General features: G+C 66.2%; 51 protein-coding genes, 1 tRNA gene and 1 other RNA gene (1 of these 53 cut by a window edge). 20 read left to right on the plus strand and 33 right to left on the minus strand.

All coding sequences use genetic code 11. The annotated features are described in order from the left end of the window. Positions 1–494: 494 nt before the first annotated feature. Both QZ814_RS14735 and QZ814_RS14740 read left to right on the plus strand, forming a co-directional pair. Positions 495–1,508: an HlyD family efflux transporter periplasmic adaptor subunit gene (locus tag QZ814_RS14735; RefSeq protein WP_294333660.1), complete on the plus strand. Its 1,014-nt coding sequence runs from the start codon at positions 495–497 to the stop codon at positions 1,506–1,508. 1 nt (position 1,509) lies between these two features. After that, positions 1,510–3,663 carry a peptidase domain-containing ABC transporter gene (locus QZ814_RS14740; protein ID WP_294333663.1) on the plus strand — a complete coding sequence of 718 codons (2,154 nt, stop codon included), beginning with the start codon at positions 1,510–1,512 and terminating at the stop codon, positions 3,661–3,663. A 569-nt stretch (positions 3,664–4,232) separates the two neighbouring features. Here the strand turns inward: QZ814_RS14740 and QZ814_RS14745 are convergent. Then, the gene (locus QZ814_RS14745; protein ID WP_294333665.1) at positions 4,233–4,709 is read right to left on the minus strand and encodes a Fic family protein; all 477 of its coding nucleotides are present in this window, start codon (positions 4,707–4,709) and stop codon (positions 4,233–4,235) included. Between the two features lie 345 nt (positions 4,710–5,054). On the opposite strand from QZ814_RS14745, the gene QZ814_RS14750 reads away from it, so the two are divergent. After that, a complete protein-coding gene (locus QZ814_RS14750; RefSeq protein ID WP_294333667.1) occupies positions 5,055–6,263 on the plus strand; it encodes a hypothetical protein in 1,209 nt (402 codons plus the stop codon). Between the two features lie 1,480 nt (positions 6,264–7,743). On the opposite strand, the gene QZ814_RS14755 is transcribed toward QZ814_RS14750, so the two are convergent. Then, positions 7,744–8,943 carry a site-specific integrase gene (locus tag QZ814_RS14755; RefSeq protein WP_294333671.1) on the minus strand — a complete coding sequence of 400 codons (1,200 nt, stop codon included), beginning with the start codon at positions 8,941–8,943 and terminating at the stop codon, positions 7,744–7,746. Between the two features lie 154 nt (positions 8,944–9,097). Then, a tRNA-Ser gene (locus QZ814_RS14760) sits at positions 9,098–9,188 on the minus strand. Between the two features lie 78 nt (positions 9,189–9,266). On the opposite strand from QZ814_RS14760, the gene QZ814_RS14765 reads away from it, so the two are divergent. Continuing rightward, a complete protein-coding gene (locus tag QZ814_RS14765; RefSeq protein WP_294333674.1) occupies positions 9,267–10,154 on the plus strand; it encodes a peptidylprolyl isomerase in 888 nt (295 codons plus the stop codon). A gap of 15 nt (positions 10,155–10,169) precedes the next feature. Here the strand turns inward: QZ814_RS14765 and QZ814_RS14770 are convergent, their stop codons facing one another. The 4 genes from QZ814_RS14770 to QZ814_RS14785 are packed head-to-tail and all read right to left on the minus strand — an operon-like array spanning position 10,170 to position 13,661. Beyond that, complete coding sequence (locus QZ814_RS14770; protein WP_294333677.1) at positions 10,170–10,763, minus strand: ABC-type transport auxiliary lipoprotein family protein; 594 nt, start codon at positions 10,761–10,763, stop codon at positions 10,170–10,172. A gap of 8 nt (positions 10,764–10,771) precedes the next feature. Then, positions 10,772–11,737: an MlaD family protein gene (locus QZ814_RS14775; RefSeq protein WP_294333680.1), complete on the minus strand. Its 966-nt coding sequence runs from the start codon at positions 11,735–11,737 to the stop codon at positions 10,772–10,774. Continuing rightward, positions 11,737–12,555 (minus strand): ABC transporter ATP-binding protein, encoded by an 819-nt coding sequence (locus QZ814_RS14780; RefSeq protein WP_294333682.1) that lies wholly within the window; start codon positions 12,553–12,555, stop codon positions 11,737–11,739. Before QZ814_RS14780 ends, QZ814_RS14775 begins: the two co-directional genes overlap by 1 nt. Then, complete coding sequence (locus QZ814_RS14785; RefSeq protein WP_294333684.1) at positions 12,552–13,661, minus strand: ABC transporter permease; 1,110 nt, start codon at positions 13,659–13,661, stop codon at positions 12,552–12,554. The genes QZ814_RS14780 and QZ814_RS14785 overlap by 4 nt, the downstream gene beginning before the upstream one ends. Positions 13,662–13,722: 61 nt before the next feature. On the opposite strand from QZ814_RS14785, the gene QZ814_RS14790 reads away from it, so the two are divergent. From QZ814_RS14790 to QZ814_RS14800, 3 genes are all read left to right on the plus strand, one after another. Continuing rightward, complete coding sequence (locus tag QZ814_RS14790; protein ID WP_294333685.1) at positions 13,723–14,400, plus strand: HAD-IB family hydrolase; 678 nt, start codon at positions 13,723–13,725, stop codon at positions 14,398–14,400. Positions 14,401–14,493: 93 nt separating this feature from the next. After that, complete coding sequence (locus QZ814_RS14795; protein ID WP_294333689.1) at positions 14,494–16,200, plus strand: histidine kinase famiy protein; 1,707 nt, start codon at positions 14,494–14,496, stop codon at positions 16,198–16,200. A 20-nt stretch (positions 16,201–16,220) separates the two neighbouring features. Beyond that, entirely contained in the window at positions 16,221–18,797 is a 2,577-nt protein-coding gene (locus QZ814_RS14800) for a PAS domain-containing protein (protein ID WP_294333692.1), read from the plus strand. Between the two features lies 1 nt (position 18,798). On the opposite strand, the gene QZ814_RS14805 is transcribed toward QZ814_RS14800, so the two are convergent. The 4 genes from QZ814_RS14805 to QZ814_RS14820 all read right to left on the minus strand — a co-directional run bounded on the left by QZ814_RS14805 (position 18,799) and on the right by QZ814_RS14820 (position 23,181). Beyond that, positions 18,799–19,806: a glycosyltransferase family 4 protein gene (locus QZ814_RS14805; RefSeq protein WP_294333694.1), complete on the minus strand. Its 1,008-nt coding sequence runs from the start codon at positions 19,804–19,806 to the stop codon at positions 18,799–18,801. Positions 19,807–19,927: 121 nt separating this feature from the next. After that, positions 19,928–21,604, minus strand: a complete 1,677-nt coding sequence (locus tag QZ814_RS14810; RefSeq protein ID WP_294333696.1) for an alpha-amylase family glycosyl hydrolase — start codon at positions 21,602–21,604, stop codon at positions 19,928–19,930. 115 nt (positions 21,605–21,719) lie between these two features. Beyond that, complete coding sequence (locus QZ814_RS14815) at positions 21,720–22,835, minus strand: glycosidase (protein ID WP_294333699.1); 1,116 nt, start codon at positions 22,833–22,835, stop codon at positions 21,720–21,722. A 37-nt stretch (positions 22,836–22,872) separates the two neighbouring features. After that, positions 22,873–23,181 carry a chorismate mutase gene (locus QZ814_RS14820; RefSeq protein WP_294333701.1) on the minus strand — a complete coding sequence of 103 codons (309 nt, stop codon included), beginning with the start codon at positions 23,179–23,181 and terminating at the stop codon, positions 22,873–22,875. Between the two features lie 81 nt (positions 23,182–23,262). On the opposite strand from QZ814_RS14820, the gene QZ814_RS14825 reads away from it, so the two are divergent. Next, the gene (locus QZ814_RS14825; RefSeq protein ID WP_294333703.1) at positions 23,263–24,276 is read left to right on the plus strand and encodes a polyprenyl synthetase family protein; all 1,014 of its coding nucleotides are present in this window, start codon (positions 23,263–23,265) and stop codon (positions 24,274–24,276) included. A 16-nt stretch (positions 24,277–24,292) separates the two neighbouring features. On the opposite strand, the gene QZ814_RS14830 is transcribed toward QZ814_RS14825, so the two are convergent. Continuing rightward, positions 24,293–24,511, minus strand: coding sequence for a hypothetical protein (locus tag QZ814_RS14830; RefSeq protein ID WP_294333705.1), 219 nt, complete (start codon positions 24,509–24,511; stop codon positions 24,293–24,295). Between the two features lie 60 nt (positions 24,512–24,571). On the opposite strand from QZ814_RS14830, the gene hrpB reads away from it, so the two are divergent. Further along, positions 24,572–27,127: an ATP-dependent helicase HrpB gene (gene hrpB / locus QZ814_RS14835; protein WP_294333707.1), complete on the plus strand. Its 2,556-nt coding sequence runs from the start codon at positions 24,572–24,574 to the stop codon at positions 27,125–27,127. Between the two features lie 11 nt (positions 27,128–27,138). Further along, positions 27,139–27,420 (plus strand): ETC complex I subunit, encoded by a 282-nt coding sequence (locus QZ814_RS14840; protein ID WP_168847942.1) that lies wholly within the window; start codon positions 27,139–27,141, stop codon positions 27,418–27,420. Between the two features lie 101 nt (positions 27,421–27,521). On the opposite strand, the gene QZ814_RS14845 is transcribed toward QZ814_RS14840, so the two are convergent. Genes QZ814_RS14845 through QZ814_RS14860 form a run of 4 tightly spaced genes read right to left on the minus strand, consistent with a single transcriptional unit; the run spans position 27,522 to position 30,244 of the window. Next, positions 27,522–28,049 carry an NUDIX hydrolase gene (locus tag QZ814_RS14845; RefSeq protein ID WP_294333711.1) on the minus strand — a complete coding sequence of 176 codons (528 nt, stop codon included), beginning with the start codon at positions 28,047–28,049 and terminating at the stop codon, positions 27,522–27,524. 10 nt (positions 28,050–28,059) lie between these two features. Beyond that, the gene (locus QZ814_RS14850; protein WP_294333713.1) at positions 28,060–28,731 is read right to left on the minus strand and encodes a hypothetical protein; all 672 of its coding nucleotides are present in this window, start codon (positions 28,729–28,731) and stop codon (positions 28,060–28,062) included. A 2-nt stretch (positions 28,732–28,733) separates the two neighbouring features. Continuing rightward, entirely contained in the window at positions 28,734–29,630 is an 897-nt protein-coding gene (locus QZ814_RS14855) for a TPM domain-containing protein (protein ID WP_294333790.1), read from the minus strand. A gap of 23 nt (positions 29,631–29,653) precedes the next feature. Continuing rightward, positions 29,654–30,244, minus strand: coding sequence for a LemA family protein (locus tag QZ814_RS14860; protein WP_294333715.1), 591 nt, complete (start codon positions 30,242–30,244; stop codon positions 29,654–29,656). 146 nt (positions 30,245–30,390) lie between these two features. Between QZ814_RS14860 and mscL the strand changes: the two genes are divergently transcribed. Then, positions 30,391–30,849: a large conductance mechanosensitive channel protein MscL gene (gene mscL / locus QZ814_RS14865; protein WP_294333717.1), complete on the plus strand. Its 459-nt coding sequence runs from the start codon at positions 30,391–30,393 to the stop codon at positions 30,847–30,849. Here the strand turns inward: mscL and QZ814_RS14870 are convergent. Next, the gene (locus QZ814_RS14870; protein WP_294333721.1) at positions 30,846–31,277 is read right to left on the minus strand and encodes an Rrf2 family transcriptional regulator; all 432 of its coding nucleotides are present in this window, start codon (positions 31,275–31,277) and stop codon (positions 30,846–30,848) included. The two genes, mscL and QZ814_RS14870, sit on opposite strands and share 4 nt — an antisense overlap. Before the next feature lie 59 nt (positions 31,278–31,336). Between QZ814_RS14870 and ssrA the strand changes: the two genes are divergently transcribed. After that, positions 31,337–31,683: a transfer-messenger RNA gene (ssrA, locus tag QZ814_RS14875) on the plus strand. Between the two features lie 50 nt (positions 31,684–31,733). Here the strand turns inward: ssrA and QZ814_RS14880 are convergent. After that, entirely contained in the window at positions 31,734–32,885 is a 1,152-nt protein-coding gene (locus tag QZ814_RS14880) for a glycosyltransferase family 1 protein (protein WP_294333723.1), read from the minus strand. Positions 32,886–33,081: 196 nt separating this feature from the next. Between QZ814_RS14880 and QZ814_RS14885 the strand changes: the two genes are divergently transcribed. Beyond that, entirely contained in the window at positions 33,082–33,768 is a 687-nt protein-coding gene (locus QZ814_RS14885; RefSeq protein WP_294333726.1) for a fatty acid desaturase CarF family protein, read from the plus strand. Here QZ814_RS14885 and QZ814_RS14890 read toward each other — a convergent pair. From QZ814_RS14890 to mnmA, 6 genes are all read right to left on the minus strand, one after another. After that, positions 33,765–35,018: a capsular biosynthesis protein gene (locus QZ814_RS14890; RefSeq protein WP_294333730.1), complete on the minus strand. Its 1,254-nt coding sequence runs from the start codon at positions 35,016–35,018 to the stop codon at positions 33,765–33,767. The genes QZ814_RS14885 and QZ814_RS14890 overlap by 4 nt on opposite strands. Further along, on the minus strand, positions 35,015–36,640 hold the full coding sequence (locus QZ814_RS14895) for a beta-3-deoxy-D-manno-oct-2-ulosonic acid transferase (RefSeq protein WP_294333732.1): 1,626 nt from the start codon (positions 36,638–36,640) through the stop codon (positions 35,015–35,017). Before QZ814_RS14895 ends, QZ814_RS14890 begins: the two co-directional genes overlap by 4 nt. Beyond that, entirely contained in the window at positions 36,637–37,452 is an 816-nt protein-coding gene (gene kdsB / locus QZ814_RS14900) for a 3-deoxy-manno-octulosonate cytidylyltransferase (RefSeq protein WP_294333736.1), read from the minus strand. Before kdsB ends, QZ814_RS14895 begins: the two co-directional genes overlap by 4 nt. 10 nt (positions 37,453–37,462) lie before the next feature. Next, positions 37,463–38,431, minus strand: a complete 969-nt coding sequence (locus QZ814_RS14905) for a KpsF/GutQ family sugar-phosphate isomerase (protein ID WP_294333741.1) — start codon at positions 38,429–38,431, stop codon at positions 37,463–37,465. A gap of 130 nt (positions 38,432–38,561) precedes the next feature. Further along, positions 38,562–39,575 (minus strand): phytanoyl-CoA dioxygenase family protein, encoded by a 1,014-nt coding sequence (locus QZ814_RS14910; RefSeq protein ID WP_294333745.1) that lies wholly within the window; start codon positions 39,573–39,575, stop codon positions 38,562–38,564. 151 nt (positions 39,576–39,726) lie between these two features. Next, the gene (gene mnmA / locus QZ814_RS14915; protein ID WP_294333748.1) at positions 39,727–40,836 is read right to left on the minus strand and encodes a tRNA 2-thiouridine(34) synthase MnmA; all 1,110 of its coding nucleotides are present in this window, start codon (positions 40,834–40,836) and stop codon (positions 39,727–39,729) included. A gap of 156 nt (positions 40,837–40,992) precedes the next feature. Between mnmA and QZ814_RS14920 the strand changes: the two genes are divergently transcribed. The 3 genes from QZ814_RS14920 to QZ814_RS14930 all read left to right on the plus strand — a co-directional run bounded on the left by QZ814_RS14920 (position 40,993) and on the right by QZ814_RS14930 (position 42,009). Continuing rightward, the gene (locus QZ814_RS14920) at positions 40,993–41,220 is read left to right on the plus strand and encodes a hypothetical protein (protein WP_294333750.1); all 228 of its coding nucleotides are present in this window, start codon (positions 40,993–40,995) and stop codon (positions 41,218–41,220) included. Positions 41,221–41,323: 103 nt separating this feature from the next. Continuing rightward, positions 41,324–41,623, plus strand: a complete 300-nt coding sequence (locus QZ814_RS14925; protein ID WP_294333752.1) for a DUF1153 domain-containing protein — start codon at positions 41,324–41,326, stop codon at positions 41,621–41,623. A 128-nt stretch (positions 41,624–41,751) separates the two neighbouring features. Further along, positions 41,752–42,009: a GlsB/YeaQ/YmgE family stress response membrane protein gene (locus QZ814_RS14930; protein ID WP_294333755.1), complete on the plus strand. Its 258-nt coding sequence runs from the start codon at positions 41,752–41,754 to the stop codon at positions 42,007–42,009. Positions 42,010–42,069: 60 nt separating this feature from the next. Here QZ814_RS14930 and QZ814_RS14935 read toward each other — a convergent pair whose 3' ends face one another. Continuing rightward, positions 42,070–42,795, minus strand: coding sequence for an SIMPL domain-containing protein (locus tag QZ814_RS14935; protein ID WP_294333757.1), 726 nt, complete (start codon positions 42,793–42,795; stop codon positions 42,070–42,072). Between the two features lie 266 nt (positions 42,796–43,061). Between QZ814_RS14935 and QZ814_RS14940 the strand changes: the two genes are divergently transcribed. The 3 genes from QZ814_RS14940 (at position 43,062) to QZ814_RS14950 (ending at position 48,520) form a co-directional block, all read left to right on the plus strand. Then, on the plus strand, positions 43,062–44,240 hold the full coding sequence (locus tag QZ814_RS14940) for an efflux RND transporter periplasmic adaptor subunit (RefSeq protein ID WP_294333758.1): 1,179 nt from the start codon (positions 43,062–43,064) through the stop codon (positions 44,238–44,240). Positions 44,241–44,252: 12 nt separating this feature from the next. After that, positions 44,253–47,423 (plus strand): efflux RND transporter permease subunit, encoded by a 3,171-nt coding sequence (locus tag QZ814_RS14945; RefSeq protein WP_294333760.1) that lies wholly within the window; start codon positions 44,253–44,255, stop codon positions 47,421–47,423. 98 nt (positions 47,424–47,521) lie between these two features. Beyond that, positions 47,522–48,520, plus strand: coding sequence for an LLM class flavin-dependent oxidoreductase (locus QZ814_RS14950; RefSeq protein WP_294333763.1), 999 nt, complete (start codon positions 47,522–47,524; stop codon positions 48,518–48,520). Positions 48,521–48,564: 44 nt separating this feature from the next. Here QZ814_RS14950 and QZ814_RS14955 read toward each other — a convergent pair whose 3' ends face one another. From QZ814_RS14955 to QZ814_RS14970, 4 genes are all read right to left on the minus strand, one after another. Next, positions 48,565–49,107, minus strand: a complete 543-nt coding sequence (locus tag QZ814_RS14955) for a hypothetical protein (protein WP_294333764.1) — start codon at positions 49,105–49,107, stop codon at positions 48,565–48,567. A gap of 181 nt (positions 49,108–49,288) precedes the next feature. Beyond that, on the minus strand, positions 49,289–50,596 hold the full coding sequence (locus QZ814_RS14960; protein ID WP_294333793.1) for a HAMP domain-containing sensor histidine kinase: 1,308 nt from the start codon (positions 50,594–50,596) through the stop codon (positions 49,289–49,291). A 127-nt stretch (positions 50,597–50,723) separates the two neighbouring features. After that, positions 50,724–51,392, minus strand: a complete 669-nt coding sequence (locus QZ814_RS14965) for a response regulator transcription factor (RefSeq protein WP_294333766.1) — start codon at positions 51,390–51,392, stop codon at positions 50,724–50,726. Between the two features lie 30 nt (positions 51,393–51,422). Next, positions 51,423–51,887, minus strand: coding sequence for a hypothetical protein (locus QZ814_RS14970; RefSeq protein ID WP_365898768.1), 465 nt, complete (start codon positions 51,885–51,887; stop codon positions 51,423–51,425). Between QZ814_RS14970 and QZ814_RS14975 the strand changes: the two genes are divergently transcribed. Continuing rightward, on the plus strand, positions 51,886–53,670 hold the full coding sequence (locus tag QZ814_RS14975) for an ATP-binding cassette domain-containing protein (RefSeq protein WP_294333768.1): 1,785 nt from the start codon (positions 51,886–51,888) through the stop codon (positions 53,668–53,670). The genes QZ814_RS14970 and QZ814_RS14975 overlap by 2 nt on opposite strands. A 69-nt stretch (positions 53,671–53,739) precedes the next feature. On the opposite strand, the gene QZ814_RS14980 is transcribed toward QZ814_RS14975, so the two are convergent. The 4 genes from QZ814_RS14980 to QZ814_RS14995 form a co-directional block, all read right to left on the minus strand. Next, on the minus strand, positions 53,740–54,192 hold the full coding sequence (locus QZ814_RS14980; RefSeq protein ID WP_294333771.1) for a PEPxxWA-CTERM sorting domain-containing protein: 453 nt from the start codon (positions 54,190–54,192) through the stop codon (positions 53,740–53,742). Between the two features lie 507 nt (positions 54,193–54,699). Then, on the minus strand, positions 54,700–55,509 hold the full coding sequence (locus QZ814_RS14985; protein ID WP_294333772.1) for a DUF815 domain-containing protein: 810 nt from the start codon (positions 55,507–55,509) through the stop codon (positions 54,700–54,702). An 8-nt stretch (positions 55,510–55,517) separates the two neighbouring features. Continuing rightward, complete coding sequence (locus QZ814_RS14990) at positions 55,518–56,282, minus strand: DsbA family protein (protein ID WP_294333774.1); 765 nt, start codon at positions 56,280–56,282, stop codon at positions 55,518–55,520. Further along, positions 56,279–56,497, minus strand: the 3' end of a protein-coding gene (locus QZ814_RS14995; protein WP_294333776.1) for a M48 family metalloprotease. Its footprint extends 1,164 nt past the window's final position; only the last 219 of its 1,383 coding nucleotides appear in the window; its start codon lies beyond the right edge, outside the window; its stop codon occupies positions 56,279–56,281. The genes QZ814_RS14990 and QZ814_RS14995 overlap by 4 nt, the downstream gene beginning before the upstream one ends.

A 56,497-nucleotide genomic window follows, 5' to 3' on the forward strand; every position in this document is an offset into this window, starting at 1 on the left:
GCGGCGCGGCGGAGCGATCGTCGATCGTCGATCGTCACATTGTCGCCAATAAGGATAATGCGGCTGACATAGGCGTCCAGCAGTTCGCCCACCATTCCGACCAGATTGTAGTTCATCGTGCAGTTCAACCCTAATCCGTTGGCAAATGCCGACGCAGCCAGGTGACGTTCGAGCTTCAACCTCCTAATACCTGGTCGGCCGCGATATAAGCTGCCATTCATAAGCATGAGGCGTGCCGGCCGAGGTACGGCATACGGGGGTGTTTTTTGTCACTTTTCCGCCAGGAGGCGCTTGAACATAGGCAGTATCGCCTCTACGGCGAGTTGATCGTGACCCGGCGATTGTCCACCGAGCTTTTGGTGTGGCTAATCTTGCTAATTATGGTTGGGCTCGCTCTTTGGCTGGTTCTAGGCAGTTACGCACGAACTGAGGTTGTGCGTGGAACCCTGGTTACCGATCGACCCTCGGCGCAGATCGTTGCGTCCACACCGGGGGTGGTCGACCGGCTGTTTGTGCGGGACGGGAGCACGGTGCGCGCGGGCGCTCCGATAGGGGTGATCAAAGCCGATCGGCAGGACGAGACTGGGTCGGTAGTTGGCAGCAGCGGTGTAGCGACGCTTGACCGGCGTCTCGCGCTCGCTGACAAGCAGATGCAGCTTGCAAGGTCGTACGAACAGAAGGAGCGTGCTCGCCTGTACTCTAATATGCAGGCCGTCACTGCCAAGCTCGTGGAGGTCTCGAACCAGATCATCCTTCAGCAGGAACTAGTCGCCTCCAACAAACAACTGTTTGAACAATTGAACGAAATTGTGCAGAAAGGTTTTGTCAGCCGAACTCAATACGAAGCTAGAAGGCAGAATTGGCTTTCGTCCCAGCAGCAACTCGGTGCGCTTCGACAGCAGAAGGTGGCGTTGGAACAGGAGCAGGCGGGTATCACAGCGACGCTTAACGAGCTAGGCGGCGAGACGCTGCGGCAGGTCAACGAGGTTAAGACCTCTGTCGGCGCGCTTGAACAGCAACGGGCGCAACTGCGCGGCGCTAGCGGCTACAGGCTGATCGCGCCGATCTCGGGCACTATAACGGGTCTTCAAACCGGACTCGGCAGTTCGGTCCGCGCCGACGAGCCGTTGATGACGATTGTGCCCGTCAAATCCACGGTGCGGGCTGAAATGTACGCCCCGTCGCGCGCGATTGGGTTTATTCGTGTCGGCCAGGAAGTGCGTTTGATGTATGAGGCCTTTCCTTTTCAGCGGTTTGGTACGTTTAAGGGCTCAGTGACAGCAATTTCACGAACCGCGCTCGATCCGCGCGATCTCCGGGTCGCGATTAAGTTCGACGAGCCAGTCTACCGCATCGTAGTCGCGATCAACCAACAGTCGGTGGAGGCAGATGGTCAGCGCATCCAGCTCCAGCCAGGCATGACGCTCGCGGGCAGCATCGTGCTCGAGCGCCGGTCGTTCCTACAATGGCTGCTGCTGCCCTTACAGTCTGTAAGCAAGCGGACCTGATATGGCGGCCATGTTTAACGACGACGGGCTGGGGAGCCCCTCCGGGACACCCGTCATCATCCAGAGCGAAGCGAGCGAATGCGGCTTGGCATGCATCGCGATGGTCGCGAGTGCGCACGGTCATAACGTCGATCTCGGCACGTTACGGATGCGGTTTAGCGTCTCGCTGAAGGGGGCGACACTCAAGCAACTCGTCGATATTGCCGAAGAGATCGGGTTCGTCGCGCGCCCCCTGCGCGGCGAGATAGGAGAACTGCGAAAGATCGAGTTTCCCGCTATTCTACACTGGGATCTGAATCATTTCGTTGTTTTGGCGGGAATAACCGGTCGCGGGTCTCGTCGGCGGTTCATTGTCCATGATCCAGCGATCGGCCGTTTGCGGGTAACCGAAGCCGAGTTCGCTAAGCGCTGGACGGGAATTTTGCTTGAGTTGATGCGATCGGATAGTTTTCACCCCCGAACTGAGCGGCGCACTTTAGGCATTACCCAACTCTGGTCATCTTCGCGGGGTTTCTGGACGACCATCAGGCAAATCGCGCTACTCTCGATCGTCATCCAGATAATTGCCCTCGCGGGACCTTTTTATCTTCAGATTGCAATAGATCAGGCTCTTCCTTCATCAGATACCGAGCTGCTGCTCGTGCTCGCGCTTGGGTTCGGCGGGCTCGCAGTCATCGACCTTGTTTCTACGTGGCTACGGTCGATCGTTGTCCTAAAACTCAACAATTCGCTATCTTACCACATCGTGGTGAACTTGTTTCGACACCTGATGCGACTTCCCCTCTCTTGGTTCGAAAAACGTCACGTCGGCGACGTGATTTCGCGCTTCGGCGCCACGCAGCCAATCAGCCAGGTGTTAAGTAACGGGCTATTCACTTCATTGCTCGATGGGATCATGGCGCTGACGACGCTCGCGCTAATGTTTATTTATTCGCCGGAACTGGCGGCGCTCGCGACAATGGCGTTAGCCAGCTACCTAGCGTTGCGCCTCGCCTTTTTCCAGGCTCTCAGACTTCGCAGTGTGAGCGCGATCACCACCGCAGCCGCCGAGCAGAGCGCTTTCATTGAAAGCGTGCGCGGGATCGCGGCGATTAAGTCCTTCGGGCAGGAAGGCAATCGCCAGCGAATCTGGCAGCGAAAGAAGGCCGACGCGGTGAATGCCGCGATCCTGTCCGGGACGCTAAGCGCAGCCTTTGACGCTGCCGCCCAGTTCGTGATCGCAATTGAGCGGGTGTTGTTCATCTACATTGCGGTGTCGTTCGCGTTACGCGGTACACTGACGGTCGGGACGATTTTCGCATTTCAAGCTTACAAACAGCAGTTTCTTGACGCAGGGATTCGGCTCGTTGGGCAGGCGGTTGGCTTTAAGCTGCTGTCAGTCCATTTAGGTCGCATGTCGGATATTGCGCTCTCGCCACCTGAAGACAAAGCTCATCTACGTACGACCGACCTCCCCGAGGATTGCGGCGCGATAGAGCTGCGCGACGTTCGCTACAGCTACGGCGTCGGCGAAGCTCCTGTGCTCGCCAAGGTGAACCTGAAGATAGAACCCGGTGAGTTAGTGGCGTTCGTGGGACCGTCTGGCGGCGGCAAGACGACTCTCATGAAACTGATGATGGGACTCTTCGAGCCCACTGGAGGCCAAGTGCTGATCGGCGGAAGGCCGTTGTTGGGGATGTCCAAGCAGGCCTACCGCCGAAGGGTAGGCTCCGTAGCGCAGAACGATAATCTCTATGCCGGTAGCTTGGCGCAAAATATCGCGTTTTTCGATCCCGAGCCCAACATGGACCGCGTCCGCGAATGCGCTAGGCTCGCCAACATCAACCACGAAATCGAAGCCCTGCCACTACGCTACGATACGCTAGTCGGTGATATGGGCTCAACGCTATCCGGTGGGCAAAAGCAGCGGGTCTTGCTAGCGCGCGCGCTCTACTCGCAGCCGCAGCTATTGTTCATGGACGAAGGCACCGCAAACCTCGATCACGTGGCCGAAGATGCTGTGATGACGTCATTGACGGCCCTGACGATGACCCGGATAGTGATTGCCCACCGCCCGATGGCGGTGCAAGCGGCGGACCGCGTATTTCTTGTGTCTGAAGGTCGGGTGCAGCAGCTCAGTAAAGCACTGCCGAAATCACGGTCACCGAAGATCTAAAACTTCCCCCTCGACGCTACAAACTGATATCGCGGGCGCTGCATGAGAATGGTACGAATGAGGTTGACCCATCCGACGCCGCTATGATTCCCGAAGCTTGCGACGCCTTTCTTGGAGTGACCAATGTGGAGGTCCACCGCCCGCGGGCAGCATGGGCGCGGCAGCCTATACTCTGGAAACGTCGTCCCCAATGCGAAGTGGCGGCTGGTCCTGAGGTGATGGGATGGACGTCCGAAAGGCTACGATGCCGGCAAGAAGCGCATGGAGCGCTCCCCAATGGTCATTGCGAAGGGCGAAATTCTCAACTGACGCCCACCCAGCAGACGTGAAAAATCGCGATTGTGCAGTATTGAATCATCCACAGCATAAGCAGAGGGTACCCTCTGTCGAAAGCGTGCTCCTGTGACTGTAAAACAGATCGGCGTGCAAGACGGCGTCGTAGTCTATTAGTATCATTCAAGAACTTTCCGCGCCAGCTTCAAAGGTAACGCACGGCTGACCTGGGATAATCGAAATTGTCTCATGATATCAGCGATATGGCGCAAAGATAGTTTATCGCGCTTAAAATGCTAGTATCGCTCCTTGAGGGCCGCGCCCAGCAACAAAGCATCATCGATTATGCTTATATAGCAATCCGTTACTGGCCGCCAATCTCCGGTTGACGTCAGCTCGTCTAAAGCTGCCCCCAGCGTCTCGGCGAAACGATAGAAAGAAGGAGACACTCCTATAATAGGATGTGACAATCCGGATAATCGCAATAACGAGGCTAAAGAAAGTAGCCTGGCCAGTCTCCCATTGCCGTCGGCGAAAGGGTGAGCCATGATTGTCGATACAAACGTGTATATTGGCATTAATGTTTCTAGACTCGATTGCTCTTGAGCGATGGAAATTCTCGCCAGCCAATTACCAGCCCAGTTTGGCGGTTCGAATCCTACATTTCCATTTGCCGATCGCCCGACGCCCTCTCGCTCGCGAAATTTTGATTCTTTGGCAATTAATGCGGACACGAGTTTTTTCGCGCTGACGCGATCAAGTGACGAATTCATCAACTTGTGGTGATAGGAGAAAAAAATCGGCTCTATAGACGGGCGCAAGAATAGCCCTCGACATTTTTGCAACCAATAGTTGTTATCCCCAGGAGGGACAACATTTTGCTCCGCACTAATGGCAATGAAAGAAAACTTGGATTCCGTTCCGAAACTATCAACGGGCCCGCATCGGCAGGTTAAGCCGTAAGCAGCTATGCGTTCAGCCAATTGTCGTATTCGCGAACTTCGCTCCGGGTCGAGGGGGCGCGGATCAGGGCACGACCAACGGCAACGCCAAGTATCGCTTGAAAAATCTGATCGGTGTGTCACTTGAGTGCGTTCCGAGTGCGGGAGGGGTGGGTAGTGCGCGAGCTTTCTTTTGTTGAGTTATGCTACGTAGCAGGCGGCGGTCAGCAGACAAGCGAAGAGGGGCCTTGGGTTTGGGGAGGGGATCCTGGCGCTGGCGGAGGTGGGGGCGCCGCTCCGCCGCCGGTCGCTACTCTGGCCAATTTTGGCCATTCTGCGCAGGAAGCTCTTCAGGCTTTTATGGACGAGCTTTCTTATACGGAGGCGCAGCACAACGATTATGTTGGCAGTAGCTATGATCACGACATAGGCGGGGACGCCAGTCCTTGGCCGTTCGACAGCCACATACCGGTGCATGACCCTGGCGCGAACGCACAATATTGGCGAGACTGGAACGGCGATACGGATCCCGAGACTCTGCGTAACATCAGCGCTAACCAATTAATGTATGGTAGCGCGCAATATGGTTCATTTGCGGCAGATGAGGTCGCTATACGCAGTGCAAATGGTGATCATCTATCGGCTTATGTTAACGGCATATTCTATGACGGAACATATCACTCGTCAGGAACGGCACCAACTTCCGGTGATGACATAGTCGTAACTTCTGGTCCTGATCACGGTTATTGGACGTTCAACGCGGATTTCAGCGGAATTTCCCAGGCAAACCTTCTTAATGCCGGATTGGGATCCGTTAATAATTTCTCTGGAATACAGAGCCATGCATCTGGCGAAATGAGCCATGCAGATAAGCAAAACGCCATAGACCTCTTAAAGGTAAACGCTGGTTTTCATGCGTTTAAATTAAATGGCATGGATATAGAACACGATATCTTAAAGGCGTTGGATCAAAAGAGAGTTGTTTTTGTAGACGGATGGCCTGATCAGCACGCTGAAACGCCGGCAGGTGAGTTCATTTTTCTATCTTCTTCATTCAAGTCGGATCCGATTGGTACAGCACTTGTACTAGCGCACGAAGGCCTTCATGCTGCATTAGCAAATGAATTCGGCTATCATGGCGGTTCCATATACGAAGAAGCTTTGGGTAAACTTGTCACGGCTTACGCATTTTCAGGACTAAATCAGACGCAGCAGAATTCTATCAAAACGTCTGATCCAGGATTTTATTCTGACACCATTGCGTACAAGAGCTTGTCTGACCAAGGGAATTTTTCTGCTATAATGGATAGAGCTCGAGCAACTTACGGGGCGATTGAGTTGTATCCCCTGCCTAACATTTATAATGTCATCAAGGGGTCATTCTGATGGTCGCGCGGAGGCAAAGGTTAGCGCTATGTTTGGTTGCTACTGGTTGCTGCGCTTTGCTTCCCACTCAGTCTAGCGCACAATATATCAAACCAAATAATCCCCCTCAGTACCTAAGTCAGATGAGGCTAGTGTTCGATGATTATCATAGGCGAAACGGATCTTATCCTGTTTATTGGTACGACATACAGAACAACTGTAGAGTTAAGCGAGCGCCATTGTGTCAAATAGAAGAAAAGTTGCCGAGATCTGAGCGAATAACAATGAAGCCTCAGTTCTCAAAATATAGTTATAAAATTGCAATGTCATCCCGCAATCACTTCAGGATTGTCGCCATAAAAGAAGATCGTTGTCCCGAATGGTACATCGATGAAGTTGGACCGCCTATGCGGATTGCAACAAGCAGGCGTCGAGCGGGGTGCTAAGCGTCATCGCGGCACTGTCCCGGTGCTGCCGCTATTCTGCTGGCGCCGCATATGCCTGCGAACGTCCGACGGTGGTATCGCGAGGGGCGTCGAGAGCAAGGTGGGAGCCGAATGCCCGCGATGCGTGAACCCGAATTCGGCTGGCCTAGACCTGGTGCTCTCCAGGAACCGAAGCTGCCACGCCGATGCCGCCTCCAGCCTATCTGGGGCTGAATGATTGGGCGACGACCGTGAAAACGTGCGCCCCGCGGCAGTGAGGGCGTCTCGAGAGCGCTCACGCAAAGGCGGCAGTGAGCGAATTCTCAGATTTCCAGCACCTTCGATAGACGGGGCGCGCCGGCTTCGATCCGACGGCATCCTGTAAGCGGCATTCCCTCGGCAGGATGGCGACGCATTCGGCCGCAACCTACCGAAAGAACTGCCTTTCGTGCATCGGCAATCTTCAAACTCGCGGGGCAGGTCGTACTAATTTTGAACATCGATTTGACGATACGGAACAGTTGCGATGCACGCCAGTGCGTCGTCGCTGGACGTCCTGGGCGGTCACCTTACATCGGCCCGACTATTGAGACACGACGAACGAGATGTCGGGGAATGCGCTGCCTTTCCGGGATCTTGACCTCGAGGGTAGCGATCCGGTGCCCTCAGCGGGAAGCGGCATCATTGCCGCGCGATCTTCCTAGCCGACCGTGCGCACAAGAGCCGCCAACGCGCCCGCAAAAAGGCTAGCAAGCGACGCTGCCGCGGGAGCGTCGCCATCGATCAAATCGACGCGTCGCAATGGGATCGGCGACTACGAGAAATTCGTCAGGTGCACCTCGTAGACCAGGTGTCGCGCACCCTCGAAGGGAGAAGCGCTGGGAGTGTATGGTACCGTGGCGTTAACTTGGATGGGCCATAAGCGGCGCCTTGCGAAACGGATCGCTGCGACATTGCCGACGGTCCGCCAAGCGTCGTACCAGCTGATAGGCAAGCAAGCAGAAACCCAAGTGAAAAGCGCAAACTAAATCTTTCGCCTATCTATTATTCATATAATACACGCGGAAGGTTCAACGTCAACTTCGTCCAGATTTCCCCGCTTCCACCTGCTCGCTGATCGTTCGAACACGCGCCTTTGTGCCGAAGGCACTCCAATCGCGCATAAGGAGCCGTCGCTTGTCGAGGAAGTCGGTTCGCCGATAGGCTGCCTCGACCTTGTTCGAGACCGTGTGGGCGAGCGCCGCTTCTGCGATCTCGCCCGAATAGTCAGTCTGCTCCGCCACCCAATCGCGAAAAGCCGAGCGGAACCCGTGCACGGTCACCGCGAGATCCATGTCGCGGAGAATCTTGAGAAGGGTCATATCGGAAAGCGGCTTCTTTACGTTCTGGCCGGGGAACACTAAGTCGCAAGCTCGAGCCTTGAACTTCTTGGCGCGCTCGAACACGGCCACCGCTTCGGGTGCAAGGGGTACAACATGCACCCGCCCCATTTTCATCCGTTCAGCCGGGATCGTCCACAACGCTGCTTCCAGATCGAGTTCAGACCAAGTCGCACCTCGGATTTCCCCTGATCGCGCAGCTGTTAGGATCAGCGCTTCCAACGCTAGGCGGCCCACCGATACACGCGCGCCCAGCTTCTCAATGAAATCCGGTACCGACGCATACGGCAGAGCCGCGAAATGGTTGTCTTTCTTGGGCTGGCGAGGCAGCCCCTTGGACAGCGAACGCATCGGTGCTTCGGTCGCGCGAAACCCGCGTGAGTAGGACCAGTCGAGAACTGTGCCGATGCGTTGCCTTACGCGGCGCGCTGTTTCCGGCTTCGCCAGCCAGATCGGCGCCAGCACATCGCGGATCAGCGGCCCCTCGATATCGCTGACCAACCGGTCGCCCATCTTCGGAAAGGCGTAGGTCTTCAGCGTCGCGATCCACTGGTTCTGATGCTTGCCATTCTTCCAAGCCTTTTCGTGTTCCTCATGGACCATTTCGGCAGCTCGTCGGAACGTCGGAATGACCTGCCGCTCCTGCTTCCGTTCAGCGACAGGGTCGATGCCCTGCGCGATCTTCTGGCGCGTGGCGAACGCGGCTTCCCGGGCCTCTTTGAGAGAAACGACCTTCGAGGAGCCCAGCCCGATATCCTGGCGCCTCCCATTATTCTGGACCCGGAGGATCCAGCTGGCTGCTCCCTTGCCATTGATTTCCAGAAACAGGCCATCCCCATCGGAATAGCGACCGGGTTCGGTCAACGAGCGGATCTTGAGCGCAGTGAGCTTTCCCATGCCACCTCCACCTCATTCTTCCCCACACTTTTCCCCACACTTCGTGTGAGATCGTGTCGGATCGAGTGAAACGCAGCGGGACGAAAAAACCGCTGATTTCTGCGGCTTTTTAGCAGTTTTCAGGGAGTCTGGGGAGCCCTAAAAAGGGCGCAGGTGGCGGAGCGGGAGGGATTCGAACCCTCGATACGCTTTTGGCGTATACTCACTTTCCAGGCGAGCGCCTTCGACCACTCGGCCACCGCTCCGCAGGATACCTGGAAGGCGCGGCCCTACCGTTCCTTGGGCGGCTAGGCAAGCGCCCGTTGCCATGCCAAGCTCCTCCCATGGCAAAAACCCTGCTCGTCCTCGCCGCGACCCTCGCTGCCGCGCCGCTCGCCGCCCAGACCTCCCCGCAAACCGCCGCGCCTGCGCGGCCCGCGCCCGCCGCGGCGGAACCCCTGCCCGAGGACTGGCACGATATTCCCGATGACGAGATCCTGCTGCTCCAGCTGCAGGGGGGCCACCAAGTCGCGATCCGGCTCGCCGCGCGGTTCGCGCCGGCGCATGTCAGCAACATCCGCAAGCTCGCCACCGCGCGTTGGTGGGACGGGGAGAGCGTCTACCGCGTCCAGGAAAACTGGGTCGCGCAATGGGGCGATGCGAGCGAGAAGAAGCCGCTGCCGCCCGAATTGCTCACGCGCCCGCCCGCCGAGTTCGAGATCGGCGCCTTCACCCCTGCCCAGCGCCTGTCCAAGCCCGACTCCTATGCGAGCGCCACCGGCATCACCGCCGATGGCTGGCCGATCGCCAGCGACGGCAAGGCGGCGTGGCTGACGCATTGCTACGGCATGGTCGGCGTGGCGCGCGATCAGTTGCCCGATACCGGCAGCGGCTCCGAGCTGTTCACCCCGATCGGCCAGTCGGCACGACGGCTGGATCGCAACTACACCGTGGTCGGACGGATCGTCGAAGGGATGCAGTATCTCTCCGCGCTGCCGCGCAGCGGCGCGGCGATGGGGGTCTATGCGACGGCCGCGGAACGCACCGGTATCCTGTGGGTCAAGCTCGCCAGCCAGCTGCCGGCCGACGAGCGCCCGCACTTCCAATATCGCGCCGCCGACAATGCCCGCTATGCCGCGATGATCGCGCTGCGCGAGAACCCGGCGCCGCCGACGGTGGCGACCGGGCTCAATGTCTGCGACCTGCCGGCAGCGGTTCGCCGCCGGCCCTGAGGCAGCGGCGCGCGCTTACTTGCCGATCCAGTCCGCCACTTGGTCCGCAACCTGATTGGCGGCCTGGTTGAGCGCGGGGCCGATCGCGGCGGTGTCGATCGCCGAGACCGGCACGCGCGCCTCGAAGCGGCGGCGCTCGAAGCCCTGGCTGCCCTCTCGGCCCAGCGCCGCGTCGAAGGTTACCACCGCTTCGTTCGTGCGCGCATCGATGCCGAAGCTGCGCAGGTCGCCGCCCAGGCTGGCGCTCGGGGTGGAGAGCGACTGGCGGCGGCTGAGCACGATGCGGCCGGTGCGCGCGGCGATCGTGTCGGCGAGCAGCCGGCCGAACAGGCTGGCGGGCCCCTCGACCCACTGCGCGTCCTTCACATAGGCGATCGTCGTCCCGCCCGGGCCCGAATGGACCGGCACGCGGGTGGTCGCCAGTTCCTGCGGCGCGTTGACCGCGCCGATCGTCACGGCCTTGACCGTGCCCGATTGCTGGACCTCGCCCGCGGGCAGTGCCGCCGCCGGCTGGAGCGTCAGCAGCGAGGCGGGCGGCTTGGCCGCGAAGGAAATGCATCCGGACAGCGGCACGGCGGCGAGCAGCGCGGCGATGACAGGCTTGTTCATCCGGAACCTCACTTCTTCGGCTTGTAGGTGGGCAGCGCGGGCGCGGCGATCAGGCTGGAGGCGCCCCCCTGATCGAGCCGGTGCGCGACATTGGTGAGCGCAATCGACATCTCGCGCAGATCCTGCACGAGCTGGCCGACCTCGGGCATGGTCTTGTTCGAGAAGCTCTGCAGCCCCGGCCGGGCATCGCCGATCGCCGCATCCAGCGTCTCGACGCTCTTGCGCGCCGAGGTGATGGTGGCGTTGAGGTTGGCGATGGTCGGCTTGATGTCGCTGGCCATCATGCCGTTGGTCGTCTCGGCGAGCTGGCCGATCTGCTGCGCGGCGGCGCCGGCCTGCTGGATCGCGACGCGCGTCTCGGCGAGCGTCGCGGCGATTTCGGGGCCGCGATCCGCCAGCGACTTGGTCAGCCGGTTGGTGTTGGCGAGGATGCCCGAGATCGAGGCCTGGTTCTTCTCGTCGAGCAGGTCGGAGACGCGCTCGGTGAGCGTGGTCAGCCGCTCGAGCAGCTTCGGCGCCGAGCTCAAGAGCGCGCCGAGGCCACCGGCCTTGGTCGGGATCACCGGCACGCCCAGCGGGCAGGCGGCGCGGGGATTGTCCTTGGGGCATTCGATCGGCGGCGCGCCCTTCACCGCGCCGTCCAGCTGGACGGTGCTGGGGCCGGTGAAGCTGCCCTGGATGGTGGCGTTGGTGCCTTCGAGGATCGGCACGTCGGGGCGCACGCTGATCCGCACGCGCACCAGGCTGGGATCCGGGCGCCAGAACTGGATGTCCTTCACCTGGCCGGCGGGCACGCCGGAGAAGCTGACCGACGAGCCGCGGCTCAGGCCGTCGACCGACTGCTTGTAGAAGATGTCATATTCGCGCTCGTCGCCGCCGCCCAGCCGGGCGAGCCAGACGATGAACAGGCAGAGCACGGCGAGCAGGATCAGCACCACCGCGCCGACCAGCACATGATTGGAACGCGTTTCCATCAGCCCCTCTTGTCCTCATGCACCGGCCGGTTCGGCCCTGCGACCGCAGCGCGTCCGCGCGGTCCGTTGAAATATTCCTGGATCCACGGGTGGTCCAACGCCAGCAGCTCCGGAATCGTGCCCACCGCGATGACGCGCTTGTCCGCCAGCACCGCGACGCGGTCGCAGATGGCGTAGAGCGTGTCGAGATCATGGGTGATCAGGAACACGGTCAGCCCCAGCGTCTTCTGGAGCGACGCGGTCAGCTCGTCGAATGCCGCCGCGCCGATCGGATCGAGCCCGGCGGTGGGCTCGTCGAGGAACAGCAGCTCGGGATCGAGCGCGAGCGCCCGGGCGAGCCCGGCGCGCTTCTTCATGCCGCCGGAAAGCTCGGACGGATATTTGGGGCCCGCCTCGGGCGGCAGGCCGGTCATCACCACCTTGTAGGCGGCGATTTCCTCGAGCAGCGCCTGGTCGAGCCCCGGATAGAATTCCTTGAGCGGCACCTGGACGTTTTCGGAAACGGTCAGCGTGGAGAACAGCGCGCCGCCCTGGAACAGGATGCCCCAGCGCTTGCGGATGTTCACCGCCTCGGTTTCCTCGCGGCCGATGGTGTTCTCGCCGAACACCTCGACCGTGCCGTCCATCGGCGTCTGCAGCCCGATGATCGAGCGCATCAGCACCGACTTGCCGGTACCCGATCCGCCGACCACGCCGATGATCTCGCCGCGCCGCACGTCGAGATCCAGATTGTCATGGACGATCTGCTCGCCGAAGCCGTTGCGCAGGCCGCGGACGCGAATGAGGATGTCTTGGTCGTCCTGGCGCGCGTCGGTCATGTCCAGCCCACATTGGTGAAGAAGACCGCGAAGAACGCGTCGAGCACGATCACCAGGAAGATCGCCTGGACCACCGCGGTGGTGGTGCGCTGGCCGACCTGTTCGGCATCGCCTTCCACCTGCATGCCGTGGAAGCAGCCGGCCATCGCGATGATCGCGCCGAACACCGGCGCCTTGACGAGGCCGACCCACAGATCGGTGAGCGGCACCACTTCACGGATGCGCTGGATGAAGGTCACCGGCGGAATGCCGAGGTCCACCCAGCAGAGCAGCCCGCCGCCCATGATGGAAATCAGCGAGGAATAGAAGCCGAGCAGCGGCAGCATGAACACCACCGCGAAGACGCGCGGCAGCACCAGCGCCTCCATCGGCGACACGCCGATCGTGCGCATCGCGTCGATCTCTTCGGTCAGCTTCATCGTACCGAGCTGCGCGGCGAAGGCGGAGCCCGAGCGACCGGCGATCATGATCGCGGTCATCAGGATGCCGAGTTCCCGCAGGGTCAGTCGCCCGAGCAGGTTGATCGTATAGATCTCCGCGCCGAACTGGCGCAGCTGCACCGATCCCTGCTGGGCGATGACGATGCCGATCAGGAAGCTCATCAGCCCGATGATCGCCAGCGCACCGACGCCGACCACCTCGAAGCGCTGCACCGTCGCATTGAAGCGGAAGCGGCGCGGATGGGTGAGGACGTGCCAGAAGGCGAGCACCGTCGCGCCCATGAAGCCGAGCAGGCCGTACAGCGTCTGCCCGGAGTTGAGCACGGCCTTGCCGATTTCGTCGAGCGCGCGGGCCAAGGATCCCGGCGGCGGGGGCGGCAGCTGAATCGGATGTTCGGCCGCGACGACCTGCTCTAGCAGATGCTGTTCGTCCGGGTTCAGTCCCTCGATCGCCGCACCGCGATCGCGGGCGAAGCGGTGCACGACCCAGGCGCCCACCGTATCCATCCGGCCGACCGCGCTCAGGTCGAGCCGGGCGACTGCGCCGTCCACGGCCTCGAGTCGATCGGGCAGGTCGCCGAGCGTGGCAAGCGAGAGGTCGCCGGAGAAGCGGAGCACCGCCTCGCCGTTCGTGTCGGACCGTTCAAAGTCGGCGGGTGCTCTCATCGAAACCCCCTTTCCGCGATTCCGGCTGGAACGGCAAGTTCCCTCGTGGCTAGAGGGCGCAATGCAACGCCTCGCCATTTACGACATGGACAAGACCATCACCGCCAAGCCGACCTGGACGCGGTTCCTGCTGCACGTCGCCCGCACCCGCGCGCCGTGGCGGCTGGGGCTGTTCCCGGTGGTGGGGCTGGGGGGCATGGCCTATCTCGCCCGCCGCATCGATCGCGCCCGGCTGAAGCGCCTGTCGCACCGGCTGCTGCTCGGCCGCGCGCTGGCGCCGGCGGAAATGCGGCGCGTTGCCGAGGCCTTTGCCGATCTGGAGCTGCGCAAGGGCGTGCTGCAAGGTGCCCGCGCGCAGATCGAGGCCGATCGCGCCGCCGGCTACCGCCTGGTGATGGCGACCGCCTCGCACCATTATTATGCCGAGGCGATCGGCAAGCGGCTGGGCTTTGACGACGTGATCGCCACCGAAGCGAAGCGGGACGGGCAGGGGCATATTCTCTCCGAGCTTGAGGGCGAGAACTGTTACGGGCCCGTAAAGCTCCACAGGGTCGAAAATTGGTTGGCGGCAGAGGGGCTGCACCGCGCAACCTGTTACGTCCGCGCCTATTCGGATCATGTCTCCGACGCGCCGCTGCTGGAATGGGCGGACGAGGCCTTCGCCGTCAACGCGCACGGGCCGCTGGCGAAACTGGCGACGGTGCGCGGCTGGACGCAGCTCGACTGGCGTCGCGACTGAAGATTTTTTCTAGTACTTCCAAAAGGTTCGCAACCGAAACGGCGTTTCGTGCGTTGGCCGAGGGGTTGGTGCGACCATGAGGAAACAAGACGCGTGCAACATGAGGACGAACAGAAGCCGGCGGCCGTCGGAGAACCGGCCGGCGACCTGACGGATTCCACCAGCTACAGCCCCACCGGCAATTACCCGACGCATCACTGGAAGCGTGCGATCATCGGCACGCCGGGGCTGGGCGACCGCAGCACCGTGTTCTTCGCCGCGCTCCAGATGACGCGCATGCCGATGACGCTCACCGATCCGAATCAGCCCGACAATCCGATCGTCTTCGCCAACAAGGCGTTCCTCGATCTCACCGGCTATGAGGAAAGCGAAATTCTCGGCCGCAACTGCCGCTTCCTGCAGGGAGCGGAGACCGATCGGGATTCGGTGGCCGAGCTACGCGCCGCGATCGACCGTCGGGAGGCGATCGCGCTGGAGCTGATCAACTATCGGCGCGACGGCAGCTCGTTCTGGAACGCGGTGTTCGTCGCGCCCGTGCTCGGCCCCGACGGCGAACTGCTCTATTTCTTCGCCAGCCAGCTCGACGTGACGCGCCGGCACGCCTCCGAACAGGCGTTCCGCCAGGCGCAGAAGATGGAGGCGATCGGCCAGCTGACCGCCGGCCTCGCGCACGATTTCAACAACCTGCTCCAGGTCGTCTCCGGCAATGTCGACATCGTCGCCAGCCAGGTCCAGGACGAGCGCCACCAGCGCCTGCTGACCAACGCCGCGCGCGCCGCCGACCGCGGATCGAAGCTCACCCGCCAGCTGCTCGCCTTCGCGCGGAAGACGCGGCTCGAGCCGAAGCTGGTGGATCTGAACCAGCTGATCCACGATTTCGGTGACCTGCTCGACAATACGGTCGGCGCGCAGATCCGGCTGGTGACCGCGCTCGAGCGCCGGCTGCCGGCGGTGCAGGTCGACCCCACCCATCTCGAGATGGCGGTCCTCAACGTGCTGCTCAACGCGCGCGATGCGATGCCGCGCGGGGGCACCGTGACCATTTCCACCGGGCTGTGGAAACTGAACGGCGACGCGCCCAAGCACCAGCTGCCCGAAGGCGAGTACGTGGTTCTCAGGATTCGCGACGAAGGCACCGGAATGACCGAAGAAGTCCGTCGCCGGGCGACCGAGCCCTTCTTCACCACCAAGGGCGCGGAGCGGGGCACCGGGCTGGGGCTTGCGATGGTCCATGGTTTCGTCCAGCAATCGCTGGGGCGGCTCGAAATCGACAGCGGGCCGGAGGGGGGGGCCGAGATTCGCATGCTGTTTCCGACGGCAAACGCCGCCGCCTTGGCAGCGCCGCCGCCTGCGCCGCGGCGGGAGGCCGGGAACGGCGTGGCCGGCGGCAGCGAGACGATTCTGCTCGTCGAGGACAGCGACGACGTCCGCGCGCTGGCGCAGGAGCAGCTTTCCGCGATGGGCTACCGCGTGTTGCTCGCTGCCAGCGGCGAGGAAGCGCTGGAGCGGCTGAAGACCGAGTCGATCGACCTGCTGTTCACCGACATCGTCATGCCGGGCGGGATGAGCGGGCTCGAGCTGGTCGAACAGTTCCGCACCACCCATCCCGATACGCCGGTGCTGATGACGACCGGCTATAACGAGGATCTGGTCGCCGACATCCCGCGCGGCACCAATCTCGACGTGATCGGCAAGCCCTATCGCCGCGAGCAGCTCGCCGACCGCATCCGCTCGGCGCTCGATCGCCGCGCGCCCGATCCGCGGCGTGCGGTCAATCCCATCGTGCCGGCGGAGGGCTGAGCCCGCATGCGCGCGCCGCTGTGACCAGCCCTTCGGACCCGATGCTGGCGGCGCTGGCGACTGCGCGGGACTGGGCGGATACCCCGCTGGGCGGGCCGGACGCATGGCCCCAGCGGCTGCGCCTCGCCGCCGCGCTGTTGCTGCCGCCCGGAACCCCGGTGGCGATCTTCTGGGGCGAAAGCGCGATCGCGATCTACAACCCGGCCTATGCCGAGGTGCTCGGCGATCGCCATCCGGCGGCGCTCGGCGCACCGGGGGCCATGCACGGGGCCGACTGGTGGGCGGATCTGGGGCCGCTGATCCACGGCGTCCGCACCACCGGCGAGACCTTCGCGGCCGAGGACCGTCCTTTCCGGATCGATCGGCGCGGCTTTCGCGAGACGGTGCATGTCGACATTTCCTGCTCGCCGGTGCGCCAACCCGACGGCAGCATTGCCGGTGTTCTCTGCATTCTTGCCGAGACCACCGAGCGGGTGAAGGCAGAGCAGCGGCTGCGCGAGAGCGAAGCCGCGCTGCGGGCGAGCGAGGCGCTGGCCCGCGAGCAGACCCACGAACTGGCGGTGATGTACGACAACTCGCCGGTCGGTCTGGCGGTGCTCGACGTCGATCTTCGCTATATCCGGATCAACCGCCAGCTCGCGGAGTGGAACGGCCTGCCGGTCGAGGCCCATATCGGCCGCCATGTCAGCGAGATCGTGCCCGACCTCACCGAGCAGGTCATGGCCGCGCTACGCAAGGTGCTGGCAGGGGAGCCGCTGCTCGGCATCGAGATTACCGGCCCCACCCGGGGGCGGCCGGACGGCCTGTCGACCTGGCGACAGAACTGGGTGCCCGTCTATGACGAGAACGGCATCGTCCATCAGATCGCGATTTCGTGCGAGGACGTGAGCGAGGAGCGCAGCGCCCAGCGCGCGCTGGAGACGCTCAACCGCGTCGGCGCGGCGCTGTCGGCCGAGCATGATCTCGAACGGCTGGTGCAGATGCTCACCGATGCCGGCGTCGCGCTTACCGGCGCGAGCATCGGCGCCTTCTTCCACAATGTGATGGACGAGACCGGCGAGCGGCTGCATCTGTTCACCCTTTCCGGCGATGCCCGGGCGCGGTTCGAAGCACTTGGCCGGCCGCGCGCGACCGGTGTGCTGGGGCCGATCTTCCGCAACCAGGTCATCCGCTCGAACGACATCACCAAGGATCCGCGCTACGGCCACAATGCGCCGCATGCCGGCATGCCGCGCGGGCATCCGCCGCTCGCCAGCTATCTGGGCGTGCCGGTGGCGTCGCGCGACGGGCTGGTGCTGGGCTCGCTGCTGTTCGGCCATCCCGAACCCGGCCGGTTCACCGCCCGGCACGAGGAACTGGCGCGCAGCCTCGCCGCCCAGGCCGCGGTGGCGATCGACAATGCCCGGCTGCTCGCCGACGTGCGCGCCGCCAACGAATCGCTGGAACGCCGCGTCGAGGAGCGCACCGCGGCGCTGCGCGAGACCGAGGCGGCACTGCGCCAGAGCCAGAAGATGGAGGCGATGGGCCAGCTGACCGGCGGCGTGGCGCACGACTTCAACAACCTGCTCACCCCGATCATCGGCAGCCTCGACCTGATCCTGCGCAAGCGCGGCGACGATCCGATGTTGCACCGGCTGCTCGACGGCGCTTTGCGCTCAGCCGAGCGGGCGAGCACGCTGGTCCAGCGGCTGCTCGCCTTTGCCCGGCGCCAGCCGCTCCAGCCCGCGCCGGTGGACATGGCGGCGCTGGTCGATGGCATGGTGCCGCTGCTGGCCAGCACGCTCGGCCCCAAGATCGCGCTCTCGGTTTCCAGGCCCGAGGCGCTGCCGCCCGCCCATGCCGATGCCAACCAGCTGGAAATGGCGCTGCTCAACCTCGCGGTGAACGCGCGCGACGCCATGCCGGAGGGCGGCGCGCTGGAGGTCCGGCTGGGCCTAGGCAGTGCGAGCGAGGCGCCACAGCCGCTCGCCGAGGGCAGCTATGTCCGGCTGGAGGTATGCGACACCGGGTTCGGCATGGACGAAGCGACGCTGGCGCGGGCGATCGAGCCGTTCTTCTCGACCAAGGGCGTGGGCCGCGGCACCGGCCTCGGCCTGTCGATGGTGCACGGGCTCGCCAGCCAGCTGGGCGGCACGCTGGGGCTGGACAGTCGCCCGGGCGAGGGCACGATTGTCGAGCTGTGGCTGCCGGTCAGCGGCGATGCGGTTCGGGTCGCCGAGGCGCTGCCCCGCCACGAGCCGCACGACGGCGCCGGCATGGTGCTGCTGGTCGACGACGAGGAGATCGTGCGCGGCACGGCGGCGGAGATGCTGCGCGCGCTCGGCTATCAGGTGCAGTTGGCGGACTCGGCCGAGGCGGCGCTGCGCCTGCTCGATGGCGGGCTGGTGCCCGACCTGCTGCTCACCGACCATCTGATGCCGGGCATGACGGGTACCGAACTCGCCCGCGCGGTGCGAACGCGGCTGGGCGACGTGCCGACACTGATCGTCTCCGGCTATGCCGATGTCGAGGGGCTCGGGCGCGACCATGCGCATTTGCCCAAGCCCTTCCGCCAGGCAGATCTCGCCCGCGCGCTCAGCTTGCTCGGGGTACGCTGAGCTACCGCTCCAGGATCCGGCGGTAGAGTGCGATATAGGCATCGGCCATCGCCTCTACCGAGAAGCGCCCCTGCACCGCGCGGCGGCAGGCGGCGCGGTCGAGCGTCGCGGCACGCGCGACGGCATAGATCGCCTCTTCGGCCGAGCGGACGAGAATGCCGGTTTCGCCGTCGTCGATCAGCTCGGGCATCGATCCGCGGCGCACCGCGATGACCGGCGTGCCGCACGCCATCGCCTCGATCACCGACAGGCCGAACGGCTCGTCGAAGTTGATCAGGTGGAGCAGCGCGCGGGCTTGGCCGAGCGCGCGGATGCGGTCCTCGCCGCCCACGGGCCCGTGATAGACGATGCGGTCGCTCAGATGCGGCTGCACCTCCCGCTCGAAATAGCCCTGGTCCTGAACGATGCCGTAGAGGTTGAGCCGGCGGCCGGTCGCCTTGGCGACGGCGATGGCTTCGGCCGCACCCTTGTCGGGGTGCATGCGGCCGAAGAACAGCAGGTCGTCGCTGCCTTTGGCGTCGAAGGCGAAATCGTCGAGCGGGATGCCGTGGTGGATGGTCGCGGCATAGCGGAGCGCCGGGTGCCGATCGGCATCCGAGATCGCGACATAGTGCACGCGGTCCTCGAACGGCTTGTACATCGGCAGGATGCGCTCGGAGGAGAAGCCGTGGATCGTCGTCACCATCGGCGTGTCGATCAACGGGGCATAGGCGTGCGCGGGAAAATCGGCTTGGTTGTGGATCAGGTCGAACTCGGACGCGCGGGCGAAGAGATGCGACTGGTGGGCGTATTCCCACACCTTCGCGTCGATCGCCGGATCCTCTTCATAGCCGCGCGGCACCACGCCGGCGAGGCGGGCGGTGGTAACCGAATCCTGCGTGGCGAACAGGGTGACGTCGACGCCCTTGGCGACCAGCGCCTCGGTGAGCAGGCTCGTCACCAGCTCCCACGGGCCGTAATGCCGCGGCGGCGTGCGCCAGGCAATCGGCGCGAGCATGGCGATCTTCATGCGGTGGTCCCGCTTGTGGGTAATGCGTCACCGTGCCCCTGCGAACGCAGGGGCCCAGGGTAGGAGAGCGAATCGTGCGTGGCACTGGGCCCCTGCTTCCGCAGGGGCACGGGTGGATTGATCATGCGAAGATAACGCCTTGGTTCGGTGCGAGGAGGACGTCCCCGCCCACATGCTGCGCGTCATCCCCGCGAAGGCGGGGATCCATTGGTGGGAACGCTTCGGCGCCATCCCCGGCCGCACTGGCAAATGGATCCCCGCCTTCGCGGGGATGACGGATTGCGGGTGTGGCGATCGCCGCCGCAAGAGAACGCGCCCACTCGGGAAGCGCCAGCGTCTGCGGCGCATCGGACAGGTTGAGCGCCACCAGCACGCGATCCCCGCCGTGCCGGCGTTCGTACGCCAGCACCGCGCCGGCGCTCGACACCGCGTGCCAGCTCCCCACCGACAGCGCCGGACGCGCCCGCCGCAGCTGGAGCAGCGCGCGGGTAAAGGCCAGCATCGAGCGCGGTTCGTCGCGCTGCGCCATCACGTTGCGCTCCGCCCAGTCGGGATTGAGCGGCAGCCAGGGTTCGACCGTGCTGAACCCGGCATGGGCGCTGGCATCCCACGGCATCGGCGTCCGCACTTCATCGCGGTTGAACGCGGTGTCGGGCTCGCGCAGCGCCTGCGGGTCCTGCACCCGGTCGGGCGGGATCGGCACGTTGGGCATGCCCAGCTCGTCGCCCTGGTACAGCGTCGGCGTGCCGCGCAGCGTGAGCAGCAGCATCATCGCGACCGCCGCCTGCGACGGCCCCACCCGCGAGGCGACGCGCGGCTTGTCATGGTTGCCCAGCACCCAGTTGGGCCAGCCATCGGCGGGCAGCGCGCCTTCATAGTCGGCGATCAGCTGCGCCAGCGCCGGGGCCTCCCATTTCGCGTCGAGCAGATGGAAGTTGAAGGGCAGGTGCACCCCGTTCCCGCGCTCGCCATAATAGGCGACGAGGCGCGGGATCGGCAGGTAGATCTCGCCGATCAGCACGCGCTCGGGATAGGCATCCGCCACGTCGCGCATCGCCGCGATGATCTCCATCATCTCGGGCTGGTCGGCGGAATAAGCGGGGAGGAGCCGTTCGATGTCCTGCATCCCCGCGCGCCAGGCCGGATTGGCGGGATTGTCGGGAAAGTCCGGGTGCTTGATCGCCAGCCACAGCACGTCGATCCGGAACCCGTCGACGCCGCGCTCGAACCAGAAGCGCATCGCCTCCAGCATCGCGGCGCGCAGCGCCGGGTTGCGCCAGTTGAGTTCGGGCTGCTCCTTGAGGAACTGGTGGAGGTAATATTGGCCGGTCGCTTCGTCCCACTCCCAGGCGCTGCCGCCGAAATAGCTCTGCCAGTTGTTGGGCGGCCCGCCGTCGGGCGCGGCGTCGCGCCAGATATACCAGTCGCGCTTGGGGCTGGTCCGCGAGGCGCGGCTTTCGAGGAACCAGGGATGTTCGCTGGAGCTGTGGTTGGGCACGAAGTCGAGCAGCAGCTTGAGGCCGCGGGCGTGCGCGGCGTCGCGTAAGCGATCGAAATCTGCGAGCGTGCCGAAGCGTGGATCGATCCCGCAATAATCCGCCACGTCATAACCGAAATCGGCCATCGGCGAGGGGAAGATCGGGGAGAGCCACACCGCGTCGACGCCGAGATCGACCAGATAGTCGAGCCGCGCGGTGACGCCTGCCAGGTCGCCGATGCCGTCGCCGTCCGAGTCGTTGAACGAGCGCGGATAGACCTGGTAGATCACGCCGGTCTGCCACCAGAGTGGTTCGGTCATTCGGTTTTTCCTGTAGCTCGTGCCCCTGCGAAAGCAGGGGCCCAGGGTAGGAGAGCGAGTCGATTGTGGCCCTGGGCCCCTGCTTTCGCAGGGGCACAGTTGGGCGCAGGGAGGCTCACCGGAACCGCGCCTTCGGGATATGCGTGATCCGGCAGGCCAGATCCGCCTCGCCGCTCGCCACGATATAGTGCTCGCCGGCATCGACCAGCCCGGTGGTGAACACCACGGGCGTCGGCAGATAGAGCTGGTGCGCGATGTCCGCGGTCAGCGCCGGGTTGGCTTCCAGCAGCGGCACCGTGTCTTCCTGCCGCAGGATCACGCTGGGATCCTCGCGGTCGAGCAGCGCCCAGAAGCTGCGATAGATGCCCACCGCGTCGCGCTTCTCCACGCCGTGGTAGATCAGCAGCCAGCCCGCATCGGTCAGCACCGGCTGGCTGCCGCCGCCGATCCGCTGGTTCGAGGTCGAGCCCTTGCGCGCCCGGAGGCCCGGCTGGTCGAGCGGCTTCCAGTGCAGCCCGTCGGGCGAACGGGCGAGGTTGATCGAGGGGCCGCCCAGCCAGGGCGAGTCGTCCGGATAGGCGAAATAGACCTCGCCCAGCGGCCGGGTGAGTGCATGGAAGAACCCGCCGATCCGCCCCTCGAACAGGATCATGTCCTTGTTCTGGTGATCGAGCACCACCCCGAGCAGCGCCCAGTCGAGGCCGTCGGTCGAGCGATACATGGCGGTGCAGTGCCGCTCGGCGGAAACGCCGCAGACGGTCATCCAGTACGTGCCGTCGATCACCGTGATGCGTGCATCCTCGACACCGTAATCGAGATAGCTCGCCGAGGGTGCGATCGCCTTCTCATAATGCACCGCCACCACCGTGCGGGCATCGGCATCCAGCTCCACCGGCAGCAGCCAGGACAGCGAGGTGAGCCCGAGCAGCCGGGGATTGCGGTCCTTGAGCGCGAACTGGCGCGGATCGGCCATGTCGAGCCCGGCGACCGGATGGCGATCGAGGACATAGCCCGAGGGCGTCCAGCGAATCGCCCGCGCATGGCCATCCACCACCGGATCGCGCAGCGCTTCCGCCACGCGCACCATCAGCAGCAGATTGCCGTTCGCTAGCCGCGCGAAGCCGGGGTTGAAGGCGCCGAGGACATAGGTCGGCTCGTCCACGCCCGCCCGCAGCGGCGAGCGGGTGAGGTCGACATCGTCGGGCCGGAAGATCAGGTAATCGTCGCTCAAGCGCTTGCCCCCATGGGTATCACGCCCAGCAACGGAGTCAGGCCCCCGGGGTTCCGGCTGCGCTTTCGGCTTCCTGGGCCTGGCGATGGTGCCGGATCACCTCGTCGATGATGAAGCGCAGGAACTTCTCGGAAAATTCGGGGTCGAGATCGGCATCCTGTGCCAGCGCGCGCAGCCGGGCGATCTGCGCCTCCTCGCGGCCGGGATCGGCGGGCGGCAGCCCGGCCTCGGCCTTGTAGCGCCCCACCGCCTGGGTCACCTTGAACCGCTCGGCGAGCATGAAGACGAGCGCCGCATCGATATTGTCGATGCTCTGGCGAAAGCGGGTCAGCGTCGCGTCGGTCATGGAAATCTCTTTTGCCGCTGCGGCACGGCCATGCAAGCGCCTCTTGCCTTTGCAATGCACAAAGGCCAGAGGCACCTGCATATGAGCGCTACCGTCCACCGCCTGGGGTCGCGAACCCAGCCCTCGCTCGATCCGATCATGGCGCTGGTCGCCCAGGACATGAACCTGGTGAACGCGGTGATCCTCGATCGCATGCAGTCGGAAATCCCGTTGATTCCGGAGCTTGCCGGCCATCTGATCGCCGGCGGCGGCAAGCGGATGCGGCCGATGCTCACGCTCGCGAGCGCCCGGCTGCTCGGCTATGCCGGCACGCGCCACCACAAGCTCGCCGCCGCGGTGGAGTTCATCCACACCGCGACGCTGCTCCATGACGACGTGGTCGACAGCTCGGACCTGCGCCGCGGCCGCCGCACCGCCAACATCATCTGGGGCAATCCGGCGAGCGTGCTGGTCGGCGACTTCCTGTTCAGCCGCTCGTTCGAGCTGATGGTCGAGGCCGAGAGCCTGAAGGCGCTGCGCATCCTGTCGGGCGCCAGCGCGATCATCGCCGAGGGCGAGGTCAACCAGCTCACCGCGGTGCGCCGGATCGACCTTTCCGAGGATCGCTATCTCGACATCATCGGCGCCAAGACCGCCGCGCTGTTCGCCGCCGCCTGCCGCGTGGCGGGCGTGGTGGCCGAGCGTCCCGAGGCCGAAGAGCTCGCGCTCGACGCCTATGGCCGCAATCTCGGCATCGCCTTCCAGCTGGTCGACGATGCGATCGACTATGTCTCGGACGCGTCGACCATGGGCAAGGATGCCGGCGACGATTTCCGCGAGGGCAAGATGACCCTGCCGGTGATCCTCGCCTATGCGCGCGGCAACGAGGCGGAACGCGGCTTCTGGAAGGAAGCGATTTCGGGCCGTCGCAATTCGGACGAGGATTTCGCCGAAGCGATCCGGCTGGTGCAGAGCTGCCGCGCGGTGGACGATACGCTCGCGCGGGCGCGCCACTATGGCCAGCGCGCGATCGATGCGCTGGGCGGCTTCCGCGCCTGCGAGGCGAAGGACGCGATGGTAGAAGCCGTCGAATTCGCGGTGGCGCGCGCCTACTGACGCGCGCCGACCGGCCTCATTCTTCGGTCGACTTTTCCGTGCCGTCGTCCTCGTCGACTTCGAGCGCGTCTTCCTCGTCCATATCGAGCACCTCCTCGATGCTCTCGACGATCAGGTCGAGCTGCTCGTAGCTCGCCGTCATCTCGATGGTTTCACCGTCTTCGTCCTCCAGATGGAGGGTGTAATCGCCGTCGCTATCGGGTGTGATGGTGAACTGGGAAAGGATTCGTGCCATGTCGCGCTCCTCTGGCGGTGAGTCCGCCTAACCACGCTTGTCCCGAATGGTTGCAGCCGAATGACGTCGACCCTGCCGATCCACGCTGTTTTGCCGGCGCTGCTCGATGCGTTGCGGGAGGGGCGCAACGCAGTGCTGGTCGCGCCGCCGGGCGCGGGGAAGACGACGGCGGTGGCGCCGGCCTTGCTCGGCGAGGCCTGGTGCACCGGCGAGATCCTGCTGCTCTCCCCCCGCAGGCTGGCGGCGCGGGCGGCGGCGGAGCGGATGGCGGCGCTGGCGGGGGAGAGCGTCGGCAAGACCTTCGGTTATGCCACGCGGATGGACAGCAAGCGCTCGGCGGCGACGCGGGTGACGGTCGTCACCGAGGGCATTTTCGTCAACCGCATCCAGGCCGATCCGGAGCTCGCCGGGGTCTCCGCGGTGCTGTTCGACGAAGTGCATGAGCGCAGCCTTGACAGCGATTTCGGGCTGGCGCTGGCGCTCGATGCGCAGGGCGCGCTCCGGCCGGACCTGCGGCTGGTGGCGATGTCGGCGACGCTCGACGGCAGCCGCTTCTCGGGGCTGATGGGCGATGCGCCGGTGGTGGAGAGCGAAGGGCGGAGCTATCCGCTGGCGCTCCGCCATCTCGGTCGCGCGGCGGAGGCGCGGATCGAAGATTCGGTCGCGGCGGCAGTGCGCCAGGCACTGCGCGAGGAGGCGGGGGGCATCCTCGCCTTCCTGCCCGGCGTGGCGGAGATCGAGCGGACGGCCGAGCGGCTGGGCGATATCGGCGGCGCGGTGCTCCACCGGCTGCACGGCAGCCTGGAACCCGCCGCCCAGCGCGCTGCGATCGCGCCCGATCCCGAGGGGCGGCGCAAGATCGTGCTGGCGACCGCGATCGCCGAGACCTCGCTGACGCTCGACGGCATCCGGGTGGTGGTCGATTCGGGGCTGGCGCGGCGCCCCCGCTACGATCGTGCGGCGGGAATGACGCGACTGGTCACCGAACGGGCGAGCCAAGCGGCAGTCACCCAGCGCGCGGGCCGTGCGGCGCGACAGGGGCCGGGGACCGCCTATCGGCTGTGGGAAGAGGCGGCGACGGCGGGGCTGCCGCGCTTCGATCCGCCGGAGATCCTCGAGGCCGATCTGTCGGCGCTGATGCTCGATTGCGCGCTGTGGGGCGTCGCGGATCCCCGCCAGCTCGCCTGGCTCGATCCGCCGCCCGAGGCCGCCATCGCCGAGGCGCGGGCGCGGCTGGGGGCGCTGGAGGCGATCGATAGCGACGGTCGCCCGACCGAGCATGGCAAGGCGATCGCGCGTCTGCCGCTGCCGCCCCGTCTCGGGCACATGCTGGTCCGCGCGAGCGAGCGGGGCATGGCGCGGACAGCGGCCGAGGTCGCGGTGCTGCTTGGCGAGCGCGGGCTGGGCGGCAATGACGCCGACCTGGAGCTGCGCCTGCGTCGGTGGAAGAGCGAGCGCGGCCAGCGGGCGGAGAATGCACGGCGGCTGGCGGAACGGTGGAGCAAACTCGTTCCCCCTCCCGCAAGCGGGAGGGGGCTAGGGGGTGAACCCCCGCTCGCCAAGCGCGATTCCGGTGCGGATGCCGGGCGCCCACCCCCCGGCCCCCTCCCGAGCGCGGGAGGGGGAGCGCAGGCTGCGGGTTCGGGAGAAGACGTCGCCCTCTGCATCGCGCTCGCCTTCCCCGACCGCGTGGCGAAGCGCCGCGACGGTTCCGGCGAGACCTGGGCGTCGGTCGGCGGGCGCGGGTTCAAGCTCGATCCGACCTCGCCGCTCGCCCGCGCGAACTGGCTTGCGGTCGCGGAGACGCAGGGCATGGCGGCCGGCGCGCGGATCCTCTCTGCCGCACCGATCGATGCCGCCACGGTCGAGTCGCTCTTCGCCGACCGGATCGAGACGCGCCGCACCGTCACCTTCGATCCTGCAACCGGCCGCATCGAAGCCCTGCGCGAGCGCCGGCTCGGCGCCGTCCGCCTGTCCGGCGGCAGCGATTCGGGTGCGACACCCGCCGAAATCGAGTCGGCGCTGCTCGAAGGTGTGCGTGTCCACGGCCTGCACCTGCTCCCCTGGTCCGATATGGCGCAGGCGCTGCGCACCCGTGCCGCCTATGCCGGGATCGAGGGGCTGACCGACGAGGCGCTGCTCGCCACGCTCGACGACTGGTTGCCCGCCGCGCTCGAAGGCAAGCGCCGGCTCGACGCGGTGAGCCCCGAATCGCTCACCCAGGCGCTGCAGAACCTGCTCGGCTGGGACGGGCAGAAGACGCTCGACCGCCTTGCTCCCGCACGCTTCGAGACGCCCGCCGGCTCCTCCCACGCGATCGACTATGCCGCCGAGGCAGGCCCGACGGTGGAAGTGCGCGTCCAGGCGCTGTTCGGCCTCGCCGAGCATCCGATGGTGGGCGGCCATGTACCCTTGGTCCTCAGCCTCACCTCGCCGGCCGGTCGCCCGATCCAGACGACGCGCGATCTGCCCGGCTTCTGGAAGGGCAGTTGGGCGGCGGTCGCCAAGGAAATGCGTGGCCGCTATCCCCGCCATCCCTGGCCCGAGGATCCTGCCGCGGCCTCCGCAACGCTACGGACGAAAAACGCTGATGCAAGGGCGCGCGGGGCGCGCTAAGGAGCGGTCCCATGAAGTCCGCTCGCATCTATCAGCGCGTCAAGAACGCGATGCAGTCCGGCCGCGCCCGGACCGACAACTGGGTCCTCGAGTTCGAGCCGCACACGCCGCAGCGTCCCGATCCGCTGACCGGCTGGGCGGGCGGCGGCGAGACCGCGAACCAGGTCCGCATCGCCTTCCCGACGCTGGAAGCGGCCAAGGACTATGCCGAGCGCGAGGGCTATGCCTATCACGTCGTGCCGGCGCCGCAGCGCAAGCTCAAGCTGCAGGCCTACGCCGACAATTTCCGCTGATCTTCTCGTCACCCCAGCGAAAGCTGGGGTCTCTTGCAGCAAGCGGATCGCTCTACAACGGGAGATGCCAGCGTGCGCTGGCATGACGGCGTTCGGCGGGTTCAGTCCCTCCCGAGCAGCGCGCCGCTGAGCAGCAGCAGCATCTTCACGTCGACCCCCATGCCCTGGGCGCGGCATTCGGCGATGAACGCCGGCAGCTCGGCCATCGGCACATGGTGGACATTGATGTCCTCGCCGTCGACGCCGCCGCCATCGCCGATCCGCGTCAGGCCGTGCGCGCGGACCAGCGTGAAGCTCTCGCTGACCATGCCGGGCGAGGCGAAATACTCGCCGAGTTCCTCGACCCGCTCGCAGGCATAGCCGGCTTCTTCTTCCAGCTCGCGGCGGGCGGCGGCCTCGATCGTGTCGCCTTCCTCCGTATCGCCGACCAGCCCGGCCGGCAGCTCGATCGAGCGGCGGCCGAGCGGCACGCGGTACTGGTCGACCAGGATCACCCGGTCCTGATCGTCGATCGCGACGATCACCACGGCGCGAATGCCGCGGGCGCGGGCGACATATTCCCATTTGCCCTGGCGGCGCACGGTGATCCACTTGCCCGCCCAGGGGGTTTCGATCGGTTCGTCGGTCATCGCGCCCGCCTTAGAGTTCGATCAGCCGATCGGGAAGCTCGTTGACGTCATCCTCGGCGCGCGGGAAATGCTCGGCGAGCACGACGCCGATCTGCGCCACCGCCGCCGCCATGCCGTCGGCGGGGCGCCCATCCTTCAGCTCGGCGAGCAGCGCGGCCATCGCGGCACCCCATATCTCGGGTTTCACGCGCGAATGGATCGCCGAATCGGCGAGAATCTCGGCGCGGCGCTCGGCCAAGCTGAGATAAAGCAGCACGCCGGTCGAACCCGTCGTCCGCTTCTCGGCCGCCGTGCGGAACAGCGCGAGCGCGCGGGCATGCACCCGCCGCGTCTTCATGGATCCCGGCGCGAGCGCGATCCGCAGCGCATCCTTGGCCAGCGCCACGCGGACGATCAGGAAGGTGAGCGCGGTCACCACCAACGCGGCGGTGAGGTACCAGTGCGCCGGCACGGTCTGCGCCCAGGGATCGATCAGCCGGGTGTGCAGCCACTCGATCGGCCAGGGCTGCCAGGCGAGCAGCGCCAGCACCAGCAGCATGGCGAGCACCGCCCAGTGCAGCGCGACATCGGCATAGTCGTCGGATCGGCGTGCGAGGACGGTGACGATCTCGCCGCTGGTATGAGCCTCGGCCCGGGTGACGGCGGTCGCGACGCGCGCGCGGTCCTGATCGGTCAATCGCATCCTCACCAGCTCCCCGAAGCGCCGCCGCCACCGAACGACCCGCCGCCGCCGGAGAAGCCGCCGCCATCGCCGCCGCCACCCCCGCCCCAGCCGCCGCCACCGCCGCCGCCCCAGCCGCCGCGATCGTCGTCATCGTCGCGGTGGCTGGCCGCGCGGCCGATCTCGCTGGCGATGGTCCACAGCACGATCGGCAGCACGCCGCTGTCACTGTCGCGGCCGCGATAGGCCTGTCCGTCCCACGGGCCCGGCCGCCGCCGGCCGCCGAACCGGGCGAGCATCGGCACCAGCACGACGACGAGGATGATGAACCAGAACAGCAGCCCGATCGGCAGCCCGCCGCCATGGCGCTTGCCCGCGGGTGCCTTGGTAGCGGCATCCTGCGCCGCCTTGGCCTTCTGCTCGGCCGCCTCCAGCGGCTGCTTCATCTGCGCAGCGATCGCCTGCGCGCCGGCGACGATGCCGCCGGCCATGTCGCCCGCCTTGAACTTCGGCACGATCGTTTCGTTGATGATCTGGCTCGACAGCGCGTCGGTCATGATCGGTTCGAGGCCATAGCCGACCTCGATCCGCACCTTGCGCTCATTGGGCGCGACGATCAGCAGGATGCCGCTATTGGCTTCCTTCTGGCCGATCTGCCAGGCCCGGCCGAGCTGGTAGCCGTAATCGGCGATGTCATAGCCCTGCAGGTCCGGAATCGTCGCGATCACGAATTGCCGGCTCGACGCCTGCTCCACTTCCGCCGAAAGCTGGGTGAGCTGCGCCACCTGCTCGGGCGAGAGCAGATGGGCATCGTCGACCACCCGGCCGGTAAGTTTCGGAAAGGTCGGATCCGCCAGCGCTGCCGTCGCCCCGGTGAACAGGGCGACGAGCAGCAGCAGGAAACGCAGCGTGCGCATGATCGACGCTCCGGGGGCGGGACGGATCAGTTGCCGTTCCCGAAGTTCACGGTCGGGGCGACGTCGGCACCGGCCTTGGCCTGGAACGGCGTCATCGGCTTGGCACCGTAAAAGATCTTGGCGCCCACCGCGTCGGGGAAGGTGCGGATACGGGTGTTATAAGCCTGCACCGCCTGGTTATAGTCGCGGATCGAGATGGTGATCCGGTTCTCGGTGCCTTCCAGCTGGCTCATCAGCGTGGTGAAGTTCGCCTGGCTCTTGAGGTCCGGATAGGCCTCGGTGGTGGCGAGCAGGCGCGAGAGCGAGCCGCCCAGCTGCTGCTGCGCCGCCTGGAACTGCTGGACCTTCGCCGGATCGGTCAGGTCGTTGGCGTTGACCTGCACCGAGGTCGCCTTGGCGCGGGCGTTCATCACGTCGGTCAGGATCTTGCCTTCGGAAGCGGAGGCACCCTTCACCGTCGCGACGAGGTTCGGCACCAGATCGGCGCGGCGCTGATACTGCGCCTGCACGTCCGCCCATTTGGCCTTGGCATTCTCCTCGGCGGTCGGGACGCTGTTGAGCCCGCAGGCCGAGAGCGACAGGGCTGCGATCGGCACGAGTGCGGTACGAAACTTCATTGGGAAGAAACCTCCAAATCCCATCGATGGGGTGTTTTATACGATGCCTACACCCCGGTACGGAAGCGAAATCGGATCGCCCGGGGCTTGGCGCTGCGGTCAGACTTGGCCATGGTCGTTTCGCTTCGCAACGGGAGACAGAGCGGATGTTGAAGGAATTCAGGGCGTTCATCGCGCGCGGCAATGTGCTCGATCTGGCGGTGGGCGTGATTATCGGCGGGGCGTTCGGCAGCATCACCAAGTCGCTGACCGACGACCTGATCATGCCGCTGGTCGGCTGGCTGTTCGGCGGCGTGGATTTTTCGGGCTATTTCCTGCGGCTCGGCGCAATTCCGGCGAGCTATACCGGCTCGCCGTCCAACTATGCCGCGCTCAAGGCGGCGGGTGTGCCGCTGATCGGCTTCGGCCAGTTCATCACCGTGGTGATCAACTTCCTGATCCTGGCCTTCATCGTCTTCCTGCTGGTGCGCACGGTCAACAAGGTGGTCGCCGCCGCCGAGCATGACAAGGCGACCGGCGATGCGCCGCCCGCCGCCGATCCGGCCGATGTGGTGCTGCTGCGCGAGATCCGCGACGAACTGAAGAAGCGCAACGAGGCGCGTTAAGCGGCTGCGAGATCCTGTGCCACGGCATCGGCGAGGCTGGTGCCGTCCAGGATGCGGGCGGTCTCGTCGCGCACCCGAGCCATCGCGCGGCGAATGGCGCAGGCCGCCTCGTCCTTGCAATCCGTGCACGGGCGATAGGCGGTGCGGCTGACGCAGGGGACCAGCGCCAGCGGTCCCTCGATCACCCGGATGATCTCGCCCAGCGAGATCAGATGCGCCGGACGCGCCAGGCGATAGCCACCCATCTTGCCGCGGGTGGAAGTGAGGAAGCTCGCCTCGCGCAGATCGGCGAGGATCAGTTCGAGAAACTTGCGCGGCACGTTCGCTTCGGTGGCGATGCGGTTCATCGGCACGGGGGCGCCGGTGATCGGCTGTTCGGCAAGGAAGAGCATTGCGCGGAGCGCGTAGCGGGAACGCTGCGTCAACATGATCGATCCTCCATGCCAACCGAATGGGGCCGTGTGAAGGCGCTTAATCCGCGCAACCTGACCTTTTCATTAAGCGCAAAGGCCCTATATAGGGTCGTGCCGGGTTCGCCCGGCTATGGCGATAAACAATGGCGTATACTAGATGCAGCGGACCCGGGGGCAGTACCCGGCGGCTCCACCATAAAAGGTGGTGTATCTGGACACCGTTTCTGACGGGGCCGAACCAGGATCGACGTGTATTGAAAGGCGCTGTCTTCGCTCGGAATGGGACCACCGCAACGGCCCATTACACAAGTGCCAACGATAACGAAGCACTCGCTATTGCGGCGTAACCTCACGGCCTAACGGCCTAAGGTTATTCTAAAATGCGCGGTTGGGCCACACCGGGCAACAGAAGTGGACTCCAGCGGCCGCCAGGGGGGCCGGGCAACAGAACCCCCTGGACCTGTTCGAGGATCAGAGGCTGGCGAGCCACGGCTCGACGGCGGCGAAATGCGCCTCCCAGCTGGGCATGACATAGCCGGCCACGCGTGCCAGCTGCTCCGCGCGGATGTCGCCCGGCTGGAGATGATGCGCGATCGCGGCGAGCCAGGTCGCGCCGTCCAACGGATCGCAATAGATCGGCAGGTCGCCGGCCAGCTCGCGGAACACCGGCAGGTCGCTCGCCACCACCGGCGTACCGACGCCCAGCGCCTCCACCACCGGCAGCCCATAGCCTTCGGCGAAGCTCGGCATCAGCAGCGCGCGGGCGCCGCGCAGATAACCGGCAAGCGCGGTGTCGCCGCAATCCTCGATCACCTCGACATGCCCCTTGAGCAGCGGCAGTCGGTCGAGCATCGCCAGCGCGGTCTGCGCCTCCCAGCCGCGCTGGCCGATGATGATCAGCTTGGGGCAGGCGGCCGGATTGTGGCTGATCAGCCGGCGCCAGAGCTGGAGCAGCAGCACATGGTTCTTGCGCCCCTCGATCGTGCCGAGGGTGACGAAGTAAGGCCGGTCGAGCGTGATCGGCGGCGCATCGGCCGGCAGCGGGTGCCCCCCGAGCAGCGCGGCCAGCATCGGCGGGCAGGGCTTGCCCTCCGCAGCGGCAAAGGCGGCGAAGTCGTCGAGCGTCGCCTGCGAATTGCCGACGATGCCGGTGGCGCTGGCCAGCGCATTGGCCATGCGGCGGTGGTGGCGGAGGTCTTCGCCCACCCGGCAGAACTCGGGATGGGTGAGCGGGATCAGGTCGTGGATCAGATAGACGGGGCGCACCTGCGCACGCTGTGTCCAGGCGACGAGGCCGGTGGCGTCGAGCCCGGTATGGCCGACATTGAGATAGAGCCGGTCGAGCCCCAGCTGGCCGCCCCGCTGCGCCACCACCGCCCGCATCGCCAGCCGGGGCGCGCGCGTGCGGAACTGCGGGCCGCCCTCGCGGATCAGCCGGAAGATCGCATCGGACAGCGCCGGGGTGAGGATCTGGCGGAGATTGCCACGCTGGATCACCGCCTGGGCACGATGCGCGAACTGCTCGACATAGGCCAGGCACACCCGGTCGATGCCGGTGGGCAGTCGCCCGGTCCAGGTGCGCCAGATCAGGCGGCTGATGTCGATGAGGAGGTCGCGCTGCATGGGTGCTGGAGCGTCAGTTCGTCGAGGCCGGTGGCGAAGTAGGGCTGCAGCAGATCATAACCGGATTGCGGCTTGCGCCTGTGCGCTGTGCAAATCAAGCCGTTGCTGTGCCGCGATGCAACAGGTAGGACCAGCGCCGAGACGAGCCGCCGCCCGGCGGCGCAAACCGGAACCGGTGATGGCGCGACGAATATTGATGCCGCTCTTTCTGTTGTCGCTGGCGGCGAACCTGCTCGCGGTGCTGCGCGACCCCAGCTGGTGGGCCATCCCGGCGCTTCTCGCCGGCTGGTATGGCGCCGATCTCGCCTCCGGCCTGGTTCACATGTACATGGACTACAAGCCCACACCTGCGGGCAAGGGCCTGGACGCGCTCTACTTTTATTCCGGCTCGCGCGAATCCGATCACTACAAGGCCTTGTGGCGTGAGCGGATGGCGAAGGTGGGGCCGCTCGACCGGCTGGTCTATGATTTCAAGAACCACCATCCGCGGCCTGATGCGCTGGGCCGGCGCGATCTGTGGCGGCTGATCGGCAGCACCGTGATCCTGGCGGCGCTGCCCTTTTCGGTGGTGCTCAACGTGGCTGCGTTCACCGGGCTGGTGCCGGGCTGGGTGGCCGCGGGCGGCATCGCGCTGATCGTGGGCGGGGCCTTCGCCCAATATTTCCACGGGTCGCTGCACCGCGCGCACAATCCCTGGATCATCCGTGCGATGCGCCGTTGCGGCTTGCTCATGACGCCGGCCGCACACCAGCTGCACCATGATACGCTCCAGCAGGACTTTGCGACGAACTGCGGCTGGTCGAACCCGCTGGTCAACCGCCTGTTCCGCGCCGGCCGCCGACGCGGCTGGTTCAACGATGCCGGTCTTGAGCCGACGGCCTAGACGAACAGCGCCGCTTCGCTGACCCAGGCGATTTCCTCGCTGGTCTCGCCCAGCAGCCGTTCGATACTGTTTTGAACCAGCGTCTCGGTGGCCGACTGGCTGGCCAGGCCGCCGCGCACCAGGCAATGTTCGTGCAGCACGCGCCGAAACGCGTCGTACAACGCCATGTCCGGTGCCTGGGGGGCGTCCCAGAAGCGATCCAGATGACCCTGATGGGTCACGCCCGGCACGTCGTAGATCGCGTCGCCAAGGACGATCACCGGCTTGCCGGCGGTGAGCGCCAGCGTGCCCGAGGTGCTGTTCACGCACACCATGCCCTGCGTATCGCGCGCCAGCTTGGCAAGGTCGCCGCCATCGATGTGGTGCACGCGGTCCGCCACGCCCAGCGCCTCGGCGCGCTTCTGCAGGAAGCTCCGCCAATTATGGAAGCCGCAATCGAGCGGGTGCTCCTTCACCAGCAGGTGGGCATCGGCCGGCGCACACTGGGCGAAGCTGTCGAGCACATAGTCGGCCGCGGTCATCATCGTCCCGAACGGCGAATGTTCGCGGATCTGATAGTCGCCGGTCAGCTGCAGCGGGAACAGGAAGAAGGGCTTGCCGGCGATGGTTGCGAGCGTCTGCTGCGCCTGGCGGGCGCGGCGGCGACTGAGCGCGAACTTGCGGATCCAGCCCAGCCCCTCGACGATGATCACGCCCTTGCGGTGCGAGCGATAGAAGGGGAAGCGGACGCGCCCGGTGACGACGCGGTGATAATACCAGTAGGAGTCGCGTGCGCGGCGGCCGAAGCTGGCCGTGATCGGCGGCAGATTGGGTACCGGCGGCAGGTCTCGGGCGCGGGCGCGGATGATGTCCGGATCGCGATCCAGCGTCGAGTGGCCGTTCACCCCGTCCGGCTCCAGCGTCATCCAGTCGGGCCGGATATAGCCTTCCTCATAGACATGGATCGCCACGCCGCGCAGCTTGGCCAGCCGGTGGGCGGCCAGGTGCATCGGCCGGCAATCGCCGTACAATACCAGATCGGTGATCGCATGTTCGCGAACGAAACGATCGAAGTACATCGGCCAGGTCGACATGCGACCACGGAAATCGACCGCGCCTTCCGGCCAGTCATAGCGATCGCCGCCGTTCAGATTGATGCGATGCACCGCGCATCCGCGCGCAGCCAGTTCCCGGCTCAGTTGCCAGAAGAACGGCCCCGGCGGACCCTGCAGGAACAGGAAGGATCGCCGTAATGGTCGTACATGCTTCATCGGCCGATTCCAAAGCGGGCGAGACTGCGTTTAGCCTTGCCTTGCAGGATACGCAATCGTTCGAGCCGCGTCGGTGTCACGGCGTCGTCGGCGATCATGCGTTCTACGAGCAGTTCCACTTCGCAGGGCAGCCGGGTGACGGGATCGAGGTAGCGCGGATAGACGATCAGCACTGCAGCGACGAGTTCGGCGAGGCTGCGCCGTGCGGTGCGACGTGCCGGAATCGGGCCCAGATCGCGTGTCAGGCCCCAGCCCGCATAGAAGGGGACCCCGTGCGTGGTCACCTGCTTGCTGCGGAGCAGGGCCTCGAAGCCCGCCAGCGAGGTGAGGACATGCACGCCGTCCACCATGTCGAGCAACGCGGAGATCGGCGCGTCGCGCTCGATCTGGTCGGCATAAGTGCGTGCAACGGCATCGTCGATCGCGCCCTTGCGGTGGCCGGCCTCGACATCGGGATGCGGCTTGTAGATCAGATAGGCATCGGGCTCGGCAGCGCGTGCAGCCATCAGCAGATCGAGATTGGTCATGCCCCCGCCGCCACATTGCACCGAGCGGTCGTCTTCGACCTGTCCGGTGACAAGCACATGACGCCGGCCCCCGGCCGGCCGAGCGATGGCAACGGCGTCCCGCCCGTATTTGCTGAGGCCGGCGGCGACGATCCGCGCCATCAGCGCCTCGGCGCGCGCGCACAGTTCGGGCGCGAACGCGCCCGCTTCCAGCAACGCTTCGAGGTCGCTCGGCTGCCGGGGGTCGAAATGCACGCCGCTGCGATCGACGGTGATCGACAGCGGGGGCACGCAATTGGCCCCGAGTCCCGTGGACCGCACGAAGCCGTCCTCGATTTCGCCGACCTCGGCTCCCTCCGTCGCGAGCTGGTCCAGCTGCGCTGGCGGAACGCGCGAGCGCCACAGCAGCGTCGTCCCCCCCGGCCGGCCGCCGATGCGATAGCGGGGGCCGGCGCCGCCGTCCCACAGCAGCGCCTCCATCGTCTCGCGCTTCCAGCCGGCGACGCCGAGCACGCGCGTGACATCGCGGTTGCCGTCGATCAGCGCACGCCAGGCGCCGAGCTGGGCGATCACGGTCGCAAGCGGTACCGGCGCACCGGTGAACGGGTCGCGGTAGCGGCGGCCGGTGAGGAGTTCGGCCTGCACCACCGACGCCAATGTCACGGCGTCCCTGCCGTCGCCAAGGCGGGCGAAGCGGCCGCTGCCGAACAGCCGCAGCCGGCACCCTGCCAGGGCGCCGACCAGCGCGATCTCGTCCTCGGCGTCGGCGAACAGCATCGTGCAATGCTGGGTCAGCCACCAGGGATCGGCGGCGCGGGCGGCGAGCAACCCGGGCCCGCGCGCACCCGTGGTGATCCCGCGTGCGGCGGCATCCTCGGGTGCCGCGGCCAGCATCGTGCGCAACTGCGCGGGAGAGCGCGGCGCGAACAGCAGGGTACGCGTCTCCGGCAGTGCCGGCTGCCCGCCCCAAAAGCTGCCGCCGACGCGGCATGCCCGCAGCTGCGCGATCACGGCGTCCGCGTCTTCGTCGAAGCTGCCGGCCGCGTCCTCGACCACGCTGGTCGCGCGCGCCCGCGGGAAGGGCGGCACCCGCAGAAATGCCGTGGCTGTGGTCACGCGATGTCGCGCGCGGCCAGCATCGCTTCGATCGGTGCCAGATCGGTGGGATTGTTGAGCTCGATCGGGTCCCAGCCGGGCGGATCGAACGTCAGGACATCGATCGGGATGCCGTGGTGAAGGAACCGTAGCTGCTCCAGCCCCTCGTGCAGCTCGGCAGGCGAGGCCGGCAACGCACGATAGCGGCGAAGCGCCTCCGGCCGATAGGCGTAGAGGCCGAGATGCAGCAGCACCGGCACCGTGCCTTCCTTCGGCCCCTCCGGCAGGAAGGGCAGCACGCGCTTGGAGAAATAGAGCGCCTGGTCCGCGGCGTTGGTCACCACCGTGGTGCCGCCGCTGCGGCCGGCTGCCTGGTCGGCGATCAGATGGGTATAGACGCTGGGCGAACAGCGCATCGCCGCGGTGGCGACGGCGCAGTCGGGGTGCGTCTCCATCCAGCTCGCGAGCGCCGCAACGAAGGTCGGCGGCGTAAGCAGCGCGTCGCCCTGGAAGTTGATCGCATAGTCGGGCGCGATGGCGAGCGCTTCGAGGGCGGCCGCCACGCGTTCGGTGCCGTTGGCGCAGCTCTCCGGCGTCATCACCGGCGTCTCGCCGAGGTTCCGCACCGCATCCGCAATGCGCTGGTCGTCGGTGGCGACGTGGAGCGGCAGATCGCCGCGCGCGGCATGGGCTGCCGCGATGCTGCGTGCGATCAGGGGCTTGGCAATCCCGGTCGCGCCGCGCACCGGCGCCAGCGGCTTGCCGGGGAAGCGCGCCGACTGGTAGCGCGCCGGAATCACGATCACACCGCCGGGCGTGCGAGCCTGGTTCATCGGATCGACCTCAGCCGCCGAGCTTCAGATCGTGGATGTGCAGCAAGCCCCAGGGCCGCCGCGACCCCGCCTTCTCCATCACGAACAGCACGGTCACCTTGTTCTCCTGCATCCGCGCCAGGGCGTCGTCGACCGACGCGTCCTGCGCGATCGTCACAGGATTGCGCGTCATGATCTCGCCCGCAACTGCAATCAGCATGCGGTCGAACGCGCGGCGGAGGTCGCCATCGGTGATCACGCCGACGAGTTCGCCATCGCCGTCCACCACCCCGGCGACGCCCTTGCCGCACGAGGTCATCTCGAGCACCACGTCGCGCGCGGACGTTTCCGGCCGCACCAGCGGCAGCGGCTCGCTGCGGCGGACCAGGGCCGCGATCGTCTGCATGCCCCAGCCGATCCGGCCGCCGGGATGCCAATGGGCGAGATCGTTGCGCGAGACGCCGCGACGGCGCATCGCCGCCACCGCCAGCGCATCGCCCAGTGCGAGCATCATCGTCGTCGAGGTGGTCGGCGCGACGCCTTCGGGGCAGGCCTCGCCGCATGCCGGCAGGGTGAGCGTGATCGAGGCGTTGCGCGCCAGCATCGATTCGGACCCCGCCGTGATCGCGATCACCGGCACCGCCAGCCGCTGGGCATGGGTCAGCACCGCAACGACCTCGGGAGTTTCGCCTGAATTGGACAGCACCATCGCCACGTCGCCGCTGCGCATCACGCCGAGATCGCCATGCGAGGCTTCGCCGGGGTGGAGATAATAGGCGGCACTGCCGGTCGCGGAAAGCGTCGCGGCGATCTTGCGCGCGATGTGGCCCGACTTGCCCATGCCGGCGAGGATGATACGGCCGCGCGCCCCGATCAGCAGATCGACCGCCGCCGCGAAATGCGTGTCAAGCTGTTCGGCCAGCATCGCCAGTGCCGCCGCCTCGGTACGGATCACGTCCGCGCCGTGCTCGATGGTATTTTGTACGCCAACTACTTCCATTTGTGCCCCCTGATGATCTCGGCACCGGCTGGTCTACTGCGTCAACGCTTGAAACCGTTTTGGTGCCGATCTCGCACGCCAACCCGTCTTGCACTCGTCGTCACTCGAAGCAAGATTGTTGCGTCTCTTTTCAGTCGTCGAGGACGAACTTGTTGCCGCGGGGTTGCCAAGGCTGCCCCATCGATTGCTGAAGGCGGTCCCGGATCTGCCACATGGTATCGATCCGTCGTTCGGCGATTCCCGGAATGCTCAGCAGATCGGCGCCGGTCCAGGGGATGAAGGGATTGCGGCGGCTGAACGACCAGAGTTCAAGCCGGCGGCTGGGGCGCGTCGCGGCAACGCGGGCGTGGAAGCCGCAGGTATCCGCCACCACCAAGGTGTTGGCCGGCACGGGGAAGTGCTGGGCTTGCGGAAGCCGCAGCGCGTCGAGTTCGCCCGGCTCGACCCGCAACGAGCCGCGTGCCGAGAGGAAGTCGCTGCTGGTCCGCGCGGTGAGGCTGCGCTCCTGCTCCCAAGCGAGGCGTTCGGGCGTCAGCCGATGCGAACCGGGAACGTAGGAGAAGGGGCCATCCGCTTCCTCGACGTCGTTGAGGAAGAACCAGGCCTTCAGCGTAGGGTGGAAGGTATCGGCATGCAGCCGGGTCTGCGGATCGGGATCCGGATCAGCGGTGTCGGTCAGGATCGTCTGCACATAATGCAGCGGTTCGCTGCGAAAACTGCCGACATACTGGCCCAGCGTGCGGAAGCGCGGGTGCTGCAGGAGCGCCCGGGCCTCGGGAATCATACGCAAGAAATCGGGCCCGACGGCAATGCGCCGGGTGATGGTGTTCCCCTGCCGCATCTCGCGCGTGGCGAAGCGCTGCGCCAGCACGGCGTCGCGCAGCGCTGCGAAGGTTGTGGCGGGAAGGAAGTCGCGGATCAGGACGAAGCCGTCGCGGTCGAACGCGGCGCGGTCGGCGGCGTCGAGCCCCTTCGTGAGCCGCGCGCGCCGTGCCCAGGCGAGCCGATGCGCGAGCGCGACACGGCGGCGGTGCAGGCCCAGCGCATTGAGCCGGTGGGATCCGAGGATCGGATTGTCGCGGAACGACTTCGCACCGGTGGCAAGTTGGGCAACCCACCAGGGGGCCGCCAGAATGGAGGGCATGCGTGGTCTCACTCGGTACGCGATGGTTTGCGACCCATCCTGTTGCTTTGCAGCAATCTACCTCAGTCGTTCAGCCGAAATCCGGCCGGCGGTCAAGCTGCGAAATGGTCGCAAAAATGCAGCCGACGGGGAATCGCCTCGACTCGGCGAATTATGCGACGAGCGGTGCCGCCCGCTCGGTTTCCGCGATCCATCCACCGCCGAGCACCCGGTCCCCGGCATAGAGCACCGCCGCCTGGCCGGGGGCGACGCCATATTCGGGCGTTTCGAACACGACGCGGTCGCCGTCCAGGCGCGCGGGCACCGGCTTGGCGAGGCTGCGCACCTTGGCGGTCATCGGCCCCCGATACGCCCCCGCCAGCCAATTGATGCCTTCCAGCCGTGCCGCACCCACCGCCAGCGCGCGCCGGGGGCCGACGATCACCCGCTTCGTTTCCGGCTCCAGCCGCAGCACATAATAGGGCTCGGGCGCACCGCCGATCTCGAGCCCGCGCCGCTGGCCGACGGTGAAATGGATCAGGCCGCGATGTTCGCCCAATTTGGCGCCCGATTCGTCGAAGATGTCGCCGCCGGCCTCCGCTTCTGGCCGGAGCTTCTTCACCAGTGTGGCATAATCGCCATCGGGGACGAAGCAGATGTCCTGGCTGTCCGGCTTTCCGGCCACGCCTAGAGCCAGTTCCGCCGCGAGCGCCCGCACCTCCGGCTTGGGCAGGCCGCCCAGCGGAAACCGCAGGAAGTCGAGCTGCGCCGCGGTGGTGGCGAAGAGGAAATAGCTCTGGTCACGCGCCGGATCGGCTGCCCGATGCAGCTCCGCCCCCTGCGCACCCATCACGCGGCGGACATAATGGCCGGTCGCCAGGCAATCGGCGCCCAGATCGCGCGCGAGCGCGAACAGGTCGGTGAATTTGGGCCCCATGTTGCACTTCACGCAGGGGATGGGGGTGCGGCCGGCCAGATATTCATCGGCGAAATCGTCGATCACCTGGGTCTGGAAGCTGCTCGCATGGTCGAACACGTAGTGCGCGATGCCGAGCTTGTCGCACACCGCGCGCGCATCGCGAATGTCGCGGCCGGCGCAGCAGCTGCCGGCGCGGCCCACCGCCTCGCCATGATCGTAGAGCTGGAGCGTGATGCCGATCGTCTCGGCGCCGCTGCGCGCGGCGAGCGCGGCCACGACGGAGGAATCGACGCCGCCGGACATCGCGACGACGATCCGACGACCGCGCAGCGGTTCGGCAAGCTGGAAATCACCCGGGGTCATGGGCGTGCAGATAGGGAAGTCCCCGTCCGGTTGCCACCCGAGTCCGTCGGCAAGCTTCATGAAATCGAAGTTAAATGTCCGTTTTCAGGGCCTTTACGGCCCCTTCAGCACTACGCGCGTATAACGGCATCCAGAAGGACGACTGGAAACGCATTGGTGGACTTGAGTTTTGCCCGTTCCGACCGCGACCTGAGCGCACTCCTGCTCCCCACGGGGCTGGCCGTGCTGATGGCGATGGCGACGAGCCGGCAAGCCGCCAGCCTCACCGCGCGGATCCAGACCCGGCTTTCGATGCCGCTTCCCGTGGCAGCGCTGCTCGCGCCGGTGGATGGAACCTTCCATCGCGCCGTCGCAGCGACGCTCCACCAGTGGGGAGAGGAGTGAAGCGCACGTTTACCCTGCCATTTTAGCCGATGTTCAACGGCGGCGGGTAAAAGTCGTTTCACGGTTGCGTAACAGGGGCACCCGGCCCCGAAGAGGTTGGTAGATGATTGAGAACCAGAAGATCCGTCCCGCGAAGGTCATCGGTCCGCTCGGCGAGCCGCTGACCCTGGACACCCTGCCGCCGCCCAACACCACCCGCTGGGTGGTACGGCGCAAGGCCGAGGTGGTCGCCGCCGTCAATGGCGGGCTTCTGACCGTGGACGAGGTGTGCGAACGCTACGGCCTCACCATGGAGGAGTTCGCCGGCTGGCAGCGCGCGATCGATCGTTCGGGCATGCCCGGCCTGCGGGTGACGCGCATCCAGCACTATCGTTCGCTGTACGAGCGCCAGCAGAAGTTCTGATCCGCCGCCTGCCCCCCCCCTTTTGAAAGTTCCCCTGACAAGACAAAATATCGTGACGGAACCAAACTGACCATTTGCGGATTTTCCTTCGCGTGGTCCGGCTCGCCGGGCAAGTAAAGGAGGGACGAATGGTAGGCTTTATCGTTTGGCTCGTCATCGGCGGCGTCGTCGGCTGGCTTGCAAGCATCATCATGCGCACCGATGCCCAGCAGGGCGTCTTCCTCAACATCGTCGTCGGCATCGTGGGCGCCTTCATCGGCGGCCTGCTGTTCGGCGGCAACATCAACAGCGGCGTGATCACCCCGATGACCTTCCTGGTCTCGCTCGTGGGTGCGGTCATCCTGCTGGCGATCGTGAACCTGGTGCGTCGCGGCGCAGTGCGCTAACGCGCCCAGCCCGTCGTTCAAAAGGGCCGTCCCTGCGGGGGCGGCCCTTTTTTTGCGTTCCTATTTCAGCAGGAAGCGAACCGACACGCTGGCGGTGAGCTTCTGCTCGCCGGGCACGATGGCGGTATCGGCCTCGGCCAAAAAGCCCTTGGCGCGCATCAGCATCGGCATGGGCTGCACGATCGGGGTGCTGCCGGTTTCCGAAATCATCAGGATGCGATCGACCTTCAGCCCGGCGGCCTGGGCATAGAGCGTCGCCCGCGCCCGCGCCTTGGCGATCGCGTCGCGTCGCGCCTCGTCCAGCGCGCCCTGCTCGTCGGCAAGGGTAAGGTTGGGCCCGGAAATGTTGTTCGCGCCCTGCGCCACCAGGGCATCGAGGATCGTACCGCTCTTCGCGACATCGCGGAAGCGCACGGTGAGCTGGTTCGACGCCTGATAGCCGGTGATCACCGGCGGCTTGTTTTCCTGGTAGCGATATTGCGGGGCAAGATTGACGGCGCTCGTCTGCAGGTCGCGTTCGGCGATCCCCGCCTTGCGCAGCCCCGCCAGCACGGCGGCCATGCGCGCAGCGTTCTGCTGCATCGCCTCGCCGGCGGTCGCCGCGGTGGTCACCACGCCCGCCTGGATCAGCGCCAGGTCGGGAACGCGGGTGGTGCTTCCCTCGGCGTTGATGTCGAGCACCGTGCCGTCCGCCGGGATCGGCTGCGCGACCGTCGCGGTCTGTGCGAAGGCATAGGGCGCGGACGCGAGCACCGCCAGCGTGGCGAGCGGCAGAATGCGGATCATGGACGTTCCTCCTGTGTTTATCGTCGCTATGGCTCGGCTTGTCGTTGCCTGCACACGAACGCAGCCTGAACGGCACGCAACGCGAAAACGTTTGTAGATACTTGTAGGGACCTGCAACGGCTGAGGTTTTTCTTTTCAGCGACTTGCAACACCTCATGCAACCGGGCATTGGCCCGCGCGTTGCTATCCCGGCCTTGTGGTCGGTGATATATTCCTATAATACAGTCCCATCGGGAGCGCGGATGCGTTCCGAACGAGGTGGGCGCATGAACTACGAGGCAGGGATGTTGGATCGGCAGGAGCGGCTCGGCTACGAAGGCGAGCCGGCGCGGCGTGGGCGGCGCTGGTTGTGGATCGGACTGGGCGCCTTCGCGCTCGTCGTGATCGCGGCCTTTCTTGTGATGAAGCGCCCGGCCGAGTCGCTGCCCGCTGCCAAGGGCGGCAAGGCGGAGGCCCAGATGCAGACGGTGACCGTCTCGGCGCCGGGCCAGCAGACCAATTCCACGATCGTCACCGGCACCGGCTCCCTTGCTGCCAAGCGCGAGATGCCGGTCGGCGTCGCCGGCGAGGGCGGCATCGTCACCCGCGTGCTCGTCGATGCCGGCAGCTGGGTCCAGAAGGGCCAGGTGCTCGCCGTGGTCGATCGCTCGGTGCAGGCGCAGACCGCCGAGTCGCTCGCCGCGCAGATTCGCGTTGCCGAAGCCGATGCCAAGCTCGCCCAGGCCAATCTGGAGCGTGCCGAGAAGCTGGTCGGCAACGGCTTCATCTCGCGTGCCGACATCGACCAGAAGACCGCCGCGCGCGATCAGGCGCTGGCCCGGGTCCGCGTCGCCAAGGCGCAGCTCGCCGAGACCCAGGCGCGCAACCGCCGGCTCGACATCCGCGCGCCGGAAGCCGGCCTGGTCCTCGCCCGCCAGATCGAGCCGGGCCAGATCGTCAGCTCGGCCTCGGGTGCGCTGTTCCGCATGGCGATGGACGGCCAGCTCGAGCTGCGCACCCAGCTGTCCGAGGCCGATGTCCAGAAGCTGCACGTCGGCGCGCCCGCCGAGGTGACGCCGGTCGGCTCGCAGCTGAGCTTCAAGGGGCAGGTCTGGCAGGTCTCGCCGGTGATCGACCCGACGAGCCGCCTCGGCACCGCGCGTATCGCGCTTGCCTATAACCCGGCGCTGCGTCCCGGCGGCTTTGCGAGCGCGCGGATCGTGGCGGGCTCGGTCACCTCGGTGGTGCTGCCGCAATCGGCGGTGCAGAGCGACCAGCAGGGCAGCTTCGTCTTCATCCTCAACGACAAGAACGAGGCGGTACGCCGCGACGTCAAGACCGGTGACGTGTCCGATCAGGGCGTGCGGATCACCAGCGGCCTGACCGGCAGCGAGCGCGTGGTGCTGACCGCGGGCGCGTTCCTCAACCCGGGCCAGAAGGTCATTCCCCAGCTGCTCAAGAAGTAAGGGATCGGCGCGATGAGCTTTCGCAACATCTCGGCCTGGGCCATCCGCAATCCGGTCCCGCCAATCGTCCTCTTCCTGTTCCTCACCATCGCGGGGCTGGTCAGCTTCAACCGCATGGACGTGAACAACAGCCCGGACATCGACTTTCCGATCGTCTGGATCTCGATCAGCCAGCCCGGCGCCGCGCCGAGCGAGCTGGAGACGCAGATCACCCAGAAGGTCGAATCCGCTGTCCGCAGCCTGCAGGGGATCGACGAGATCAACTCGACCGTCTCCGAAGGCAACAGCCAGACGGTGGTGCAGCTGGCGATCGGCACCCCGATCGACCGCGCGGTGGAAGACGTGCGCAGCGCGATCCAGCAGATCCGCGGCAATCTGCCCGACGGCATCCTCGAGCCGCAGGTCGGCCGCGTCGACAGCGCCAGCAGCAACGACATCGCCAGCTTCACCGCGTCCGCCAGCGACATGACGGTCGAGCAGCTTTCCTGGTACATCGACAATTCGGTGACCAAGGAACTGCTGTCGATCAGCGGCATGGCGGCGGTGCAGCGCAACGGCGGCGTCAGCCGCGAGGTGAGCGTGGTGCTCGATCCGGTGAAGCTCGCCAGCTTTGGCCTGACCGCGAGCCAGGTGAACCAGCAGCTGCGCCAGGTGAATCTCAATGCGGCCGGTGGCCGTGCGCAGATCTCCGGCTTCGAACAGTCGCTGCGCGTCGTCGGCAACGCCAAGGACGCCTACACGCTGGGCCAGACCCAGATCGCCACCGGCACCGGCCGCACCGTGCGCCTCGCCGACATCGCGACGGTGAAGGACGGCTTCGCCGAGCGTCGCAACTTTGCGCGCTATGACGGCCATCCGGTGATCTCGTTCGATATCCAGCGCGCCAAGGGTGCCTCGGACGTCACCATCTTCGAGGAGTCGCAGAAGAAGCTGCAGGCGCTCGAAAAGGCCAATCCGAAGGTCCATTTCGAGCTGCTCGACAATTACAGCAAATACGCCAAGGAGCAGTTCAACACCGCGATGGAGGCGATGATCGAGGGCGCGGTGCTTGCCGTCGTCGTCGTGTTCCTCTTCCTGCGCGACTGGCGGGCGACGGTAATCTCGGCGCTGGCGATTCCCTTGTCCGCGATCCCGAGCTTCTGGTTCATGGACATGCTGGGCTTCACGCTCAACCAGATGACGCTGCTCGCGCTCAGCCTGGTCGCGGGCGTGCTGGTCGACGATGCGATCGTGGAGATCGAGAACATCGTCCGCCACATGCGGATGGGCAAATCGGCCTATCAGGCGTCGATCGACGCCGCGGACGAGATCGGCGTCGCCGTGCTGGCGACGACGATGTCGATCGTCGCGGTGTTCCTGCCGGTCAGCGTGATGCCGGGCATCTCCGGGCAGTTCTTCAAGAATTTCGGCCTGACGGTGGTTGCCGCGGTGCTGATGTCGCTGGCGGTCGCCCGCATGCTCACGCCGATGGTCGCGGCCTATTTCCTAAAGGCGCACGGCCATGTCGAACATGGCGGCGGGCCGGTGATGCGCCTCTATGTCCGGTTGCTCGAATGGACGCTGATGCACCGCTGGGCGGCGATCCTCGCCTATGTGCTGTCGCTGGCAGGGACGATCCTGCTGCTCGTCACCATGCCGCAGACCTTCCAGCCCGCGCAGGACCAGGACAGCGTGACCGCCACGATCGAGATGGTGCCGGGCACCACGCTCGAGCAGACCGATCGCGTCGTCCAGCAGGTCGCCGGCATCCTGCGCGCCGAGCCGGGCGTGCAGCATACCTATGCGCGCACCTCGGTCGGCAACGGCCGTGTCACCGCCGACCTGGCGGAGAAGAAGAGCGCCGAGCGCAAGGAAACCAGCACCGAGTTCGAGAAGCGCGTCGCACCCAAATTGCTCGCGATTCCCGATGCGCGGGTGAATTTCCGCTCGCAGTTCGGCTGGGGCTCGACCGGCCGTGACCTGACGGTCACGCTGGGCGGCGAGGATCCGGAACTGCTCAACAAGACCGCGCTCACCCTGATGAAGCAGATGGAGGGCCTCAAGTCCGTCGTCGCGCCGCGCATCTCGGGCGATCTGCAACGGCCCGAGATCGTGATCTCGCCGCGGCTCGATCTCGCCGCCGATCTGGGCGTGACAACCGCCGCGCTGTCCAACGCGATCCGAGTCGCGACGCTGGGCGACATCGAGCAGAACAGCGCGAAATTCTCGCTGTCCGATCGCCAGATCCCGATCCGCGTTGCGCTGGACCAGGATTCGCGGACCCGGCTCGACACGCTCCAGAACATGCGCGTGCAGACCCAGACCGGCGGTTCGGTGCCGCTCTCGGCGGTGGCGGACATCCGCTTCGCCGCGGGGCCGACCAAGGTCGAGCGGCTCAACCTGCAGCGCCGGCTCGTGGTGGGGGCCGACCTCGCCATGGATCCGAAGACCGGCAAGCCCTATGTCTCGGGCGAGGTGATGAAGGAGATCCACAATCTCCCGATCATGCAGCACCTGCCGGTGGGCGTGGCCGAGATGACGGTGGGCCAGGCCAAGTGGCAGGGCGAGATGATCCAGAACTTCATCGTCGCGCTGGCCTCGGGCATCTTCCTGGTTTTCGCGGTGATGGTGCTGCTCTATCGCCGCTTCGTCTCCCCGATCGTCAACATGGGCTCGCTGCTCAACGCCCCGCTGGGCGGGCTGATCATGCTGGCGATCCTGGGGATGCCGGTGAGCCTGCCGGTCTATATCGGCATGCTGATGCTGTTCGGCATCGTCGCCAAGAACTCGATCCTGCTCGTCGACTTCGCGCTGGAGGAGATGGAGAAGGGCGTGCCGAAGATGGAGGCGATCATCGACGCCGGCCGCAAGCGTGCCCAGCCGATCGTGATGACCACGATCGCGATGGTCGCCGGCATGGTGCCGACCGCGCTGTCGCTGAACGGCGACTCCTCGTTCCGTGCACCGATGGGCGTGGTGGTGATCGGCGGCCTGACCGTCTCGACCCTGCTGACGCTGGTGATCGTGCCGGCGCTGTTCAGCCTGGCGGTGGGCCTCGAAGGATGGCTGGGGCCGCGGCTCTCGCGCCGCCTGCTCACCTATCGTCCCGGCGACGACGGCAGCAAGGTGCTCGGCCCGGTGCCGGGACCGCACGGCGCGATCGACCACAAGCCGGGGGATGACGAGGTCCAGCCGGCGGAGTGAGCTGGCCTTGTGAACCTCCCTTTTCCTTTGGAAGAGGGGAGGTTTGCTACGGCCCATGCCCTCTGGCGACGCAGGGCATGCCTCCCCACATCCTTGTCATGACTGCTTATTCGCTGCTCGATCTGGTGCCCGTCGTCCAGGGCGGCACCGTCTCCCAGGCGCTCGCCAACGCCGCCGATCTCGCCGCCCATGCCGAACGGCTCGGCTTCCAGCGCTACTGGATGGCCGAGCATCACGGGATGGAGGGCATCGCCAGCGCGGCCACGGCGGTGGTGATCGCCCATGTCGGCCATGCGACCAGCCGCATCCGGATCGGCGCCGGCGGCATCATGCTGCCCAATCATTCGCCGCTCCAGGTGGCCGAGGCGTTCGGCACGCTCGACGCGCTGTTCCCCGGCCGGATCGATCTGGGCCTCGGCCGTGCGCCGGGGTCGGACCAGCGGGTGTCCGCCGCGATTCGCCGCAACCTGACGAGCGACGGCAACGACTTCCCGCAGGACGTGATCGAGCTGCAAAGCTACTTCGCCGATGACGGCCGCACCGGCGTCCGCGCGACCCCCGGCGCGGGGGCGAACGTGAAATTGTGGATTCTGGGCTCGAGCACCTTCGGCGCGCAGCTCGCCGCGGCGCTGGGGCTGCCCTATGCCTTCGCGTCGCACTTCGCGCCCGGCCAGATGGACGACGCGATCGCCGTCTATCGCCGCAACTTCCGCCCGTCCGAAGCGCTGGCCAAGCCGCACGTGATGCTGGGCTTCAATGTCTTCGCCGCCGATACCGACGCGGAGGCGGAACTCCTCGCCAGTTCGCAGCAACAGGCCTTTGTCGCGATCCGCACGACGGGGCGCGGCATCCAGCTGCCGCCACCGGTCGAGGGCTATCGCGCGAGCCTCGGGCCGCAAGGCAATGCCGTGCTCGACCATGTGCTGTCCGCGTCCGCGATCGGCGGGCCGGACAAGGTGCGGCGTGAGATCGCGGCGTTCGTCGAGCGTACCCAGGCAGACGAGCTGATGCTCACCAGCGCAATGTACGATCACCAGGCGCGCAAGCGCAGCCTGGCGATCGCGGCGGAGGCGATGCGCGCGGTGGAACCTGCCTGAGGAATCGGGCGGCGCCTGCCCCCAGGACGCCGCCCCCCCCGGCATTACACCAGGGTATCGAGGACCAGTCCCGTCGACTTCGTGCTGCTGCTCTTGGTCGCGTCGCCGGTCGCCGAATAGCTGCTGGAATCCTCGCTGCTGTCGCGCAGCTGCTGGACGAACGACTGCACCAAGTCTGCCTGGGCCGTCGTGCTGGTGGCGGCAGGATCCGTGTTGGCAGTGGTGCTGGTGCTGGCGGTGTCGGCATCGGCGGGCTTCGCGCCATGCGCGTGGTGACCGCCGCCATGATGGCCCTTGGTGAGAAGGCCCTTCAGCTCCGTTGCCTGATCCGCGGTGAGCGTGCCGTTGTCGACCTGGCTCTGGATCAGCGAATCCATCTTGGTCTTCATGTCGCCCGAAGGCTTGGTGCCGCTGCTGCGGTCCGCCGAAAGGGTCGAGTCGATCGAGTCCAGCGCCGTCGACAGCGCGGTCTGGTCCGTCGAGCTGATCTGACCCGAGGAAACGGCGGCGGAGAGCCGGTCGTTGATGCGGTCGCGCGGCGACTGGAGGGTCGTGCTTGCGGTGGAAAGTGCGGAAATGCTGCTCATCATCTGCCTCCCAAAGGGGTTAATCCCCCACGACAGTTTACACCAATATGGTAAAGCAACATTTAACGCGGCCGGCGATTTCAGCGATGTGCATACGGGTTACGCATCGACGACACGACGACGCTGGCCGTATTGAACAGCCCTGATCACCTGAGAATTTCGAAGTGTTGCGGCGTGGAAATCAGCCGGCAGCGGGCAGACGCAGTCGCACGAGCAGGCCGCCCAGATCTTCGCTCTCTTCCAGGCTCACCGTGCCGCCATAGATTTCGGCGACGTCCCGCACGATGGCAAGGCCGAGACCGGTGCCGGGCTTGCCCGTATCCAGCCGCACGCCACGGTCGAAGATGCGGATGCGATCGGCCTCGGGGATGCCGACGCCGTCGTCCTCGACGAGGATCTCGACGAAGCCCGCCTCCAGCCGCGCGGTCACGAACACGCTGCCGCCACCATATTTGGCGGCGTTCTCGACCAGGTTGCCGAGGATCTCGTCGAGATCCTGCCGCTCGATATGGGCGACGGCGTCCTTCACCCCGTCCACGTCGATGCGGACGTTCGGATACAGCCGCGCCACCGCCCGTTCCACCGCCTCGATCGAGGGCCAAACCTCGGCGCGGCTGTGCGCGCTGCCGCGGCGGCCGACGGCACGGGCGCGGGCGAGGTGGTGGTCGATCTGCCGCCGCATCGTCCGTGCCTCGCGGATGACGGTGTCGGGCAGATCCGCCTGCCCGGCGGCGGCGGCGTTCATGATCACGCTGAGCGGGGTCTTGAGCGCATGGGCGAGGTTGCCGGCATGGCGCCGGGCCTCCTCGGCCTGGCGATCATTATGCTCGACCAGCGCGTTGAGTTCGTCGACCATCGGGCCGACTTCGGCGGGCAGTGGCCCGCCCACCCGCTTGGTATGTCCGGCGCGCAGGCTGGCTATCTCGCGGCGCACCTTGCGCAGGGGGCGCAGGCCGTACCAGGTCTGCAGCGTCGCCATCGCCACCAGCCCGAGCCCGAGCAACGCGAAGCTGCGCACCAGCGTGCGGCGCACCGTGGCGATCTGCGCATCGAGCACGTCGCGGCTCTGCGCCACCTGGAACCGCCAGCGCACCGGCGAACCCGGCAGCGTCAGGTCGCGCTCGGCGATTCGCAGCTTCTGGTCGGGGAACTGGTTGCTGTCGTAGAAATGCACGTCGCGGTCGGTGTGCACCGCGTCGACCTTGAGCTTGCGATCCCATAACGAGCGGGAGGGGAAGGTTTCGTGCCCCTCGCCGCTGATCTGCCAATAGGCGCCCGAATTGGGCTCGAGGAAGCGCTGGTCGGCAAGCTCGCGGGTCATCCGCACCTCGCCGTTGCTGTCCAGCTCGGTCGAGACGATCATCGACGAGACGAGGTAATCCAGCTGGTCGTCGAAATTGCGGGTGATCGCGCCCGTCAGCACCCGGTCGAGCGCCAGCCCCCCGCCGACCAGCAGCAGCAGGATCCAGGCGGTCGCCACCAGCAGCATGCGGCGGCTGACCGACCCGGTGACGCGCACCGGGCGGCGCGACTTGGGCTCCGCTTCCAACGTCGTGGCAGCGGATGCCGTATCGTCCGCGTCCTCCGGGATCGCCGCGCCGTCCATCGTTGGCAGATCAGCTCAGCGCGGATTCGTCGAGGCTGTAGCCGAGACCGCGGATGGTGGTGATCACATCGGCGCCAAGCTTCTTGCGGATGCGCGTGACGAACACTTCGATCGTGTTCGAATCGCGATCGAAATCCTGGTCGTAGATATGCTCGATCAGCTCGGTGCGGCTCACCACCTTGCCCTTGTGGTGGAGCAGGTAGCTGAGCAGCTTGTATTCCTGCGCGGTGAGCTTCACCGGCTCGCCGCCCTTGGTGACCTTGCCCGAGCGCGTGTCGAGGCGGATGTCGCCTGCGGTAAGCTCGGCCGAGGCGTTGCCCGAGGCGCGACGGATCAGCGCGCGCAGGCGGGCGATCAGCTCCTCGGTCTGGAACGGCTTGGCGACATAATCGTCGGCGCCGGCATCGAGGCCCGCCACCTTGTCCGACCAGCTGTCGCGCGCGGTGAGCACCAGCACCGGCGTGGTCTTGCCTTCCTTGCGCCAGCGATCGAGCACGGTAAGCCCATCGATTTCCGGCAGGCCGAGATCGAGGATGATCGCGTCATATTGCTCGGTCGAGCCGAGGAAATGCCCCTCCTCGCCGTCGGTCGCCAGGTCGACGGCATAGCCCGCGCCTTCCAGCGCGGTGCGGAGCTGGATGCCGAGATTGGGTTCGTCCTCGACGATCAGAAGTCGCATTCGCTGTCCCGTCCTTCTCTTCTTGACTGCTCAATTGCCCACGCGGCGCAGGATCTGGCCGGTATGGCCATCGACCTCGATCCAGATGACCGATCCATTGCGCAGGAATTTGAGGGTGTAAACGTCGTGCTCGGGATCATAGTCGAATCCGAGATATTGCGCGCCCGGCATCCGCGGGATCACCCGCCGCTCGATCTCGCGCGCAGGCAGATTCTGGCCACGAAGCCGCCGCTCGCGCGCCGCACGCTGGCCATCGTCCTGGGCGGCGGCGAAGGGCCGCGCCACGGCCGGGCTCGTGAGCGCGAGGCTCGCAAGACACGCGACCAGAACAGAGGGAACCAGCATTCGCATGGGCATGGCATAGGGTCCGGGCATTGAATAGCCCCTGAACATCGGTGTCATCCGCAGTTCGGCAATTGTGGCATTGGTGCATCGCTCGGCCGTGGCGCCTGCCCGCTTGCGGGGGCGCCCGCCGCCCCCTAGGTGCTGCACCATGGCTGCTCCGGTGCTTTCCTATGAAGGGCTGGGTCTCGTTCAGGGATCCGGCTGGCTTTTCCGCAATCTCGACTTGCATGTCGGCGAGCGCGATCGTCTCGCGCTGATCGGCCGCAACGGCGCGGGCAAGACGACGCTGCTCAAGCTGATCGCCGGCGCGATCGACAGCGACGAAGGCCGCCGCACCATCGTGCCCGGCACCCGCGTGATCCTGCTGGAGCAGGAGCCGCGCATGACCGGCTGCACCACGCTGATGGACTATGTCCTTTCCGGCGACGATGCCCCCGCGCAGCACGAGGCCGAGGCGATCGCCGACCAGCTCGGCATCGACCTGTCGCGCGAGGCCGCCACGGCTTCGGGCGGCGAGCGCCGCCGCGCCGCGATCGCCCGTGCGCTGGCGCAGGATCCCGACGTGCTGCTCCTCGACGAGCCGACCAACCATCTCGATCTCGGCGCGATCGAATGGCTGGAAGACTGGCTGACCCGCTACAAGGGCGCCTTCGTCGTCATCAGCCACGATCGTACCTTCCTCACCCGGCTCACGCGCCAGACGCTGTGGCTCGATCGCGGTTCCATCCGCCGCGCCGAGATCGGTTTCGGCGGGTTCGAGGCGTGGACCGAACAGGTTTATGCCGAGGAGGAGCGCAATGCCCAGCGGCTCGACGCCAAGCTCAAGATCGAGGAGCATTGGCTTCAGCGCGGGGTCACCGGGCGTCGGCGGCGCAACCAGGGGCGCCTGTCCAAGCTCAAGGAAATGCGCGCCGAACGCGCGGCGATGACGGGGCCGCAGGGCACCGCCGCGCTCGCCACTGCCTCGGACGGCAACCAGACCAAGGTGGTGATCGACGCCAAGCACGTCACCAAGCGTTTCGGCGACCGCACGATCATCAAGGACCTGACCTTCCGCGTCACCAAGGGCGACCGGATCGGCATCGTCGGATCGAACGGCGCGGGCAAGTCGACGCTGCTCAAGATGCTCACCGGCGAACTCCAGCCCGACGAAGGCACGGTCAAGCTCTCGCAGACGCTGGACGCGATCATCATCGACCAGCAGCGCAGCCTGATGGCGCCCGACAAGCGGGTGCGCGACGTGCTGGCGGACGGCGGCGACTGGATCGACGTGCAGGGCGCGCGCAAGCACGTCCATGGCTATCTCAAGGAGTTCCTGTTCGATCCCAGCATCGCCGAGGCGCGGATCGGCACGCTGTCGGGTGGCGAGCGCTCGCGCCTGCTGCTCGCGCGCGAATTCGCCCGGCCCTCCAATCTGCTGGTGCTCGACGAGCCGACCAACGATCTCGACCTCGAGACGCTCGACCTGCTCCAGGAAGTGATCGCCGATTATGCGGGCACCGTGCTGATCGTCAGCCACGACCGCGACTTTCTCGACCGCACCGTCACGGTGACGCTGGGGCTGGACGGCAGCGGCACGGTCGACGTGGTGGTCGGCGGCTATGCCGATTGGGAGGCCAAGCGGCGCCCGCGGATCGAGGCGAAAAAGGCGAGCAAGCCGGCGGCCGCCGCGCCCGCGCCCGAGGCCCCCAAGGCGCGGACCAAGCTCAGCTACAAGGACCAGCGCGACTACGAACTGCTGCCCAAGCGGATCGAGGAGATCGACCAGATCATCGCCCGCGACGAGGCGGCGCTGGCCGATCCCGCGCTCTACGCCAAGGATCCGGCGAAGTTCGCCAACTTGAGCGAGGGGATCGCGAGGCTGCGCGACGAGAAGGACGCCGCCGAGATGCGCTGGCTGGAGCTGGCGGAGATGGTCGAGGGCCTGGGCTGAACTGCCGCCGCGATCGGCGCTGCACGTCCCGCCAAGGGTCGGCGGGACGGTCTCAGAGCCCCCAGCGTGTCACCCGTTCGCGTACCGAACCCGTACCCGCCGACGCGACGCGCGCAGCATGCCGCCGGCCAGCCCGAAGCCGCCGATCATCAGCGCCCAGCTTGCCGGTTCGGGTACGGCGGACCGCGCGGTCGCGGAGAAGCTGGTGAGCCCGTCCGCCTGCGTCGTCAGCGTCACCACCGCCGGCGTGGGATCATAGCCGGTGATGCGGAAGACGCCTGAGGCGATCAGCTTCAAGCTGCCGCCGACCCCATCCGGCGCAAAGCTGACCGAGTTGATCGCGCCGAGATCGAACTGGATGCCAGGTCCAATGTCGAAGAAGGCGGTGATCGGGCCAGTCGAGAAGCTCGGCAGATCCTGGATCGTGCCGCAATATCCCGCACAGATCAGTCCGGCGAAAATACCCGTGCTGCCGAGCGCCGAAAAGATCGTTCCGGGAATGCCACCATCATTCGTGGCCAAGGGCGATAGCGGAAAGTTGTAGAAATCCAGCCCGGTAGCGGTGGCAAAACTGGTTGCGCCCATTGGCCGGACAAAACCGGTGAAATTGATCTGGCCCAGGATCGTGGCTGCCTGGCCTGGTGTCGACAAGCATAACAGCGCTGCCGTCGCAGCGAGCTTTGTCCCCATACGCATGTGCGGTACCTCTCCATTCAAGACGCTTGTAGTTCTGACGCGACTCGATTGCTTTTCGCACTGTGTCGAAGGTAGCGCACACCTAAGTGCTTACAATTACATTCAGAAGTTCGTGATTGCGGAGATATGCATTGTTCGGCGCGGTCAAAAGTCCGGTGCTGCGGGCTTTGGATCCATCCGGATGGAGCAGTCGGCGCCGAACGGAGCGGCATTCATCGCTGCCGCGTTGCACATAAAAAATCGCATAGTCGGCAGCCGTGTCATTTTGACACGATCGTATCCGGCAAGCCTGGGTGGCCATGGTAGCAAGCTGCCGAAGTGCTTCCGACGCGCCTAGAGACGCTTGCCCTGCCGTCCCGCCAGTTCGACGACATATTGCCATGCCACGCGGCCCGATCGACTCCCGCGGCGGGTCGCCCACTGGATGGCGTCCTGGGGGTCGAAGGTCAGGCCATGCGCCTCGGCATAGCCGCGCACGATCGCGACATAGGTGTCCTGATCGACGACATGGAAGCCGAGCGACAGGCCGAAGCGATCCGCCAGCGCGAGATCGTCGTCGATCGAATCGCGCGGGTTGATCGCGCTCGATTGCGCCTCGATGTCGCGCGGCAACAGGTGGCGGCGGTTGGAGGTGACGAGCAGGCGGCAATTGGCCGGGCGTGCCTCGGCGCCACCTTCGAGCAGCGAGCGCAGCGCCCGGGCATCGGCGGCGGCGTCAAAGCCGAGATCGTCGATGAAGATGGCGAAGGGCCGATCGGTCGTCGCCAGCAGTGCGAACAGATCGGGCAGCGTCTCGAGATGGGTGGTCGCGGCTTCGACCAGCGCGAGTCGGCCGCCCTGGGCCTGCACCGCAGCCACCGCGCCCTTGACCAGCGCCGACTTGCCGGTGCCGCGCGCACCCCAGAGCAGCACGTCCTGCGCGGCGTGGCCGGCGGACAGGCGCTCGAGATTGGCGAGCAGCGCCGTCCGCTGCTTCTCCACGCCCTGCAGCAAGCCGAGCGGCGTGGGGGCGAAGGCGCGTGCCGGCAGGATGTCGCGACCGCGCCAGACATAGGCGGGGTGCGCGGCGAGGTCGGCCGGCGCGGCAGGCGGTGGCGCGAGGCGTTCGAGCGCTTCGGCGATGCGGATCAGCGGATCGGTCATGCCCGCGCTCACTTCGCCTTGCGCGCGGCAGCGACCGCATCGGCCAGCGCCTGGTAGTCGCGTGCGCCATAGAGGACCTGCTTGCCCACCACCCAGGCAGGGGTGCCGTTCATCGCGAGCCTGGCGCCCAGCCGGTGGTTCGCCTCGATTTCCTTGCCGATCGCATCGCTGTTGGCGAGCTTCTGCGTCGTCGCGGGATCGAGCCCGGCCTTCGCCAGCGCCGCGCCGATGCTGGCGCTGCTCGGGCCGTCGCTGGCGAACAGCGCGTCGTGGAAGGGGCGGAACTTGCCCTGCTGCGCCGCGGCCAGCGCGAAGCGCGCGGCGGTCACGCTGGCATCGCCGAGCACGGGATATTCGCGGTAGACGATGCGGACGTTCGGGTCCTTGGCGATCAGCTCGGCCAGGCCGGGCAGGCTCGCGCGGCAATAGCCGCAGGCATAGTCCATGAACACCGAGACGGTGACATCGCCCTTGGGATTGCCCGCCCAGGCGCTGGCGAAGGGGGTGGTGAGCGCGGGCAGGGCGGCGGGCACGGCCGCCTGGGCACCGTCCTGCGCCTTCTGGGCCTGCTCATTCTCCTGCTGCTGCAGCCGCTCCATCATGTCGCGCAGGATGGCGGGGTTTTCGAGCAGATAGGCATGGACGATGCGCTCCACCTGCGCCTTGTTGCCGCCGATGCCGGGGACCAGCGCCTGGAGCGCCAGCACGATCAGGCCGCCCAGCACGGCGGCGACGAGCAGCGCACCGCCCAGGAAAAGCTTCGAGCGGGTCATTGCTGGAGATTGCGTCCCTTGTTCTTCTTGTCGTCCTTCATCGCCTGTTCGGAGACCATGGCGATGTCCTGCGCGCGGATCCATTCGGGCGAGCCCTGCGGCAGCCCGGCCATCGCCCGGCGCGCACTGACCATCGCGGTGCGCGCGTCGCCGACCAGGTTGGAGCGCTCGGCGGTGGCGAGCGCGGTGCGCGGCTCGTCGCCCTTGCGGTCATA

It is taken from the genome of uncultured Sphingomonas sp., assembly GCF_913777625.1.
Taxonomy (GTDB): Bacteria; Pseudomonadota; Alphaproteobacteria; order Sphingomonadales; family Sphingomonadaceae; genus Sphingomonas.

Bases quoted from the DNA above. Each gene is read 5' to 3' on its own strand.
- QZ814_RS14740 (WP_294333663.1), top strand. From the start codon at position 1,510: ATGGCGGCCATGTTTAACGACGACGGGCTGGGGAGCCCCTCCGGGACA.
- QZ814_RS14745 (WP_294333665.1), bottom strand. From the start codon at position 4,709: ATGAATTCGTCACTTGATCGCGTCAGCGCGAAAAAACTCGTGTCCGCA.
- QZ814_RS14755 (WP_294333671.1), bottom strand. From the start codon at position 8,943: ATGGGAAAGCTCACTGCGCTCAAGATCCGCTCGTTGACCGAACCCGGT.
- QZ814_RS14765 (WP_294333674.1), top strand. From the start codon at position 9,267: ATGGCAAAAACCCTGCTCGTCCTCGCCGCGACCCTCGCTGCCGCGCCG.
- QZ814_RS14770 (WP_294333677.1), bottom strand. From the start codon at position 10,763: ATGAACAAGCCTGTCATCGCCGCGCTGCTCGCCGCCGTGCCGCTGTCC.
- QZ814_RS14775 (WP_294333680.1), bottom strand. From the start codon at position 11,737: ATGGAAACGCGTTCCAATCATGTGCTGGTCGGCGCGGTGGTGCTGATC.
- QZ814_RS14780 (WP_294333682.1), bottom strand. From the start codon at position 12,555: ATGACCGACGCGCGCCAGGACGACCAAGACATCCTCATTCGCGTCCGC.
- QZ814_RS14785 (WP_294333684.1), bottom strand. From the start codon at position 13,661: ATGAGAGCACCCGCCGACTTTGAACGGTCCGACACGAACGGCGAGGCG.
- QZ814_RS14790 (WP_294333685.1), top strand. From the start codon at position 13,723: ATGCAACGCCTCGCCATTTACGACATGGACAAGACCATCACCGCCAAG.
- QZ814_RS14805 (WP_294333694.1), bottom strand. From the start codon at position 19,806: ATGAAGATCGCCATGCTCGCGCCGATTGCCTGGCGCACGCCGCCGCGG.
- QZ814_RS14810 (WP_294333696.1), bottom strand. From the start codon at position 21,604: ATGACCGAACCACTCTGGTGGCAGACCGGCGTGATCTACCAGGTCTAT.
- QZ814_RS14820 (WP_294333701.1), bottom strand. From the start codon at position 23,181: ATGACCGACGCGACGCTGACCCGCTTTCGCCAGAGCATCGACAATATC.
- QZ814_RS14825 (WP_294333703.1), top strand. From the start codon at position 23,263: ATGAGCGCTACCGTCCACCGCCTGGGGTCGCGAACCCAGCCCTCGCTC.
- QZ814_RS14830 (WP_294333705.1), bottom strand. From the start codon at position 24,511: ATGGCACGAATCCTTTCCCAGTTCACCATCACACCCGATAGCGACGGC.
- hrpB (WP_294333707.1), top strand. From the start codon at position 24,572: ATGACGTCGACCCTGCCGATCCACGCTGTTTTGCCGGCGCTGCTCGAT.
- QZ814_RS14840 (WP_168847942.1), top strand. From the start codon at position 27,139: ATGAAGTCCGCTCGCATCTATCAGCGCGTCAAGAACGCGATGCAGTCC.
- QZ814_RS14845 (WP_294333711.1), bottom strand. From the start codon at position 28,049: ATGACCGACGAACCGATCGAAACCCCCTGGGCGGGCAAGTGGATCACC.
- QZ814_RS14850 (WP_294333713.1), bottom strand. From the start codon at position 28,731: ATGCGATTGACCGATCAGGACCGCGCGCGCGTCGCGACCGCCGTCACC.
- QZ814_RS14860 (WP_294333715.1), bottom strand. From the start codon at position 30,244: ATGAAGTTTCGTACCGCACTCGTGCCGATCGCAGCCCTGTCGCTCTCG.
- mscL (WP_294333717.1), top strand. From the start codon at position 30,391: ATGTTGAAGGAATTCAGGGCGTTCATCGCGCGCGGCAATGTGCTCGAT.
- QZ814_RS14870 (WP_294333721.1), bottom strand. From the start codon at position 31,277: ATGTTGACGCAGCGTTCCCGCTACGCGCTCCGCGCAATGCTCTTCCTT.
- QZ814_RS14880 (WP_294333723.1), bottom strand. From the start codon at position 32,885: ATGCAGCGCGACCTCCTCATCGACATCAGCCGCCTGATCTGGCGCACC.
- QZ814_RS14885 (WP_294333726.1), top strand. From the start codon at position 33,082: ATGCCGCTCTTTCTGTTGTCGCTGGCGGCGAACCTGCTCGCGGTGCTG.
- QZ814_RS14890 (WP_294333730.1), bottom strand. From the start codon at position 35,018: ATGAAGCATGTACGACCATTACGGCGATCCTTCCTGTTCCTGCAGGGT.
- kdsB (WP_294333736.1), bottom strand. From the start codon at position 37,452: ATGAACCAGGCTCGCACGCCCGGCGGTGTGATCGTGATTCCGGCGCGC.
- QZ814_RS14905 (WP_294333741.1), bottom strand. From the start codon at position 38,431: ATGGAAGTAGTTGGCGTACAAAATACCATCGAGCACGGCGCGGACGTG.
- QZ814_RS14910 (WP_294333745.1), bottom strand. From the start codon at position 39,575: ATGCCCTCCATTCTGGCGGCCCCCTGGTGGGTTGCCCAACTTGCCACC.
- mnmA (WP_294333748.1), bottom strand. From the start codon at position 40,836: ATGACCCCGGGTGATTTCCAGCTTGCCGAACCGCTGCGCGGTCGTCGG.
- QZ814_RS14925 (WP_294333752.1), top strand. From the start codon at position 41,324: ATGATTGAGAACCAGAAGATCCGTCCCGCGAAGGTCATCGGTCCGCTC.
- QZ814_RS14930 (WP_294333755.1), top strand. From the start codon at position 41,752: ATGGTAGGCTTTATCGTTTGGCTCGTCATCGGCGGCGTCGTCGGCTGG.
- QZ814_RS14935 (WP_294333757.1), bottom strand. From the start codon at position 42,795: ATGATCCGCATTCTGCCGCTCGCCACGCTGGCGGTGCTCGCGTCCGCG.
- QZ814_RS14940 (WP_294333758.1), top strand. From the start codon at position 43,062: ATGAACTACGAGGCAGGGATGTTGGATCGGCAGGAGCGGCTCGGCTAC.
- QZ814_RS14945 (WP_294333760.1), top strand. From the start codon at position 44,253: ATGAGCTTTCGCAACATCTCGGCCTGGGCCATCCGCAATCCGGTCCCG.
- QZ814_RS14950 (WP_294333763.1), top strand. From the start codon at position 47,522: ATGACTGCTTATTCGCTGCTCGATCTGGTGCCCGTCGTCCAGGGCGGC.
- QZ814_RS14955 (WP_294333764.1), bottom strand. From the start codon at position 49,107: ATGAGCAGCATTTCCGCACTTTCCACCGCAAGCACGACCCTCCAGTCG.
- QZ814_RS14960 (WP_294333793.1), bottom strand. From the start codon at position 50,596: ATGCTGCTGGTGGCGACCGCCTGGATCCTGCTGCTGCTGGTCGGCGGG.
- QZ814_RS14965 (WP_294333766.1), bottom strand. From the start codon at position 51,392: ATGCGACTTCTGATCGTCGAGGACGAACCCAATCTCGGCATCCAGCTC.
- QZ814_RS14975 (WP_294333768.1), top strand. From the start codon at position 51,886: ATGGCTGCTCCGGTGCTTTCCTATGAAGGGCTGGGTCTCGTTCAGGGA.
- QZ814_RS14970 (WP_365898768.1), bottom strand. From the start codon at position 51,887: ATGGTGCAGCACCTAGGGGGCGGCGGGCGCCCCCGCAAGCGGGCAGGC.
- QZ814_RS14985 (WP_294333772.1), bottom strand. From the start codon at position 55,509: ATGACCGATCCGCTGATCCGCATCGCCGAAGCGCTCGAACGCCTCGCG.
- QZ814_RS14990 (WP_294333774.1), bottom strand. From the start codon at position 56,282: ATGACCCGCTCGAAGCTTTTCCTGGGCGGTGCGCTGCTCGTCGCCGCC.